This window comes from Bacillus sp. FSL R5-0416 (genome assembly GCF_037975425.1).
GTDB classification, from domain to species: domain Bacteria; phylum Bacillota; class Bacilli; order Bacillales; family Bacillaceae; genus Bacillus; species Bacillus subtilis.
In genome coordinates, this window is sequence record NZ_CP150252.1 from 869560 (window position 1) to 925000 (window position 55441).

55 protein-coding genes, 2 rRNA genes and 1 pseudogene (2 of these 58 running past the window's edge) are annotated in these 55441 nt (G+C 45.0%); 40 read left to right on the forward strand and 18 right to left on the reverse strand.

From position 1 onward, the window contains the following. The 5 genes in view from NYE20_RS04460 to NYE20_RS04480 are tightly spaced (at most 31 nt apart) and all read right to left on the reverse strand, a layout consistent with a single transcriptional unit that may run on beyond the window. Window positions 1-167: the 5' end (the start) of a YfjD family protein gene (locus NYE20_RS04460; RefSeq protein WP_161621431.1), read on the reverse strand. The gene continues 376 nt to the left of window position 1, outside the view; only the first 167 of its 543 coding nucleotides appear in the window; it begins with the start codon at window positions 165-167; the stop codon falls past the left edge of the window. Window positions 168-176: 9 nt separating this feature from the next. Further along, window positions 177-734 (reverse strand): YfjD family protein, encoded by a 558-nt coding sequence (locus NYE20_RS04465; RefSeq protein WP_161476359.1) that lies wholly within the window; start codon window positions 732-734, stop codon window positions 177-179. Between the two features lie 31 nt (window positions 735-765). Next, window positions 766-1533 carry a hypothetical protein gene (locus NYE20_RS04470; RefSeq protein ID WP_003243767.1) on the reverse strand — a complete coding sequence of 256 codons (768 nt, stop codon included), beginning with the start codon at window positions 1531-1533 and terminating at the stop codon, window positions 766-768. Between the two features lie 11 nt (window positions 1534-1544). Then, entirely contained in the window at window positions 1545-2768 is a 1224-nt protein-coding gene (locus NYE20_RS04475; RefSeq protein WP_161621432.1) for a hypothetical protein, read from the reverse strand. Window positions 2769-2773: 5 nt separating this feature from the next. After that, window positions 2774-3088 carry a WXG100 family type VII secretion target gene (locus tag NYE20_RS04480; protein WP_003243177.1) on the reverse strand — a complete coding sequence of 105 codons (315 nt, stop codon included), beginning with the start codon at window positions 3086-3088 and terminating at the stop codon, window positions 2774-2776. A gap of 335 nt (window positions 3089-3423) precedes the next feature. Between NYE20_RS04480 and glvA the strand changes: the two genes are divergently transcribed. The 12 genes from glvA to lnrN all read left to right on the forward strand — a co-directional run bounded on the left by glvA (window position 3424) and on the right by lnrN (window position 17696). Then, window positions 3424-4773 (forward strand): maltose-6'-phosphate glucosidase, encoded by a 1350-nt coding sequence (gene glvA / locus NYE20_RS04485; protein WP_161621433.1) that lies wholly within the window; start codon window positions 3424-3426, stop codon window positions 4771-4773. 64 nt (window positions 4774-4837) lie between these two features. Beyond that, window positions 4838-5602, forward strand: coding sequence for a MurR/RpiR family transcriptional regulator GlvR (gene glvR / locus NYE20_RS04490; protein WP_161621434.1), 765 nt, complete (start codon window positions 4838-4840; stop codon window positions 5600-5602). A gap of 14 nt (window positions 5603-5616) precedes the next feature. Beyond that, window positions 5617-7200, forward strand: a complete 1584-nt coding sequence (gene malP, locus NYE20_RS04495) for a PTS maltose transporter subunit IIBC (RefSeq protein ID WP_003233606.1) — start codon at window positions 5617-5619, stop codon at window positions 7198-7200. 105 nt (window positions 7201-7305) lie between these two features. Further along, window positions 7306-9027, forward strand: a complete 1722-nt coding sequence (locus NYE20_RS04500; RefSeq protein WP_161621435.1) for an ABC transporter ATP-binding protein — start codon at window positions 7306-7308, stop codon at window positions 9025-9027. Next, the gene (locus NYE20_RS04505; protein WP_161621436.1) at window positions 9021-10835 is read left to right on the forward strand and encodes an ABC transporter ATP-binding protein; all 1815 of its coding nucleotides are present in this window, start codon (window positions 9021-9023) and stop codon (window positions 10833-10835) included. Before NYE20_RS04500 ends, NYE20_RS04505 begins: the two co-directional genes overlap by 7 nt. 153 nt (window positions 10836-10988) lie before the next feature. Further along, window positions 10989-11393, forward strand: coding sequence for a DoxX family oxidoreductase CatD (gene catD, locus NYE20_RS04510; protein WP_072173365.1), 405 nt, complete (start codon window positions 10989-10991; stop codon window positions 11391-11393). Between the two features lie 17 nt (window positions 11394-11410). Beyond that, window positions 11411-12268: a catechol 2,3-dioxygenase gene (catE, locus tag NYE20_RS04515; protein ID WP_064671921.1), complete on the forward strand. Its 858-nt coding sequence runs from the start codon at window positions 11411-11413 to the stop codon at window positions 12266-12268. Between the two features lie 117 nt (window positions 12269-12385). Beyond that, entirely contained in the window at window positions 12386-13588 is a 1203-nt protein-coding gene (locus NYE20_RS04520) for a sensor histidine kinase (protein WP_021481181.1), read from the forward strand. Further along, window positions 13585-14247 (forward strand): two-component system response regulator LnrK, encoded by a 663-nt coding sequence (lnrK, locus tag NYE20_RS04525; protein WP_032726622.1) that lies wholly within the window; start codon window positions 13585-13587, stop codon window positions 14245-14247. The genes NYE20_RS04520 and lnrK overlap by 4 nt, the downstream gene beginning before the upstream one ends. Window positions 14248-14389: 142 nt before the next feature. Beyond that, window positions 14390-15325, forward strand: a complete 936-nt coding sequence (lnrL, locus tag NYE20_RS04530) for a linearmycin resistance ATP-binding protein LnrL (protein ID WP_021481179.1) — start codon at window positions 14390-14392, stop codon at window positions 15323-15325. A gap of 12 nt (window positions 15326-15337) precedes the next feature. Next, a complete protein-coding gene (gene lnrM, locus NYE20_RS04535; protein ID WP_161621437.1) occupies window positions 15338-16525 on the forward strand; it encodes a linearmycin resistance permease LnrM in 1188 nt (395 codons plus the stop codon). A gap of 13 nt (window positions 16526-16538) precedes the next feature. Beyond that, window positions 16539-17696, forward strand: coding sequence for a linearmycin resistance permease LnrN (gene lnrN, locus NYE20_RS04540; protein ID WP_038829492.1), 1158 nt, complete (start codon window positions 16539-16541; stop codon window positions 17694-17696). A gap of 72 nt (window positions 17697-17768) precedes the next feature. Here the strand turns inward: lnrN and padR are convergent, their stop codons facing one another. Then, window positions 17769-18317 carry a transcriptional regulator PadR gene (gene padR / locus NYE20_RS04545; protein ID WP_003233588.1) on the reverse strand — a complete coding sequence of 183 codons (549 nt, stop codon included), beginning with the start codon at window positions 18315-18317 and terminating at the stop codon, window positions 17769-17771. Window positions 18318-18589: 272 nt separating this feature from the next. Here padR and estB point away from each other — a divergent pair, with 272 nt between their 5' ends. The 3 genes from estB (at window position 18590) to bstA (ending at window position 21177) form a co-directional block, all read left to right on the forward strand. Beyond that, window positions 18590-19222: an esterase EstB gene (estB, locus tag NYE20_RS04550; RefSeq protein WP_003243184.1), complete on the forward strand. Its 633-nt coding sequence runs from the start codon at window positions 18590-18592 to the stop codon at window positions 19220-19222. A gap of 218 nt (window positions 19223-19440) precedes the next feature. Continuing rightward, on the forward strand, window positions 19441-20529 hold the full coding sequence (locus tag NYE20_RS04555; RefSeq protein WP_003242504.1) for an acyltransferase family protein: 1089 nt from the start codon (window positions 19441-19443) through the stop codon (window positions 20527-20529). A 111-nt stretch (window positions 20530-20640) separates the two neighbouring features. Then, window positions 20641-21177, forward strand: a complete 537-nt coding sequence (gene bstA / locus NYE20_RS04560; RefSeq protein WP_015252524.1) for a bacillithiol transferase BstA — start codon at window positions 20641-20643, stop codon at window positions 21175-21177. Here the strand turns inward: bstA and NYE20_RS04565 are convergent. Next, a complete protein-coding gene (locus tag NYE20_RS04565; RefSeq protein ID WP_161621438.1) occupies window positions 21174-22730 on the reverse strand; it encodes an MFS transporter in 1557 nt (518 codons plus the stop codon). The two genes, bstA and NYE20_RS04565, sit on opposite strands and share 4 nt — an antisense overlap. Before the next feature lie 111 nt (window positions 22731-22841). Further along, complete coding sequence (locus NYE20_RS04570; RefSeq protein ID WP_003233577.1) at window positions 22842-23324, reverse strand: MarR family transcriptional regulator; 483 nt, start codon at window positions 23322-23324, stop codon at window positions 22842-22844. A 171-nt stretch (window positions 23325-23495) separates the two neighbouring features. Here NYE20_RS04570 and mprF point away from each other — a divergent pair, with 171 nt between their 5' ends. Continuing rightward, the gene (gene mprF, locus NYE20_RS04575) at window positions 23496-26066 is read left to right on the forward strand and encodes a bifunctional lysylphosphatidylglycerol flippase/synthetase MprF (protein WP_064671925.1); all 2571 of its coding nucleotides are present in this window, start codon (window positions 23496-23498) and stop codon (window positions 26064-26066) included. Between the two features lie 18 nt (window positions 26067-26084). Here the strand turns inward: mprF and NYE20_RS04580 are convergent, their stop codons facing one another. Beyond that, the gene (locus NYE20_RS04580) at window positions 26085-27062 is read right to left on the reverse strand and encodes an iron-siderophore ABC transporter substrate-binding protein (RefSeq protein ID WP_161621439.1); all 978 of its coding nucleotides are present in this window, start codon (window positions 27060-27062) and stop codon (window positions 26085-26087) included. Window positions 27063-27192: 130 nt separating this feature from the next. Here NYE20_RS04580 and NYE20_RS04585 point away from each other — a divergent pair, with 130 nt between their 5' ends. The 4 genes from NYE20_RS04585 to NYE20_RS04600 all read left to right on the forward strand — a co-directional run bounded on the left by NYE20_RS04585 (window position 27193) and on the right by NYE20_RS04600 (window position 30890). Next, window positions 27193-28194, forward strand: coding sequence for an iron ABC transporter permease (locus tag NYE20_RS04585; RefSeq protein ID WP_161621440.1), 1002 nt, complete (start codon window positions 27193-27195; stop codon window positions 28192-28194). Continuing rightward, on the forward strand, window positions 28191-29222 hold the full coding sequence (locus tag NYE20_RS04590) for an iron ABC transporter permease (RefSeq protein ID WP_003243057.1): 1032 nt from the start codon (window positions 28191-28193) through the stop codon (window positions 29220-29222). Before NYE20_RS04585 ends, NYE20_RS04590 begins: the two co-directional genes overlap by 4 nt. Window positions 29223-29336: 114 nt before the next feature. After that, window positions 29337-30218 (forward strand): PhzF family phenazine biosynthesis isomerase, encoded by an 882-nt coding sequence (locus tag NYE20_RS04595; protein ID WP_161621441.1) that lies wholly within the window; start codon window positions 29337-29339, stop codon window positions 30216-30218. 87 nt (window positions 30219-30305) lie between these two features. After that, a complete protein-coding gene (locus NYE20_RS04600) occupies window positions 30306-30890 on the forward strand; it encodes a nitroreductase (RefSeq protein WP_161621442.1) in 585 nt (194 codons plus the stop codon). Between the two features lie 38 nt (window positions 30891-30928). On the opposite strand, the gene NYE20_RS04605 is transcribed toward NYE20_RS04600, so the two are convergent. From NYE20_RS04605 to NYE20_RS04615, 3 genes are all read right to left on the reverse strand, one after another. Next, window positions 30929-31120, reverse strand: a complete 192-nt coding sequence (locus NYE20_RS04605) for a YfhD family protein (RefSeq protein ID WP_003233561.1) — start codon at window positions 31118-31120, stop codon at window positions 30929-30931. Between the two features lie 66 nt (window positions 31121-31186). Then, window positions 31187-31297 carry a YfhE family protein gene (locus tag NYE20_RS04610; protein WP_003223230.1) on the reverse strand — a complete coding sequence of 37 codons (111 nt, stop codon included), beginning with the start codon at window positions 31295-31297 and terminating at the stop codon, window positions 31187-31189. A 54-nt stretch (window positions 31298-31351) separates the two neighbouring features. Continuing rightward, complete coding sequence (locus NYE20_RS04615) at window positions 31352-32263, reverse strand: TIGR01777 family oxidoreductase (RefSeq protein ID WP_161621443.1); 912 nt, start codon at window positions 32261-32263, stop codon at window positions 31352-31354. Window positions 32264-32352: 89 nt separating this feature from the next. On the opposite strand from NYE20_RS04615, the gene recX reads away from it, so the two are divergent. From recX to NYE20_RS04630, 3 genes and pseudogenes are all read left to right on the forward strand, one after another. Next, window positions 32353-33147 (forward strand): recombination regulator RecX, encoded by a 795-nt coding sequence (gene recX / locus NYE20_RS04620; protein ID WP_064671928.1) that lies wholly within the window; start codon window positions 32353-32355, stop codon window positions 33145-33147. Window position 33148: 1 nt separating this feature from the next. Then, window positions 33149-33463, forward strand: coding sequence for a YfhH family protein (locus tag NYE20_RS04625; protein WP_003244592.1), 315 nt, complete (start codon window positions 33149-33151; stop codon window positions 33461-33463). 142 nt (window positions 33464-33605) lie between these two features. Beyond that, window positions 33606-34801 (forward strand): annotated as a pseudogene (locus tag NYE20_RS04630) (MFS transporter). Window positions 34802-34832: 31 nt separating this feature from the next. Here NYE20_RS04630 and NYE20_RS04635 read toward each other — a convergent pair. Continuing rightward, on the reverse strand, window positions 34833-34985 hold the full coding sequence (locus NYE20_RS04635) for a small, acid-soluble spore protein K (RefSeq protein WP_003223241.1): 153 nt from the start codon (window positions 34983-34985) through the stop codon (window positions 34833-34835). Window positions 34986-35109: 124 nt separating this feature from the next. Here NYE20_RS04635 and NYE20_RS04640 point away from each other — a divergent pair, with 124 nt between their 5' ends. From NYE20_RS04640 to NYE20_RS04665, 6 genes are all read left to right on the forward strand, one after another. Then, window positions 35110-35379, forward strand: coding sequence for a YfhJ family protein (locus NYE20_RS04640; RefSeq protein WP_003243789.1), 270 nt, complete (start codon window positions 35110-35112; stop codon window positions 35377-35379). A 144-nt stretch (window positions 35380-35523) separates the two neighbouring features. Further along, window positions 35524-36042 carry an SH3 domain-containing protein gene (locus tag NYE20_RS04645; RefSeq protein WP_161621444.1) on the forward strand — a complete coding sequence of 173 codons (519 nt, stop codon included), beginning with the start codon at window positions 35524-35526 and terminating at the stop codon, window positions 36040-36042. Window positions 36043-36126: 84 nt separating this feature from the next. Next, on the forward strand, window positions 36127-36444 hold the full coding sequence (spdL, locus tag NYE20_RS04650) for an SdpC immunity protein SpdL (protein ID WP_021481164.1): 318 nt from the start codon (window positions 36127-36129) through the stop codon (window positions 36442-36444). A 1-nt stretch (window position 36445) separates the two neighbouring features. Continuing rightward, window positions 36446-37306 (forward strand): epoxide hydrolase EphM, encoded by an 861-nt coding sequence (gene ephM / locus NYE20_RS04655; protein ID WP_014479220.1) that lies wholly within the window; start codon window positions 36446-36448, stop codon window positions 37304-37306. Between the two features lie 231 nt (window positions 37307-37537). Beyond that, window positions 37538-38527, forward strand: a complete 990-nt coding sequence (locus NYE20_RS04660) for a glycosyltransferase family 2 protein (RefSeq protein ID WP_003244113.1) — start codon at window positions 37538-37540, stop codon at window positions 38525-38527. A 71-nt stretch (window positions 38528-38598) separates the two neighbouring features. Beyond that, complete coding sequence (locus NYE20_RS04665) at window positions 38599-41184, forward strand: YfhO family protein (RefSeq protein WP_282627465.1); 2586 nt, start codon at window positions 38599-38601, stop codon at window positions 41182-41184. On the opposite strand, the gene NYE20_RS04670 is transcribed toward NYE20_RS04665, so the two are convergent. After that, complete coding sequence (locus NYE20_RS04670) at window positions 41177-42160, reverse strand: metal-dependent hydrolase (RefSeq protein WP_014476212.1); 984 nt, start codon at window positions 42158-42160, stop codon at window positions 41177-41179. The two genes, NYE20_RS04665 and NYE20_RS04670, sit on opposite strands and share 8 nt — an antisense overlap. A gap of 215 nt (window positions 42161-42375) precedes the next feature. On the opposite strand from NYE20_RS04670, the gene mutY reads away from it, so the two are divergent. Then, window positions 42376-43485: an A/G-specific adenine glycosylase gene (mutY, locus tag NYE20_RS04675; protein WP_014479222.1), complete on the forward strand. Its 1110-nt coding sequence runs from the start codon at window positions 42376-42378 to the stop codon at window positions 43483-43485. Between the two features lie 7 nt (window positions 43486-43492). On the opposite strand, the gene NYE20_RS04680 is transcribed toward mutY, so the two are convergent. Beyond that, window positions 43493-43717 (reverse strand): hypothetical protein, encoded by a 225-nt coding sequence (locus NYE20_RS04680; protein WP_003233542.1) that lies wholly within the window; start codon window positions 43715-43717, stop codon window positions 43493-43495. Window positions 43718-43798: 81 nt separating this feature from the next. Between NYE20_RS04680 and fabL the strand changes: the two genes are divergently transcribed. The 5 genes from fabL (at window position 43799) to NYE20_RS04705 (ending at window position 47810) form a co-directional block, all read left to right on the forward strand. Then, the gene (gene fabL, locus NYE20_RS04685) at window positions 43799-44551 is read left to right on the forward strand and encodes an enoyl-[acyl-carrier-protein] reductase FabL (protein ID WP_003223262.1); all 753 of its coding nucleotides are present in this window, start codon (window positions 43799-43801) and stop codon (window positions 44549-44551) included. Between the two features lie 68 nt (window positions 44552-44619). Continuing rightward, the gene (gene sspE, locus NYE20_RS04690; protein ID WP_014476214.1) at window positions 44620-44874 is read left to right on the forward strand and encodes a gamma type acid-soluble spore protein SspE; all 255 of its coding nucleotides are present in this window, start codon (window positions 44620-44622) and stop codon (window positions 44872-44874) included. Between the two features lie 172 nt (window positions 44875-45046). Then, window positions 45047-45307: a YgaB family protein gene (locus tag NYE20_RS04695; protein ID WP_031315502.1), complete on the forward strand. Its 261-nt coding sequence runs from the start codon at window positions 45047-45049 to the stop codon at window positions 45305-45307. A 143-nt stretch (window positions 45308-45450) separates the two neighbouring features. Further along, entirely contained in the window at window positions 45451-45981 is a 531-nt protein-coding gene (locus tag NYE20_RS04700) for a DUF402 domain-containing protein (protein WP_003223272.1), read from the forward strand. A gap of 86 nt (window positions 45982-46067) precedes the next feature. Next, window positions 46068-47810: an ABC transporter ATP-binding protein gene (locus NYE20_RS04705; protein WP_009966836.1), complete on the forward strand. Its 1743-nt coding sequence runs from the start codon at window positions 46068-46070 to the stop codon at window positions 47808-47810. Window positions 47811-47884: 74 nt separating this feature from the next. Here NYE20_RS04705 and NYE20_RS04710 read toward each other — a convergent pair whose 3' ends face one another. Both NYE20_RS04710 and NYE20_RS04715 read right to left on the reverse strand, forming a co-directional pair. After that, window positions 47885-48946, reverse strand: coding sequence for an aromatic acid exporter family protein (locus NYE20_RS04710; RefSeq protein WP_003233537.1), 1062 nt, complete (start codon window positions 48944-48946; stop codon window positions 47885-47887). Window positions 48947-49165: 219 nt separating this feature from the next. After that, complete coding sequence (locus NYE20_RS04715; protein ID WP_015715541.1) at window positions 49166-50455, reverse strand: glutamate-1-semialdehyde 2,1-aminomutase; 1290 nt, start codon at window positions 50453-50455, stop codon at window positions 49166-49168. Between the two features lie 152 nt (window positions 50456-50607). On the opposite strand from NYE20_RS04715, the gene bcp reads away from it, so the two are divergent. Then, window positions 50608-51081 carry a thioredoxin-dependent thiol peroxidase gene (bcp, locus tag NYE20_RS04720; RefSeq protein WP_024572676.1) on the forward strand — a complete coding sequence of 158 codons (474 nt, stop codon included), beginning with the start codon at window positions 50608-50610 and terminating at the stop codon, window positions 51079-51081. 122 nt (window positions 51082-51203) lie between these two features. Next, a complete protein-coding gene (perR, locus tag NYE20_RS04725) occupies window positions 51204-51641 on the forward strand; it encodes a peroxide-responsive transcriptional repressor PerR (RefSeq protein WP_003223285.1) in 438 nt (145 codons plus the stop codon). Window positions 51642-51675: 34 nt separating this feature from the next. Here perR and NYE20_RS04730 read toward each other — a convergent pair whose 3' ends face one another. Continuing rightward, window positions 51676-52029, reverse strand: a complete 354-nt coding sequence (locus tag NYE20_RS04730; RefSeq protein ID WP_014113119.1) for a YgzB family protein — start codon at window positions 52027-52029, stop codon at window positions 51676-51678. A gap of 207 nt (window positions 52030-52236) precedes the next feature. Here NYE20_RS04730 and NYE20_RS04735 point away from each other — a divergent pair, with 207 nt between their 5' ends. From NYE20_RS04735 to NYE20_RS04745, 3 genes are all read left to right on the forward strand, one after another. Continuing rightward, the gene (locus NYE20_RS04735; RefSeq protein WP_003243727.1) at window positions 52237-53121 is read left to right on the forward strand and encodes a nucleotidyltransferase-like protein; all 885 of its coding nucleotides are present in this window, start codon (window positions 52237-52239) and stop codon (window positions 53119-53121) included. Between the two features lie 294 nt (window positions 53122-53415). Further along, window positions 53416-54965: ribosomal RNA gene (locus NYE20_RS04740) — 16S ribosomal RNA — on the forward strand. A gap of 170 nt (window positions 54966-55135) precedes the next feature. Next, window positions 55136-55441, forward strand: a 23S ribosomal RNA gene (locus NYE20_RS04745) (it continues 2622 nt past the right edge of the window). Together the 16S and 23S rRNA genes form the textbook arrangement of a ribosomal RNA operon.

Below are 55441 nucleotides of genomic sequence, written 5' to 3' on the forward strand. Positions count from 1 at the left end.
ATCAATCCATAAATCATCGCCAGTAATCCGCCGCCCAAATAAAGCAGGGCATATTTAGATTCAAACGTGAGGGCTTCAGACACCAGCCAGACGCCCACAATAAAGGCGCACCCTGTAGCGAGGAACAGCCAAGCTCTTAGAAACATCATGCTTTTTACTTCAATCATGTGCTGCCCCTAAAGCTTCGGATGATTCTCAAATTCCTTCAAATACGCACTGCGTTGGATGTCTGTAAACTGTCCGATCCAATTGCTTTTCGCCTCTTTATTCAGATGGGGAAGGATATAGCGTTCAACCGCTTCGAAAAACAACGGATTCGGAATGATGTTCCAAGTGGGAATGCGAATGGTCTTCTGATCAACGGTTTGGATCAATATATCTTCTTGGAAAATTCCTTTTAGACTAAATTTATGGCGGCTCATCTCAATTTTCTTGATATCAGTAAACGTAACAGACACTTTGTCAGTGAACACTTCTCCATTTTTTCCTGTCTTGATGCGGAAAATGGTATTTCCCCGCGGGGTGAAAGCCGGAAAGAAGATGATAAATAAATATAAACAAAACAAGGTGAACAGAAAGCCAGCAGGAATGGCTAATAGGTAATATTTCGTTTGAAACGTAATACCCATATAAAAGAGCCACAAACATGCTAATCCCATACCGGCAGATCCGACAAAAGCCCATATTCTCAGGAACATTTTGCTTTTGACTTCAATGATTTCTTGGTTTTTCAATGCTTTTCTCCTTTTGTTAATTCAATTCTTATCATTTTGAAATGATTTGATTTACAACATCCTTATGAGCAGGGAGGATAGAAAATTCATTCTGGGTGATGCCTGTGACAAGCCAAGTATGGTGGGCCCCCGGCAGGACAAATGCCATGTCAGCCACTTCAGGAGTGTTATCTTTGCCATATGCCAGACGCATAAGTGTATCCATTTTCCCTTTCCGCAAAGCCAGATCATTTGCAAATCGGGTAACGTCCTCTTGGTGGTCATGTTTTTCAAGGAACTCTTTTAGATATGAAGGGTTGTCTGAAGCGCCCTCCAAGAGTTTTTCAAATTCATTTGATGTCAATGTCACAATCGATTCTCTTTTATCCTCTGTATCTATTATATGTAAAAACTCATCTGTCTTAGCAAGTAACCCTTCACTTGATTCCATTTTTGTAATGCGATGGACTTGTTCATCAAAAAGGAGTTCGTGAGAGTAGGTGCCGAATTTTGATACATGGCAGGACACATTCTGTTCGGCGCCTTGCCCGTTAAATTTAGAAAGCTTCACTGTATAGTCAGCGTCGTTTAATACATGGATAAACGGACAGTACTCGTCCTTTAACCGATATTGATGGTTCCGATATTCCGCTGCATCCTTAGCTAAGAGTGAGCGGCAAGCTGCTTCGAACAAAGCGCCGAGCTGTTCATCTTCTATTTCCGGAAAATAGGCCTGCTTCAAGGCCATCCCCTGTTCAAAAAACCCTTCGCTGTAAAAGCAAAATAAGAGTTCTTCTATGCTAATTGTAAACTGCTTCATTGTTTATTCTCCTATCCAAATGAAAATTTCCCTTTAAGGAAATGGGTTGCGCCGTGTATGAGCGAATCCGCTGTTTTCTTTGCTTTTTCCATTCCTTTTTTCGCGCTGTCTATCCCTTTATGTATCGATTTATTCGCCGCATCTATGCCGTCATTCACTGATTTGACGACTTTGCCGGCCGATTCCAGCCCTTTTTTGGCTGTATCAACGAAAGCATGGATCGGTTCTTTCAGCTTTAAGGCTGCTTTTTCGGCAAAACCGGCTGTATATTTGGCGATTTGTTCTCCGACGACTCCGCCAATGTATGAACCTGCTGCCCCAAGAAGGACAGTACCCACAGGTCCTGCAAAGCTTCCGATTGCACCGCCGATGACAGCACCAGCTGTGGCACCGCCGGCAACAAAAATCGTATTATTCACAGCATTCCCGACGGCCTTGGCGTTTTCACGCTTGAGAACTTCGGGTTTGTCCTGGTATTTTGCATAATTTTCAGCAATTTTCACGCCTGCTCCGAATGTTTCGGTCGCACCGGTAATCAGTGTGGCGGTAATGGCATTTCCTTTCGCGAATCTCAAGCCCGTTTTTCCCACATCCTTCAAAGTGGAGCGTACGCCGGCTTCATTAAGAAATCCTTTTGTGTAGCTTCTGACGCTGTTTGAAAAATCCACCGTGTCCTGAGGGAAGTATTTTGTAAACTTTTTATGTACCAAATCTGAAAAAGGACGGTTTGTCTTTTTCAACAAATATTTAGGATTCAAAAGCACTCTTGCCGCTTTTTGATAACGTGAGCTGTCAACGGCCCTGGAAATATCCAAGAGCAGTTTTGAGTGCTGTGCTGTATGCAAGCCGCTTGGCTGTTTCACAAATTTCGTAAGCCCTAATCCGTAATATTTTCCCTGCGTCAGCATAAGGGCGGTTAAGCTTGTCAACGTACCGTATTTGTCGTAGGCATTGTAGAGCTTTCGCAAAATATCATCTTGTTCCACAAATTTATCGCCCGTTTTTCTGATGAAAATCTCATTGTCACTCAGCTTGGTGACGAGCGCCTTTCCTGAGCTCCACGCATCGCCCACTCCGGAAAAACAGCTGCTGTAGCGGGGATCGCATTGCAAAATCATCTGCCCCAGCTCCACATGCAGGTCCTTATATTTGTTTTCCATATCAGTTAATTCAGTGACTACATCATTTGCAAGCTGTTCGAGCTTATCCGGATCAACTGCAATGTTTCCTGACACACCGTTCACCTCCCGAGTTTATGTCTTTCCTCTCTTGCTTTACGCTCCAGTTCTTCCATTCTGGCAATTTCAGCTTTTCGTTCTTCTATTTTGACAGCGGCAGCCTTCAGCTCTTGGCTTGTTTCAAGCAGCTCCTGTTCGAATTGATCGTAGGCGGCTTTCGTTTCCTCGAAATCCTGGTCAAACGAATCTCTTGCTTTGCCCTGCCAAGCATCTCCCAATGCAGATAACCGGGATTCAAGCAGCATTTTGGAGCTTCTGACCTCTTCTGCGGCCGCACTATACTTGTTTGCCAGCTCAATGACTTTATATGAGTCCAACTTTTGTCCCCTGCCTTTTCTAAATTCACGCACAATTGGATGTTTTATATAAATGATTATAAATAATTCGGCATGTATCCGAATCGTACAAAAGAACCTTTTCATAAGAATTGGAAGGGCGTATATTCACTTAAAATTCACAATTGGTGAGACTTTAAGATTACAAAAAAGGTAAAAAAACCAAATCTCTCAGACATAAGGCAAATGAGAAATTTCCCGCTCTATGGGAAAAAACACTAAAGTTGATCAAATGACCTAAGTGCGCCAAACGTGTTACGGGACGGGCTATCTCATGGTATAAATGGAATTGTAAACGTTATCAAGGAGGTCGTCATATGAAGAAAAAATCATTCTCAATCGTAATAGCGGGCGGAGGGAGCACTTTCACTCCAGGGATCGTACTCATGCTCTTGGACCATTTGGGGGAGTTTCCGATCAGAAAGCTGAAGCTGTATGATAATGATAAGGAGAGACAGGATCGAATTGCAGGCGCCTGTGATGTTTTTATCAGAGAAAAAGCGCCGGATATTGAATTTGAAGCGACGACTGACCCGGAAGAAGCTTTTACAGATGTCGATTTTGTTATGGCGCACATCAGAGTAGGGAAATACGCGATGCGTGCGCTTGATGAGCAAATTCCGTTAAAGTACGGAGTTGTCGGCCAGGAGACGTGCGGGCCGGGCGGGATCGCATACGGTATGCGTTCGATCGGCGGTGTGCTTGAGATATTAGATTACATGGAAAAATACTCGCCTGATGCGTGGATGCTCAATTATTCCAATCCGGCGGCGATTGTGGCTGAAGCTACGAGACGCCTTAGACCGAATTCTAAAATTCTCAATATCTGTGATATGCCGGTTGGGATCGAAGACCGGATGGCGCAAATTCTTGGCTTAGCTTCAAGAAAAGAAATGAAGGTCCGCTATTACGGATTAAATCATTTCGGCTGGTGGACATCAATTCAGGATCAAGAGGGCAACGATTTAATGCCGAAGCTGAAGGAGCATGTATCTCAATACGGCTATATTCCGAAAACAGAGGCTGAAGCGGTGGAGGCGAGCTGGAATGACACATTCGCCAAAGCGCGTGACGTGCAGGCCGCAGATCCTGACACACTGCCGAATACGTATTTGCAATATTATTTGTTCCCGGATGATATGGTGAAAAAATCAAATCCGAATCATACGCGGGCAAATGAAGTGATGGAAGGTCGCGAAGCTTTTATTTTCAGCCAATGTGACATGATTACACGTGAGCAGTCCACGGGAAACAGCGAAATCAAAATCGATGACCACGCATCATATATCGTTGATCTTGCCCGGGCGATTGCCTACAACACAGGTGAAAGAATGCTGTTGATCGTTGAAAATAACGGCGCAATTGCGAACTTTGACCCGACTGCGATGGTCGAGGTGCCATGCATTGTCGGCTCAAATGGGCCTGAACCGATTACCGTCGGCACCATTCCGCAATTCCAAAAAGGGCTTATGGAGCAGCAGGTATCCGTTGAGAAGCTGACTGTTGAAGCATGGGCGGAGAAATCGTTCCAAAAGCTGTGGCAGGCGCTAATTTTGTCAAAAACAGTGCCGAACGCGCGTGTGGCAAGACTCATTCTCGAGGATTTAATGGAGGCCAACAAAGACTTCTGGCCTGAGCTTGATCAAAGCCCGACCCGTATATCATAACTGAAATTCCCCCATTTTCGAATCTGTAATTGTATATAATAGAAAGAAAATGGGGGGATCTGATATGCAGCTCGAAGAACTGATCAATCAGCACTACAGCAAATTGAATGACAACGATTTTCATATTTTAAAATATATATTGAATCATAAGCACACATGCTATCACCTTGGAATCGATGCGCTGGCCAAAGCTTGCAGTGTATCGCGTTCCTCAATTTTACGGCTTGCCCAAAAGCTCGGTTTCAGTGGCTACAGTGAATTTCGCGTCTTTTTAAAGTGGGAAGATCAGCCGGAAGAAGGCGAGAGTATGAGTTTTGAAAAGCTGCTTGATGATATTGAAGCAAATTTGAAGTTCTTAAGGACAAAGGACATGACGGACATGTGCCAGCTGATTGATGAAGCTGACCGCATTTTCGTCTACGGTTCTGGAAATGCGCAAAAGATATGCGCCCGCGACCTGCAAAGAATGTTTATTCCGCGTCATCGCTATCTTATTTTGATTGAAGACACGAATGAATTTAATCTGATGCGCGGGGATTTTAAAGTGAACGATCTGTTTATCATCATTTCTCTTTCCGGAGAAACACCGGAGCTGATTCCTCAGGCAAGAATGCTTTCTGCAAAGGGTATTCCCTTTATTTCCATTACGAATTTAAAAAACAATGTCCTCGCCCAGCTGACTCCGCATAATCTTTATGCGACAAGCAAACCTGTGACATTAAGCGATAAAACGGAAATTGTCGCTTTTGCACCGTTTTTTCTCGTTGGCGAAGCATTGTTCCGCGCATATGTTGATTACAAAGAGGCAGAAAAAAAAGACAATGAGTAGCAGGGGGTTCTGGTATGATGCAAAAAATTCAGCGCTTTGGAAGCGCGATGTTTGTGCCTGTTTTATTATTCGCGTTCGCCGGCATTATCGTCGGTATCAGCACGCTCTTTAAAAATAAAACCCTCATGGGACCGCTCGCCGATCCTGACGGTTTTTGGTATCAGTGCTGGTATATCATTGAGCAGGGCGGCTGGACTGTCTTTAACCAAATGCCGCTCTTATTCGCCATTGGCATCCCGGTTGCTTTGGCGAAGAAAGCTCAGGCACGCGCTTGTTTGGAAGCGCTTACTGTCTACCTGACATTCAACTATTTTGTCAGCGCGATATTGACGGTATGGGGAGGAGCATTTGGCGTCGACATGAATCAAGAGGTCGGCGGAACGAGCGGGTTAACGATGATTGCGGGCATAAAAACGCTCGATACCAACATTATCGGAGCGATCTTTATTTCTTCGATTGTCGTCTTTTTGCATAATCGCTATTTTGATAAAAAACTGCCCGATTTTCTCGGCATCTTTCAAGGCTCAACATATATCGTGATGATTTCCTTCTTTATTATGATCCCAATTGCCTTGGCTGTGTCTTATATTTGGCCGATGGTTCAATCGGGAATCGGCTCGCTTCAAAGCTTCCTGGTTGCTTCTGGGGCGGTGGGCGTTTGGATATACACGTTTTTGGAACGGATTTTAATTCCGACCGGCCTTCATCACTTTATTTACACGCCGTTTATTTATGGCCCGGCTGTAGCGGAAGGCGGGATCGTCACGTATTGGGCACAGCATCTCGGCGAATATTCGCAAAGCGCCAAACCGCTGAAGGAGCTCTTTCCGCAAGGCGGATTCGCGCTTCACGGCAACTCGAAAATCTTCGGTATTCCGGGTATCGCCCTGGCTTTTTATGTGACAGCCAAAAAGGAAAAGAAAAAACTCGTCGCAGGGCTGCTGATTCCTGTCACACTGACAGCGATTGTCGCCGGTATTACAGAGCCAATTGAGTTTACGTTCTTATTCATTTCACCTTTCTTATTTGCGGTTCACGCCGTGCTTGCCGCCACAATGTCGACAGTTATGTATATGGCCGGCGTCGTCGGAAATATGGGAGGCGGACTGATTGAGGCGGTGACCTTGAACTGGATTCCGCTCTTTGGCAGCCACGGTATGACATATGTGTATCAAATTTTGATCGGGCTCTCGTTTACAGCAATTTATTTTTTCGTCTTCAGATTTTTAATCCTCAAATTCAATATCGCTACACCAGGACGGGAAAAGGATGAACAGCAGGAAACAAAGCTGTATTCGAAAAAGGAATACAGAGAACGAAAAAACAAGGATGAAACGGCCTCCGCTGCTGAAACGGCTGATGACACCGCTTTTCTGTATATTGAAGCGCTGGGCGGAAAAGACAACATCACTGAAGTCACAAACTGCGCCACCCGCCTCAGAGTCAGTGTCAAGGATGAAACAAAGGTTGAACCCGACAGCGTATTCCGCGCGCTTGGCGCACACGGCGTTGTCAGGAACGGGAAGGCGTTTCAGGTAATTATCGGATTAAGCGTACCGCAGATGCGGGAGCGTGTGGAAAAAATATTGAATCAATAAAGACTGCCCTCCTTTTCGGGAGGGTTTTCGTTTGCCGTCAAAAAGACCGCCATAGTAAAGTAAAGAAAGAGACAATCGAGTAAAAAGGGGTTTGGAGGCTTTTACATGCAAAAGGCTTTGTCGTTTTTAAAACCATATTCATTGCTGGCGGGAATTGCTCTGATTCTTATGTTGACGGAGCTTGCAGTTGAACTGATGCAGCCTTTATTGATTGCAAAAATCATCGACGATGGGATATTGAAGCAAGATCTGCGGCATGTATGGATATGGGGCACGGTCATGATCGGGCTGACCGTGTTATCCTTTGCGGCGGGGATGCTGAATTCCTTTTATGCCGCCCATGTCAGCCAAAGCTTTTCCTATGATACGAGAAAAGGGCTTTTTCAAAAAATCCAGTCCTTCTCCTATTCCACATTTGGACAGTTTTCGTCCTCTTCTTATATTACAAGGCTGACGAACGACGTCACACAGGTTCAAAATATGATTTTTATGAGTTTGCGGTTTATGCTGCGGGCTCCCTTAATGATTGCAGGCGGCATTGTGCTATCGCTTGCCGTTAATGTGAAACTCGGCTTTTTTCTGCTTGTGACCATTCCGATCCTGATCTTGTTTTTGCTATGGGTATTAAGGAAAGGCGGGGCACTGTTCCGCTCAGTGCAGAAAAGGCTGGATCAAGTGAACACTATCATGCAGGAAAATTTAATTGCAATCAAGCTGATCAAAGCGCTGCTTCGCGGCAGCCACGAAGTCAAACGATTTATCAAAGCCAACACAAGGCTGATGGAAAAAACGGTTTCGGCCTTTCAGCTTGTGGAATTCACGATGCCTGTACTGATGCTTTTGATGAATCTCTGCATCCTTTTGATTTTGTGGGCGGGGTCCTACAGTATCACGAGCGGAAGCACTCAGGTTGGCGATGTTGTTGCGATAATTAACTACGCAACACGAATTACAGGCGCGCTTTCGATGTTTCCATTTTTGATTATGATTTTCACCAGGGCGAAAGCTTCAGGGGATAGAATCGGCGAGGTGCTTGAAACAGAAGGCGATGAGCGGGAGGAAGGCATCATATCTGATCGTTTGTCAGGACGGATTGAGTTTCAGCATGTATCCTTTCGCTATCCTGAAATGGACAGAGAAGCGCTCAGGGATGTCTCATTTTCTGTAAAACCAAGAGAAACGATCGCGATTCTCGGTGCGACGGGCTCGGGCAAGTCCACGCTTTTTCAGCTCATTCCGCGGCTTTATCAGCCGGATTCAGGCCGCATTTACATAGATAAAAAGCCGGTTCAAGATTTTCCGGCTGAAGGGCTGCGCAGGCAAATTGGATATGTACCTCAGGAAGTCCTCTTGTTTTCCGGCACAATCAAAGAAAACATCGCTTGGGGCAAAGAAAATGCTTCACTAGATGAAATAATGGATGCGGCCAAACATGCGCAAATTCATGAAACGATTTTGAAGCTCCCAAATGGATATGACACAGTTTTGGGGCAAAGAGGCGTCAACCTGTCCGGCGGCCAAAAACAGCGAATTTCCATTGGGCGGGCACTGATTCGAAAACCGGCTATCCTTCTATTAGATGACAGCACAAGCGCGCTTGATCTGCAAACGGAGGCGAAGCTGCTTGAAGCAATCAGCACATACCATTGCACAACTTTGATCATTACACAAAAAATAACCACGGCGATGAAAGCTGATCAGATTTTGCTGCTTGAGGACGGCGAACTGATTGAAAAAGGCACTCATAGTGAGCTGCTTTCTGCATCTCAGTTATACAAGCGCATTTACGAGTCACAATTCGGAAGGGAGGGGAGCGAGTCATGCTAAAAGACATCCGCAAGCCTTTCCAATATCCCAAACTGCCAATTGACAAAAAAGAAGGCGCGAAAAAGCGGGCGAAAGCAAAGGATACAAAGGGCACACTGAGACGAATCTGGTCTTACTTGGCTGAAAGAAAAGGACTGCTCATACTTGTCATGCTGATGGTTGTCATCAGCGCGATATTCGGGCTCCTTGGCCCCTTTGTGATCGGAAAGGCCATTGACCATTTTATCGTCGGGAAAACGGTCAGCGGCTTGATTCCCGTTTTGCTTCTTCTGCTCGCTATCTATATCATTCAGTCCCTGTCGCTTTGGTTTCAAAACTATTGGATGATTACGATCTCGCAGGGCACGGTTTTCAGAATGAGAAGCGAATTGTTCACCCATCTGCATGAGCTGCCGATTCCATTTTTTGATAAACAGCGGCACGGCGAGCTGATGAGCCGGGTGACGAATGACATCGAAAATGTCAGTTCTACCTTAAACACGTCAGTCATTCAAATTTTGTCAAGCGTGATCACCTTTGTCGGGACGATTGCGGTGATGCTGTACATGAGCCCGCTCCTTACATTGATTACGCTGACCATTATTCCGGTGATGGCAGCGAGCCTGAAATGGATCACCAACCGAACGGGAAAGCTGTTTAAAGAACAGCAGAAAAACCTTGGTGATCTGAATGGGTATATTGAGGAATCTGTTTCAGGCGCAAAGGTCATCAAAGCATATTCACGTGAGAAGCAGATTACTGCTGAATTTCTCGAAAAAAACGCTGCACTCAAGACGTCGGGCTTTTGGGCGCAGACGATTTCCGGGTTTATCCCGAAGGTCATGAACTCTTTGAATAACTTAAGCTTTACAATGATAGCGGCAATCGGCGGTTTGTTTGCGCTGAAAGGCTGGATCTCGATCGGCTCCATCGTCGTCTTTGCCGAGTATTCAAGACAATTTACACGCCCTTTAAACGATCTGGCCAACCAGTTTAATACGATGCTGTCCGCAATCGCCGGCGCTGAACGGGTGTTTGACGTGCTTGATGAAAAAGAAGAGCGCGAGGATGAAAAGAACGCCGTGCATCAGCCCATCCAAACAGGCAGCATTGAATTCCGGGATGTGTCCTTCGGTTACGATAAAGGGCAGCAGACGCTGAAGCATTTACAGTTTACCGTGCCTGCCGGGCAGTCCATCGCGTTTGTCGGGCCGACGGGGGCGGGGAAGACAACCGTCACTAACCTTCTCGCCCGTTTTTACGAGCCTAACGAAGGAAAAATTTTAATCGACGGTACAGATATTAAAACCCTTACTAGAGCAAGCCTCAGAAAAAACATGGGGTTTGTTTTTCAGGATTCTTTCTTATTTCAGGGAACGATCAGAGAAAACATTCGCTATGGCAGGCTCGATGCTTCTGATCAGGAAGTCGAAGCCGCTGCAAAAACAGCGAATGCCCATAGTTTTATTGAAAGGCTGCCAAAAGGGTATGACACCGTGCTGACGCAAAACGGTTCGGGCATCAGTCAAGGACAGAAGCAGTTGATTTCTATAGCGCGGGCGGTGCTTGCCGATCCGGTTCTTCTCATTTTGGATGAAGCGACAAGCAACATTGATACCGTAACAGAAGTCAACATTCAAGAAGCGCTCGCCCGTTTAATGGAAGGAAGAACAAGCGTCATCATTGCCCACAGGCTGAACACCATTCAAAGAGCGGACCAGATTGTGGTGCTAAAAGACGGTGAAATGATTGAAAAAGGCAGCCATGACGAGCTGATTCGGCAAAAAGGATTTTACGGTGACTTATATGAAAGCCAATTTGAGAAATAGACCTTTGTCCTGCACAGAGGTCTTTTTTGTTACAGATTTATAGTACTTTTATTTCATTTTCGTAAAATGTAACAAAATTACTTGACGTAAACAAGTTATGTATATATACTAGCTTACATTAAGTAAGTGATAACATTTATCAAGGAGGATAAAATGAATAAATCATTTGAAATTGGCACATTACTTTTAAGGATTATTACAGGTATTATCTTTTTTGTTCACGGTTTATCAAAGTTTCAGGGAATGGAGGGCACCATCCAATTTTTCGGCAGCATAGGCCTTCCAAGCTTTATGGCGTATGTCATCGCAGCGATTGAACTCATTGGCGGAGTGCTGGTCTTCTTCGGATTGGCTACACGTATTGTCGGTGTACTGTTCGCTCTTACACTGATCGGCGCCATCATCACTGTTAAGCTGAAAGCGCCATTCATGGGCAATGCAGAATTTGATTACCTTCTGCTTTTGACATCCATTCACCTGGCGCTTACTGGAAGTCGATTCCTGGCGCTGGACCCATTTGTGTTTAAAGGAAAAAAGAACGGAAACGTTTCAGCATAAGAAAAGAGGCATGCAGCATGACCAGCATTCATGAGGATACACACATTGGCTATGCCAAACTCACAATTCGCAGTCTGGAGCGTTCGCTTCAGTTCTACTGTAACGTCATCGGTTTTCAAGTCTTAAAAAAGACGGATCGCCAAGCTGAATTAACGGCTGACGGGAAACGCGTACTGCTTATTCTTGAAGAAAATCCGAGCGCTGTCGTCTTGCCTGAACGGTCTGTGACAGGCCTTTATCACTTTGCGATTCTTCTTCCGGACAGGAAGGAACTTGGGATCGCGCTCGCCCGCTTGATTGAACACGGCATTGCTATCGGACATGGGGACCATGCTGTCAGCGAAGCGCTCTACCTGTCTGATCCTGACGGAAACGGCATTGAAATGTATGCTGACCGCCCCCGCAGCACGTGGCAGCGTGATCTGGAAGGAAACTATGTCATGACGACAACCGCTGTTGACATTGAGGGCCTTCTGGAAGAGGCAGGAGATGAGCGGAAAACATCGCTTCCGAACGATACAATCATCGGACACATTCATCTGCATGTCAGTGATTTGAAAGAAGCAAAGGCGTTTTATACAGATGTACTGGGCTTTGACATTGTCGGAAACTATGCGGGCATGTCCGCCCTCTTCGTTTCAGCCGGGGGGTACCACCATCATATCGGCTTAAACATTTGGGCGGGAAGAAATGCGCCGCCTAAACCGACAAATGCCAGCGGACTAGACTATTACACTGTTGTCCTGCCTCACCAAGAGGAGCTGGTTTTAGTGGCGAACCGAGTCAAACATGCCGGGTATTCGATTGAAGAGACGGAAAACAGTTTTCGTGTGAAAGACCCTGTTTCCGGCGCCTATATTACATTTGTGATTTAACTGCAATCCCCTTGCCGAAAAAACGGCAGAGGGATTTTTTATTTTCCAGAAACTCCTGTCAAAAATGCCCTCAGGCAGGTATGATAAGAAGGGAATTGGGCATCGGGAGTGATGAGCGTGAAGGCTCTTTTTTTTACTAGGATTTTCACCTTAATGGTAAGCTGTTCGGTTTATTTTTTTCTTGTAGAGGATGACAGCTGGTTTGAGTATTTGTTCATCGCTGGCGGTGCGAGTGTATTCTTAGCAAATCATCTCTTATTAAGGGTACAGAAATATGCAATTATTTTTTGTCTAATTGATATTGCAGTTGGCTTTTCGTTCGGTTTCATGTTTCCGGGTACAGGTTTATATATTACATTGCTCAGCCCGGTTGCTGTTACCTTTTTTCTGAAGGGATTTGACCGAAAAACGGTATGGTCTGTCCTGTGTTTTTGTTTTATGATGTGGCTGATTGTTCTATTACGCACATATCATATGCTTGGTGATGAATATGTGATGGATCATTGCATCAGCATGACATTCGTTGTCTTCTGCGGTGTCGTGGGCAAATTAATCCGCAAGCTGTTGGAGGCTCAGGATACGGCAAAACAGCAGTTTCAGGAACTGACGGAGTCCCATCTGGCGCTTTCTGCCGCACATCAGGAGCTCCATTTATATGCGAAGCAAGTTGAAGAGCTGACTGCCATTTACGAGCGGAACAGAATGGCGCGGGAAATCCATGATACAGTGGGGCATAAAATGACGGCCCTTCTTGTCCAGCTGCAGCTTTTGCGTGAATGGCAAAAAAGAGACAGCCAAAAAGCGGATGAGACAGTAGGTGTCTGTGAAACACTTGCTCGTGAAGCGCTTGATGATGTCCGCTTATCAGTACGCACTCTGCAAACTGAAAACGATCCTTCGCTAATCGAATCGCTGAAACAGCTGACAGAGGACTTTTGCAAAAATGCAGGAGTCACAACAGAATTTGCGGTCAGCGGTGATCCAGCAATCATCCCGCTGTCTCTCCATCCGACCCTGATCAGAACGGTGCAGGAAGCACTGACCAATGCCAAACGGCACGGCGGCGCCACAGCCTGTTCGATACAGCTTGCCTGCACAACGGACAGCATCAGCCTTGTCATTAAGGATGACGGCAAAGGCAATCCCGAGGCAGCACTTGGTTTTGGTCTCTTGAATATGAAAAAGCGGGCAGCGGAACATGGCGGAATGATCCGCTTTGAAAGCGAACAGGATCAAGGATTTACTGTGAATGCAGAATTTTCACTTGCCAATAAAAAATGGAGCTTCAGGCCCGTGCAGCAAAAGGAGAGTTTATCATGATTAAGATCATCATTACCGACGATCAGGATATCGTCAGAGAAGGGCTGGCATCCCTGCTCCAGCTCCGAGAAGAGCTCGATGTGATCGCAACGGCGCGAAACGGACAGGAAGCCTTCGAAAAGGCGAAAGAGCTGGAGCCGGATATCGTGTTAATGGACATCCGCATGCCGGTTTCCAACGGGGTGGAGGGAACAAAATTAATCACAAGCTCGCTGCCAGGCGTAAAGGTTTTGATGCTGACAACCTTTAAGGATTCAGCGCTGATTGCTGAAGCGCTTGAAGAAGGAGCAAGCGGGTACCTGCTGAAGGATATGTCGGCAGATACGATTGTAAAAGCGGTGATGACTGTTCATTCTGGCGGAATGGTGCTTCCGCCGGAATTGACTGCTCAAATGCTGAATGAATGGAAGCGTGAAAAACAGCTGAAAGGAATAAATGAGATAGAAAAACCTAAGGAGCTGCTCGGCCTGACCGAGCGCGAAATCGAAGTTCTGGCTGAGCTGGGGTACGGGCTGAATAACAAAGAAATTGCCGAAAAGCTTTACATTACAGAAGGCACAGTCAAAAACCACGTTTCAAATATTATCAGCAAGCTGGCTGTCAGGGACAGAACCCAAGCCGCCATTTACTCGGTCAGATATGGTGTATCTGTCTTTTGACATATGACGTTTTGCATATACGCTTCTCTGAAAAGGCCTTTTACAGGCCTTTTTTTCATGCCCTATGTTCTATCTGCCGCTACATGCCGCACGCCTTTCTTTCTTCTACAATGGCAATGGATCAAAAAAGGAGTGAGACGACGTGCTGCAAGCAGAAAATATCAAAAAGGCATATGGGAAAAAAACAATCGTGAAAGGCATTTCTTTTTCCCTCCAAAAGGGGGAGTCGTTCGGTCTGCTCGGGCCAAACGGTGCGGGGAAGTCCACAACCATCTCGATGATTTCCGGCCTTGTGCCGCATGACAGCGGGAACATCACGGTGGGCGGCTATGTCATCGGAAAAGAAACGGCCAAAGCGAAACAAAAAATCGGCATTGTTCCGCAGGAAATTGCATTATATCCGACGCTGACGGCTCATGAGAATCTTATGTTTTGGGGGAAAATGTACGGACTTACGCACGGTGAGGCCAAAAAAAGATCGGCAGAGGTCCTTGAATATGTCGGTCTGACTGAGCGGGCTAAAGATAAGATTGAAACATTCTCCGGGGGGATGAAACGAAGAATCAACATTGGTGCGGCTTTAATGCATAAGCCCGAGCTGCTGATTATGGATGAACCTACTGTCGGTATTGACCCTCAATCGAGAAATCACATTTTAGAAACGGTTAAACAGCTCAACGAAACGGGCATGACGGTGATCTATACGAGTCATTACATGGAAGAAGTTGAGTTTTTATGCGACAGGATCGGGATAATTGATCAGGGGGAAATGATTGCGATTGGCACAAAAACTGATTTGTGCAGCCGCCTTGGGGGCGATACCATCATTCAGCTCACGGTCAGCGGGATCGATGAAGCGTTTCTTTTGGCGATCCGTTCCCTGGCTCATGTGAATGATGTAACAGTCCAAGAGTCAGAGCTCAAAATTGACATTTCTGCGGCCCATCATGAGAAAGTCGTCACAAGTCTGCTTGCTGAAGCCGCTGCTCATCATATAAGCCTGCTGTCCCTTCAGGTGCAGGAACCGAATCTGGAGCGCCTGTTTCTGAATCTGACCGGCCGCACGTTGCGGGATTGAGGAGGGACGGCCATGAAAAAAAGCATATGGATCGCATGGAAAGATGTCAAAATCAGAATCACGGACAGAAAAGGGTTTATGATGCTTATCCTAATGCCGCTGATCCTAACGTGTATTTTAGGGGCGGCGCTCGGATCAGTTGTTGACGGAGGCAGCCGGATTGATGACATCAAAGTCGGCTACATTCAATCAGACCAGTCAGATGCAGCAAACATGTTTACAAAAGATGTTCTCAAAAAAATGAAGTCGATAAAGGCCACAAAAGCCGGCAGCGAAGACAAGATGAAAAAACTGCTTGATGAAAAGAAAATCGATGTAGGTATCGTCATCCCAAAAAATTGGGAAGCCGGCAAAACCTCAGCTGTTGTTTATGCCGCTCCTGATCAAACATTGAAAACTTCCATCATCGAAACAGCTGCAAGCTCTTTTATAGAGCAATATAAAGCGGTAAAGGAAGCCGCGTCAGCCTCAATGGACTACATCAGCAAAACGGAAGCTGTACAGCAAGGAAAACTTGACCCTGCACAGTTTGCAGAAAAGCTGGCAAAGACGCTAGAAAAAGAAACAGGTGACAAGCTGACTATTGCGGAAAAATCTGTGGGCAGCAAAGCCGTTAACAGTTTTCAATACTATTCGGCGGCAATGCTTTGCATGTTTATGCTGTTTCATATCACAGTCGGGGCGAAATCATTTTTACAGGAAAAGGATACGGAGACGCTTGCCAGAATGCTGATGACGCCTGCGCAAAAATCCGTCATTCTCTTCGGAAAATGGCTTGGGACGTATCTGTTTGCCATCATACAATTTTTCATATTTCTGATCGTCACAATCAATGTATTTGGTGTGGACTGGGGCGGTAATCTGCTGTTCGTGAGTGTCGGGCTTTCTTACGCCGCAGCTGTATCTGGTATTTCAATGCTGCTTGCGTCGTGCATCAGCGATATGAAAACTGCAGATGCGATAGGCGGCTTCGGCATTCAATTGCTTGCGGTTCTCGGCGGGTCCATGCTGCCGCTGTACCAATTTCCGGACGTCTTGCAGTCTGTATCCAAAGCGGTGCCAAATCGCTGGGCGCTTGACGGCTTTCTTTCTTTAATGGAAGGGGGAGGCTGGGCTGACCTTCAAAAGCCTGTGCTTCTTTTTGCGGCGATCGGCTTTTGTTCACTTGTAATTGGTATCAGACGGCTTCATACAAGATAAGGAGGTACAAAAGGTGAAAAAAATTCTAGCCATTTGCGGCATTGAGCTTTCTCTCATTTTTAAGAAGCCACAGAACTATTTGATCATGTTTGCTGCCCCGCTTTTGCTTACCTTTGTATTTGGGAGTATGCTCAGCGGCAATGATGATAAGGTGCGGCTTGCAATCGTTGATCAGGACGATACGATTCTCTCACAGCATTATATTCGGCAGCTGAAGGCACACGATGATATGTATGTATTCGAAAACATGTCTGAAAGCAAAGCGTCAGAAAAGCTGAAACAAAAGAAAATTGCCGGGATCATCGTCATTTCCCGCTCGTTCCAGACACAGCTGGAAAAAGACAAACATCCTGAACTGATTTTCCGTCACGGCCCTGAGCTGTCGGAAGCGCCGATGGTCAAACAATATGCAGAAAGCACATTGGCAACGCTCAATATTCAGGTGACCGCGGCAAAAACGGCATCGCAGACAGCTGGAGAGAACTGGAAGGCTGCGTATAAAACCGTTTTCGCCAAAAAACATGAAGATACAGTTCCGGCTGTAACACGACAGACGCTCAGTGATAAAAAAGAGGGTGCGGAAGCAAGTGACACAGCCTCCAGAGCAGCAGGGTTTTCCATCCTGTTTGTCATGCTGACCATGATGGGAGCGGCTGGAACCATTTTAGAAGCAAGAAAAAACGGCGTATGGTCCAGATTGCTTACAGCCTCTGTCAGCCGAGCCGAAATCGGTGCTGGGTATGTGCTGTCCTTCTTTGTCATTGGCTGGATTCAATTTGGCATATTGCTTCTCGCAACCCATTGGCTGTTTGGCATCAACTGGGGGAATCCGGCTGCGGTTATGGTGTTGGTGTCGCTTTTTCTGCTGACCGTTGTCGGCATTGGATTGATGATTGCGGCCAATGTCAGAACGCCAGAACAGCAGCTTGCGTTCGGCAACTTGTTTGTCATCGCAACATGTATGGTGAGCGGGATGTATTGGCCGATCGACATTGAACCGAAATTTATGCAATCCATCGCTGAATTTCTTCCGCAAAAGTGGGCGATGAGCGGGCTGACGGAGATTATCGCTAACGGTGCCCGCGTCACAGATATTCTCGGAATCTGCGGCATCTTGCTTGCTTTTGCAGCAATCACTTTCGCAGCGGGGCTTAAGGCGCTCCGAGCCTAAAAAACATCTGCCGTTTAGGCAGATGTTTTTTTGCATGTGGGTACATTCGTATGGGTGCAGCCTGAACTGCGGTTAATCCTTATCTATCATAGCTAAAATTGATTCCAGCCAAGAAACGTAATTTTTCTCCCGCTCCAGCGCTTTCGTCAGCACAAGATAGTGGCCGAAGTCCGGTGAAGAAAATGACATCGGCTCTGCTGAAGCCATAAGCTTTTCATAGCTTCCCTGTAAGTCAGAAAGCTTGGCCTGGCGTTTTTGCAGCTGGTCTTTGAACAAATCAGAAGCCTCCTGGCGCGATAGACAAGAAATGAAATAAGCCTTCAGCATAAATTCATCCTTCACCGTCTCGGGTATCGGCTGGTGGCGGATCAGCCAGTCATGCAGCTCCTGCTTTCCGCTGTCTGTCAGGGTGTACATCTTTTTCTCCAGCTTTGTGCCCTGAATCGTTGTCCGGAACGTGATAAATCCTTCATCCGTCAGCTTTTTGAGCTCAGGGTAAATCTGGCTGTGCTTGGCGCTCCAAAACTGGCCGAGCTCCTCTTTAAAATAACTCGTAATATCGTATCCACTCAATTCGCCTTTTCGCAAAAGCCCTAATATGGCGTATTTTAATACTCTCATGCTATCCTCCGTGTCTGGCTGTTTCGCAAAACAGATGAGCCGGTGCTCAACTGTGATTCTAACTGCCTATTCCCCTTATTATAGAAAAGGGAGGAAGGGAACACAACCGGGCTCTTTGGAAATGAAGATAAAAGGTTTGTCAGCAGGTATCCGATTTATCTCCGTCAATATAAAAGAGATTTAAATTTAATTTTCAGAAAAAATATTAACCATATTGATTTTTTATGTATAATAGGAAATTGGTGGTATCAACATTTTAAGGGGGAATAAACGTGAAAAAAGTACTTATGGCATTCATTATTTGTTTATCGCTGATTCTATCTGTTTTAGCCGCTCCGCCGTCTGGCGCAAAAGCTGAATCAGTACATAATCCTGTCGTTCTTGTTCATGGAATAAGTGGTGCATCATACAACTTTTTCGCTATTAAAAACTACTTAATTTCTCAAGGCTGGCAAAGCAACAAACTGTACGCAATTGATTTTTATGATAAAACAGGAAATAACCTAAATAACGGCCCGCAGCTTGCTTCATATGTTGACCGTGTTTTAAAAGAGACGGGGGCAAAAAAAGTAGATATTGTGGCTCATAGTATGGGAGGCGCCAATACGCTGTACTATATTAAATATTTAGGCGGAGGCAATAAGATTCAAAATGTCGTAACGCTTGGAGGGGCTAATGGTTTAGTGTCATCAACCGCGCTGCCGGGTACAGATCCTAATCAAAAGATCCTCTATACATCTATTTACAGTCTCAATGATCAAATTGTCATCAATAGCTTGTCTCGGTTACAAGGAGCGCGAAACATCCAGCTTTATGGCATCGGTCATATTGGCTTGCTCTCTAATAGCCAAGTGAACGGCTATATCAAAGAAGGGCTGAATGGCGGAGGCCTCAATACAAATTAATATCTTCATAAAAAACCTGCAGTCTCCGTTACGGCAGGTTTTTTGCAATTTTCTAGCAATCTCGTCTGAGAAAAATACACCAATAAGCCAGAGGGATTTATGACCTTAGTCTATCATGCATACGTCAATTTATGACATCAGGCACTTTTTCAAATAGAGCGGACATGTTAAGGTACAACCATCGATTTCTATCAATTTGAAATAAAAGGAGCGCTGTTATGCAAATTAAAGAAATTTTTATGATCCGCTGCATTTCGTGCTTAAGTGTCGTCTTGCTCCATATCATTTCAATGGTCCTGATGCTTCAGGCAGAAGCTCTTGCAGATATTTCTCACACCGTTGATTCTTTCCGCACACTCCTGATGTTCAGCACGCCCGCTTTTATTTTCATCTCTGAATTTTTACTGGCCCGTTCTTATCCTGATGGGGTGCCGGACGGTTTTTTAAAGAAGCGGGGAAAAGTGATTTTTGTTCCTTTTTTATTTATCGCGGCCATCGATGCGCTGCTGATGACCAGTGCGATGGGGGGAGAGGTAACCTTTCTCGCGTTTGTGCAAAAATATCTGGCGAACGTATTCTTAGGAAACTTTATCGGATACTTCATTCTCGTCATCTTTCAATTTTACATGCTGCATATGATGTTTCATGAGTATTTGAAAAAAGCATCGCCGAAATGGGTGCTGTCTATCTCATTTGTGGTGACAGCCGCTTATTTAGGCTATTTCTCCGCAGCCAGCCCGGCTCCTGCTTCTGAAGAGGGAGGGGCATTTCCGTTCTTCTGGGTTCCGTTCGCAGGCTGGCTTTTCTACTTTTGTCTAGCCTACTATTGCGGAAAAGAATACAAGCGTTTTTTAGCGCTGCTGAACCAATACCGCTGGGTGGTGTACGGCGCCGCAATTGCTTCTGGGGCGCTGGTTGTCACTGTTTCTTATGTCGGTGAAATCGGCATGATCAGCTCGAAGCGGCCTGATATCATGCTGTATTCAACAAGCATGATTTTCCTGTGTTTTCACTTGTTTTCCAAAATGAAGCATGTGCCGAAAATCATGATGTTTATCAGCAACTATTCCTTTTCGATTTATCTGCTTCATGCTTATTTTATGATTATAGGCTACGTGTTGCTTTTGAATATGCCCGAAATTCCTGCCGTACCAGCTGTTCTCCTGTTGTTTGCCGTGTGCACAGCCGGCCCGATTATGACCTCATGGGCGCTGAATAAGTTCAAATATGGGTATTTATTTGTGGGGAAAATTTATCAGCCGAAACAGAAGAAGGTAACAGTCGAAGTGCGTGATCACGCAGGGTGAAAAACAAGCGGCAGGAGGGCTCCTGCCACTTGTTGTGTATTAAATCATACAGTATACACAATCTTTTTCTTGTAAAATAAAGGAGAAGCTTGAATAGAAGGGAGAACATGCATGACATCAGTCAATCTAAGCTACCCAATAGGAGAATACAAGCCGAGGGAATCCATATCGAAGGAGCAAAAAGATAAATGGATTCAAGTGCTTGAAGAAGTGCCGGCAAAATTGAAACAAGCTGTAGAGGGCATGACGGACAGCCAGCTTGACACACCGTACCGGGACGGTGGATGGACCGTTCGGCAAGTTATTCATCATCTGGCTGACAGTCATATGAACAGCTATATTCGTTTTAAATTGAGCTTGACGGAAGAGACACCGGCTATCCGTCCGTATGATGAAAAAGCATGGTCGGAGCTAAAAGACTCGAAAACGGCAGATCCGAGCGGCTCACTTTCGCTTTTGCAGGAGCTTCACGGAAGATGGACGGCTCTGCTCCGCACCCTGACGGATCAGCAATTTAAGCGCGGATTTTATCACCCTGATACAAAGGAGATCATTACCCTGGAGAACGCGCTCGGCCTGTATGTCTGGCACTCACATCACCATATCGCTCATATTACGGAGCTTTCCAGACGGATGGGGTGGTCTTAACGCTTTTGCCGGCGGAAAGCCGGAATACTGATAGCAGCAATCACCAGAAGTGAGATCACAGCAGCCGCTGCATATAAATGATCATAGCCGCTGGCGACACTCGCATGAATGGCGTCGCTTATCGCGGTTTTGACTTCAGGAACGGGAATGCGTTCGATTTGTTCTTGTAAAGAAGAAACATCAGAACTGTCGATCTCCGGCATCATCTGCATCGCCTTTTCTGAATATCCGCTGTCCGATAAGCGGCTGTTGATCTCATCACCTATTTGGTCAAACCCGGCTGTGATAAAACCTGCATAAAGAGTAGGCGCCAAGGTCAGTCCAATTTGTCTTACTAATGAAAGCGTGCCAAGAGCTGTACCCTTATTTGTTTTTGCCGCTTCTGATACAAGGACGTTCAGCGGAGCGCCTAACAGAAAGCCAAAACCGATCCCAGCTGCCACACTTGCGATCACAAACTCCCATTTTTCCGTCACCCAGAGCGGAAATAAAGCAAACCCCGCACATGAGATGATTCCCGAAAGAATAACGGTTTTTACAGGACCTTTTTTGTCGGTAAGCGCTCCGCCAAGCCAAGCGCCGATTCCGGAAGCCAACGCAAGCGGTGTCATCCAATAGCCTGCTTTTGCGGCAGGGACACCCAAATACTGCTCGACATATGATGGGATAAAAATAACTGCCGCCAAGAGCCCCCCGGATAACAAACCGATGATAAGCGTGCGCTGAAACATATGGTTTCGCAGCAGAGAATACGCCAAAATGGGATCGCCTCCTCGCATTTCAACTCTCTTTTCATACGAGATAAGCGCTGCAAAACAAAGTGTGCCAAAAATAATACATCCATAAACCTCCGGATTCCCCAAGCTGTGTAAGAGATTTGCCCCGTCAAGGTTCGTCATGCCGTACATCACGGCTAAAATCGACAGGGATAGAAGGAAGATTCCGGCCGTGTCGAGGCGCTTAGCTTCAGGTGCTTTTGTTTCCGCGATAAAGTATGCGCCGAAAACAACCAATAGCACGGCAATCGGCAAATTAATCAAAAACAGCCAATGCCAAGACCCGGTCCAATCAAGCAGAAAGCTTCCGATATTTGGCCCGAGCACAGCCGCCATCCCGTTCATTGCGCCAAGCAGCCCAAGGGCCTTCCCCTGTTTTTCCTTTGGGAGAGTCGCGAGAATGTGAGAGCTGCCGATGATGAAAATCCCGCCGCCTCCAAGCGCCTGAATCAGCCGCGATATCAGAAAGAGCGGGAAGCTTTGGCTCAAAGCAACAAGCAAAGAACCAAGTCCGAACAGGCAAACCTCAATGAGAAAGAGTTTTTTTCTGCCGTAGCGGTCGGAAAGCTTTCCGACGATTGGCACACTGACGCTAAGACCAAGCGTATAAAGGGTAATGCCCCATGATCCCCAGGAAGGAGAGACGGAAAACGACTCGTTTATCGTTGTTAAGGCAGCTGAAATAATTCCGTTATCTAGCGCAGCCATAAATACACCAATCGTAAACAGGCTGATCGCCCACTTTTGGCCTTTCTGCTCTGTTAATGCTTCAGACATATTCATCAACCCCTTTTTTATTCATTCAAAGTATATTATTCATTTTAAATGAACTAAATGTCAAATAAAAAAAGCCTGCTCCCGCAGTTTGCGGATGACAGACTTACAGATTTATTCTTTTTTCGCTTTCTCTAATGCTCTTGAAAGGATAGACAGCCCTTCGGAAACAGCCTGCTTTTCTTCAGGGGACAGCAGCTCTAATGAACGCTTCAATTTCAGGTGGCCTTTTTCATACAAACCCCGGAAAATCTTTTTCGCATTCTCTGTCAACTGAACAACTACAGAGCGGCGGTCCTCTTCAGAATGTGAGCGTTTGACAAATCCTGATTTTTCAAGCCGGTCAAGCAGCCCAGTTGTATTGGACAGGGAAGCCCCCATTTTTTCAGCAATGTCGCTCACTTTCAATGTTCCATGGTTGTTTAATAGCATCAGCACCTTCATTTGCGGCATGCTCATATCCAGCTTCATCCACTCGGACACATCACCGAGCCCGGCGGACGTTAAGACTTTCATATAGAGCACCCATATTTCCCGTTCCTCCGATGAAAGAATGTTTTCGTTTAAGACTGTTGTATCGTGTAAATTATATTCCATTTCATCACTTCCTCATCATTCACTCCTCTTACCATATTACTCGATTTTCACTCCAGAAAGAAAGTGAGCAGAAACCGCATGCGGGACTTTGTCCGAAAAATAACGGTAGTGTATAATGAGTTGGAGATTATTGGGGGAGAGGATCGAACTAGAATATGATTGGAGAGACCATTGCTGATTAAAAAGAATGCTTTATCAATATTAAAAATCGTTTTTCCTATTGCTGTTTTGCTATTTGTTATTTATCAATCGAAAAAAGAACTGACAAATCTGTCTTTCAAACGTACGCTCATGGTCATCAACGGACTGGAACGAACGGACTTATTCATGCTTGTGTTGATCGGCTTGCTGGCTGTTGCGGCCATGTCGCTGTATGATTACGTCCTAAAATACTCACTGCGCCTATCGATCACAAACGGAAAAGTATTCAGGGTTTCCTGGATCGCCAATTCATTTAATAATGTGCTGGGCTTCGGCGGTTTAGCCGGCGTCGGGTTAAGAATGATGTTCTATAAGGAGCATACGAAAGACCATAAGGCACTCGTGAAAGGAATCGCCTGGCTCACATCATCTATGCTGCTCGGATTATCTGTTTTCAGCATTTTCGTCGCTGCGAGAGTGCTGCCAGTGGATGAAGTGATTCATGAAAAGCCTTGGCTATGGGCGGTCGTTATCGGTTTTGCGCTGATATTGCCGCTGTCTTTGGCGGTGTCCAAAATAAAAGACCGCAAAGCTGGGGACGAAGAGAATGCGGATAAAGTGAAAAATCCGATTTTCGCATATATTGGAGCTTCAGTTGTTGAATGGCTCATGGCCGGGATCGTCATCTATTTTGCTTTGTTCGCTATGGGCATTCATGCAGATATCAGGTATGTGTTCGGGGTGTTCGTCATTGCGGCGATCGGAGGAATGATCAGCCTCGTGCCGGGCGGCTTCGGCTCGTTTGACCTTTTATTTTTGCTGGGGATGGAGCAGCTTGGCTATCATCAAGAGGCCATCGTTACTTCTATTGTGTTGTACAGGCTCGCCTACTCATTTATCCCATTTATCTTGGGACTGTTCTTTGCCGCCGGCGACCTGACGGAAAATACAATGAAGCGGCTCGAAACGAACCCGCGCATCGCACCGGCAATTGAGACGACAAACGTTCTGCTTGTTGTTCAGCGTGCGGTATTAGTGAGAATTTTGCAAGGCTCGCTTTCCCTTATTGTGTTCGTAGCAGGTCTGATTGTCTTGGCCTCAGTTTCCTTGCCGATTGACAGGCTGACGGTTATACCGCACATTCCGCGCCCGGCGCTTTTGCTGTTCAACGGCCTGTCCTTAAGCTCAGCGCTCATTCTGCTGATTTTGCCGATCGAGCTTTATAAACGGACAAAACGTTCCTATACGATGGCCATTACAGCGCTTGTCGGCGGCTTTGTGTTCAGCTTTTTAAAAGGGCTTAACATCAGCGCGATATTCGTACTGCCGATGATTATCGTATTGCTTGTGCTATTGAAAAAACAATTTGTCCGCGAACAGGCATCCTATACACTGGGACAATTGATATTCGCTGTGGCGCTGTTTACTGTGGCGCTCTTTAACTACAATCTGATCGCGGGCTTTATTTGGGACCGGATGAAGAAGGTGCTGCGTCACGAATATTTCGTCCACAGCACCTCGCATATTACACATGCAACCATCATGGCGATCATCATTGTGCCGCTGTTCTTCTTGATATTTACAGTGGTCTATCATAAGAGAACGAAACCGATCGGAGAGCAAGCTGACCCTGAGCGTCTTGCTGCGTTTCTTAATGAAAAAGGCGGCAACGCGCTGAGCCATCTTGGTTTTCTTGGAGATAAGCGGTTTTATTTTTCCAGCGATGGGAATGCACTGCTTCTATTTGGGAAAATCGCCAGAAGGCTGGTCGTGCTCGGCGATCCATCTGGCCAAAGAGAATCATTCCCGCTCGTGCTGGAAGAATTTCTAAACGAAGCGCATCAGAAGGGATTCAGTGTTTTGTTCTATCAAATTGAACGAGAGGACATGGCGCTGTATCACGATTTTGGCTACAACTTCTTTAAACTTGGCGAGGAAGCATATGTAGATTTAAATACATTTACCTTGACTGGGAAGAAAAAAGCCGGCCTTCGGGCAATCAATAACCGCTTTGAGCGGGAGGAGTATACTTTCCATGTGGATCATCCCCCATTTTCTGATGCGTTTTTGGAGGAGCTGAAGCAAATCTCAGACGAATGGCTCGGCTCGAAAAAGGAGAAGGGATTCTCGCTCGGATTTTTTGATCCTTCCTATTTACAGAAAGCGCCGATCGCCTATATGAAAAATGCAGAAGGAGAGATCGTTGCATTCGCAAATGTCATGCCGATGTACCAGGAGGGAGAGATATCGGTTGACCTAATGCGCTATCGCGGCGACGCTCCAAATGGCATTATGGACGCATTGTTCATCCGCATGTTTTTATGGGCAAAGGAAGAGGGCTGCACGTCTTTTAATATGGGAATGGCACCCTTGGCCAATGTTGGCACTGCCTTTACATCTTTCTGGTCCGAAAGGTTTGCCGCTGTCATTTTTAATAATGTCAGATACATGTACAGCTTCAGCGGCCTAAGAGCTTTTAAAGAAAAATACAAACCGGAGTGGCGAGGGAAATACTTAGCGTATCGGAAAAACAGATCTCTTTCTGTCACCATGTTCCTCGTTACACGTCTGATTGGCAAAAGCAAAAAAGACTCCGTCTAATAAGACGGAGTCTTTTTTTTATTTCGTTTTTAAGAAGTAGGTTTCAATATCATCAAGCAGGTAGTTTGCGGCTTTAATTCCGCCTGCGGTTGTCCATACGACGTCATCGACTTCATGCGCATTACCTGATTTCACGGCCTTTAGGTTTTTCCATAGTGAACTGCTTGTCCACTGATTGGCCCATTTTTCATTTTCCTTTGCATTATCGGCTTTATAAGTGAAATAAAACAGCACATCAGCATCCATATCAGGAATAGATTCTTTACTGTCAGTTGAGAACGTAAATTGGTCCTTTTGTTTCTTGAACAGTTCTACTTGTTTTTCAGGGCGTTTGAAGCCAAGCTGGTCTAAAATAATCCCTGAGAATGAATCGGTATAATAGATTCTTGATTCACCGGATAAAAAGCGTACGACTGAAACGGTTTTGTTTGTCTGGTCGCCCAGCTTGTTTTTAAAATCAGAAACGCGTTTATCAAAATCGGCAATGACTTCCTTGCCTTTGTCCGCCTTATTCACAGCGTTGGCGTATAGAGTCAGGTTATCCTTCCAGTTCCCGGCCAAAGATTCAGCAAAAACAGTCGGCGCAATCGCATTTAACTGATCATAAATTTTTTCCTGGCGCACTTTGTTTCCAATAATCAAATCAGGCTTTAATTCTGCGATGGCTTCCACATTCGGTTCCGTTTCAAGACCGACGTTTTTAACACCTTTCATGTCATCTTTCAGATAGTCATACCACGGGTCGCCCTTCCATGACTTTACGGCTCCGACCGGCTTAATGCCAAGCGCTAAGAGCGCCTCTGTTCCTTCATTAGTTAAAACAACAATCCGTTTTGGATTGGCGGGAATGTTGTCTGATGTCCCCATTGCATGTTTGACCGTTCTTGTTTTGCTGCTTGACCCCTCGCTGTTGCTTGAACTTTCTGAACTATTACAGGCAGAAAGTACCATAACGGCCATTAAAAATACGAATAGCATGCTGATATGCTTTTTCATCTTTTTCCTCCCAATATTGAAATTCATTATCATTTAGATCATAATAAGCAGTGTTAAGAGTGTCAATCCCTAATTGAGGATTATTCTCAAAAACAAACATTACATAGTAAATAACTAGGAGAATTAGATCATGATCTGCAAAAAGGCATCTTCAAAATGGATTGTGTTAGTATGTCTGATTTTCATTTTACTGGCGGCTGTCTGCGCAAGCGTCGTGTACGGCTATACAGGTACGTCATGGAGACAGGTCTATCAGGCGTTTACTTCCTTCAACGGAACAAATGAGCATGTCATCATCAAGGATGTCAGGCTTCCGCGCGCTTTGGTTGCGACAGTCGTCGGCGCCTCGCTTGCAGCCGCAGGCGTTCTCATGCAGGCGCTCACAAAAAATCCGCTTGCGTCACCGGGGATTTTCGGGATTAACGCCGGTGCAGGTTTTTTTATTGTTGCCGGATCGTTTTTTCTGCATATTCAGTCACCTCAGGCATTAGTATGGAGCTCGTTTCTGGGGGCAGCATTTACCGCCGCGATCGTCTATGCAGCAGGCTCGCTTGGGAGGGAAGGGCTGACGCCAATCAAACTGACGCTGGCGGGAGCTGCCATGGCAGCCATGTTTTCTTCTCTGACACAGGGCTTGCTGTCTGTCAACGAACTCGAGCTTGCCCAGGTGCTTTTTTGGCTGACTGGCTCTGTGCAGGGCCGGAGTCTGGATCTGTTGATGACGATGTTTCCATATGCAGCGGCAGCGCTGGTAATCTGCTTCTTTCTCGGCCAAAAAATTAATCTCCTCGTTATGGGAGAAGATGTGGCAAAAGGACTCGGCCAAAAAACAGGCCTGCTGAAATTTGTGATGGCGCTTTGTGTTGTCATGCTTGCAGGGTCCGCTGTTGCCATTGCCGGGCCGATTTCTTTTATCGGCATCATTATTCCGCATTTTGCCCGCTTTGTCGTTGGTAATGATTATCGCTGGGTTCTGCCATTTTCCGCTGTTTTGGGTGCCATTTTGCTTGTTTGCGCGGATATCGGTGCGCGATATATCATTATGCCTCAGGAGGTTCCTGTCGGGGTCATGACCGCCATCATCGGAATGCCTGTGTTTGTGTACATCGCAAGAAGGGGGGCGAAGCTATGAAACTTCGTTTTGGCGTTACTGCGGCTGAAAAGAAAGCATGGATCGTCTTTTTGGTTTTACTGGGGTTAACAGCTGCTGTACTCATCATAAGCGCTGGTCTCGGACAAAGGTTTATTCCTCCCTGGGATGTAGCAAAAACATTCTTTGGTGCAGGTTCCAAGCTGGATGAACTGATGATCATGTCGTTCCGCATGCCAAGAATTTTGACGGCTTTATGCGCCGGTGTCTGCTTGGCAGCGGCAGGCGCGATATTGCAGGGGCTCGTCAGAAACCCTCTCGCATCTCCGGATATTATCGGAATAACAGGAGGAGCGGCGGTAGCGGTCGTGCTTTTAATGATGTTCTTCTCAGACCGCAGCAGTTCACTTACGATCAGTCTGTCATGGCTTCCAGCAGCCGCATTTATCGGCGCATCGGCTGTCGGGCTCATCGTCTATTTACTGGCATACAAAAATGGCGCCTCCACATTTCGGCTGGTGCTTATCGGAATCGGATTTTCAATGTCGGCGCAGGCGATGACTACCCTGTTGATGATCAAAGGCCCGATTTACCGGGCATCACAAGCCAATGTATATATCACTGGGTCAGTTTATGGGTCAAACTGGCAGCATGTAAAAATAGCTATTATCTTATCTGTCATTCTCTTATTCATTTGTTTTGTCGCGCTAAAAAATATGAATATACAGGTGCTGGGTGAAGATATTGCGGCGGGTGCAGGAAGCGCTGTGCAGCGAAATCGTTTTTTCTTGCTACTTTTGAGTACGGCTCTTACTGGTTGTGCAGTTTCAGTTGCCGGCACAATCGGTTTTGTCGGACTGATGGCGCCCCATATTGCAAGACGGCTTGTCGGCTCATCTTATGGCGCGCTGCTCCCAGCGTCGGCACTTATTGGAGCTCTGCTCGTTTTAACAGCTGATATCGTCGGCAGAACCTTATTTGCTCCGGTGGAAGTGCCGGCCGGCGTCTTTACAGCGGCTATCGGCGCACCTTATTTTATTTATTTGCTCTATAAAACAAGAAATTCTTGATCGTTACACCCATTTTCTTAAAAAAGAAAATGGGTTTTTTTTATAATGACTGAAGATTCGTAATTATTTTTGCTATACTGACAGAGACATTGATAAAGAAAGGGCGGCAGATGAATGAAAGAAGCAGAGGTATTAAAATATGAAGCATTTACAAGCAGTCCCGGTAAAGGAAACCCCGCAGGCGTCGTTTTGCGGGGAGACGTTTATACGGAAGACGAGATGCAGATCATAGCTGAGCGTGCCGGGTATTCAGAAACCTCCTTTATCCGAAAAAGCGAGTCGGCCGATCTTGAACTCCGTTACTTTACACCTGGACACGAAATGAATTTGTGCGGTCATGCGACAGTTGCGTCTCTTTACGCATTATGTGAGAAAGGAATGCTGGAGAGCGGTAAAACGTACAGCATCCAAACGAAGGCCGGTATCCTGCCTGTGAAGATTTCTGAAAAAGATGGCCGTATTCATATCACGCTTGAACAGGCCTCTCCGCAATTCAAACCATTTACAGGAGATCGGAGAAAACTTGCGGACGCACTGGGTATCACCGAAGAGGATTTTCATGAAGACCTTCCGATTGTGTTTGGCAGCACTGGCATATGGACAGCCATCGTTCCGCTTAAATCATTGGAGGCTTCCAAAAAAATGGTGCCAGATAACAAACAATTTTCGGAAGTGCTAATTGATCTGCCAAAAGCTTCAGTACATCCGTTTACCTTTGAAACCGTTCATCCCGACAGCGACCTGCACGGACGCCACTTTTCATCCCCGTATTCGGGAACGATTGAAGACCCCGTGACCGGCACAGCATCCGGCGTGATGGGGGCTTATATGAAACATTATGGCAATGCCGAGCAGCATAAATTTATCATTGAACAAGGGCAGGAAATTGGAAAAGACGGAAAAGTGGAGATCGAAATGAACGAAGCCGGCGGCCATGTGAAAGTGAACATGACAGGAACAGCCGTTTACTCAGAAACCCGTATTCTTAAAATCTAATACGGATGATGGTTTACAAAAAGATGCACTAACCGTTATCATTATGAAATGATAATCATTTTCAATTGCATAGGAAGGTGAGACGGTATGCCTCAAACCGAACAAATACATCAGCATTCAGTACTGCGGGACATCATACGCAGCAGAAGATCGATTCGAAAGTTTAAACAAGAGCCAGTACCTTCAGCAGTCATTCTTGACATGCTTGAAACGGCAAAATATGCGCCAAATCACAGAGTGACAGAGCCATGGAGATTTATTTACGTTTCCAGTGAGACAGGTAAAGCGAACCTCATCAATACATTTGCAGCGTTCTCTAAGAAATCCAAGCCGGATATGACAGAGGAAAAGCTTCAAAATTTCAAAAACACACTTGGGCGCGTTCCGGGATTTCTCCTCGTCGTGTTTCAGGAAGATGAAAACGAAAGAGTGCGGGACGACGATTTTGCGGCAACAAGCTCGTTGATTCAAAATCTTCAGCTTCTTGCTTGGGAAAAAGGAATCGGCATGGTTTGGAAAAGCGGAAAAATCCTTTATGACAAAGAAGTCCATCAGGCCTTTGGTTTGCAGGATAATGAGCGTTTCGCCGCCATCATACAAACAGGTTATCCTGACGAGGCGCCGGAAGTGAAAAAACGCACACCGATCCGCGACCGGTTCACTGAAATGTAAAAAACCCCTTGTCTCAAACGGAGACAAGGGGTTTTTCATTAACGAGATTTCTTTTTCGCTCTGTTGTCGGCTGCTTTCGCACGCTCTTGCGCTTCGCGGTCATCTGCATCAGCAAGCTCGGTTGAATATTCTTCGTAAACGCCGTCAGTTTCCCTTTTTAATGCATCGGGAACTTGTGGAAGCTTTTGTTTGTTTTTATCACGGTTTTTGTGGATATGATTTCTGCCCATATCAAATTCCCCCTAAAAAGTGATATCAAACAAAGATAGTATTTGGTTTTAAGGGGCTATGTATTCCTACTTCCGCTTAGCAGCTTTTTCCGCTTTTTTAAATTCGCCTGAATAAAGAACTTCCTGCATTTTTTTCAGGTTGGCGCCTTGCTGGTGCTTCTCCCTCTTTTTTTCCATAAAAAGGACCTCCTTCAACCATGTTATTCTTAAGGTTGACGCTTCCTGCTGTTTTTATACAGTCTTTCGGTCCGCTATCAGCTGTGAGAGTGCAAATTCAAGATCCGAATATGTAAAACGAAATCCAGAGGTTATCGCTTTTTTCGGAAGAGCGCGCTGTCCTTTCACAATCAAAAGACTCATTTCACCCAATGCTTTTGATAAAAAGAATTCCGGGACGGGGAGCCAGTGCGGGCGGTGCTTCACCCGTGCAATCGCTTTTCCGAATTGCTTCATGTCCACAGGATTGGGCGCGGTGACATTCATTGGGCCTGAGATGCCGGCGTTTTCCACCGCATATCGGATCAACTGGGCCGCATCCTCGACATGAATCCATGACAGCCACTGCCTTCCCGTTCCAATCGTTCCGCCGGCCAGAAACTTATAGGGGAGAACCATAAGCGGTAAAGCGCCTTTTTCTCCAAGCATCACGCCAAATCTCGCATAAACTGTCCGGATATCCATCGCTTCAATATGCTGTCCTTCCTTTTCCCACAGGTGTGCAGTATGGCTGAGAAAATCCTCATCTGACGTTGCAGAATCCTCTGTGAAAGTTTTCTCAAGGCTTGTGCCGTAAATGCCCACGGCACTGGCTTGGATCAATGTCTTCGGCTTCTCCTTCTGTTTCTGAATAAGCCGCTGCACTTCACGCGTCGCATTGATACGGCTGGAGAGAATGTGCTGCTTCGTTTTTTCTGTCCAGCGGCCAAAAATCGATTTTCCCGCAAGGTTTATCCAGACATCAATATGAGGAAGTTCCTGCTCCGGGGCGGCTCCTTCCGTCAGCCATTGGACATATGTCATATTTTTTTGTTCAGTTTCCCTTGCGTTTCTTGATAAAATATAAACATGGTGTCCCTGGCGGGTAAGAACGCCTGTCAGATGCTGGCCGAGAAAACCGGTTCCGCCCGTCATTGCGATATTCATGAACATCTCTCCTCATCGTTCTAATAAATATACTTTTACCTCATTGTAATAAAAGAAAACGCGTTTCAGGCCTGAGAAGGGAGATTAAGATGCCGTTTATTACAAAAATATCAACGCAAAAAAAGAATACGGAACGCTTCAATATTTTTCTGGATGATAAATACGCCTTCAGTGTGGACGCGGATGTGCTCGTGAAATTTGAGCTCAAGAAGGGAAAAGAACTCGATGATCTTGACATCATTGAGATTCAATACGGCGATGAAGTGAAGAAAGGCTTCAACCGTGCGCTTGACTTTTTATCCTATCGAATGCGGTCGACGAAAGAGGTCGAGGACTATTTAAAGAAAAAAGAAACCTCGCCCCCCGTCATTGCGGAAGTCATCCATAGGCTTAACGATTACAAGTACTTAAACGACCAGGAATTTGCCGCAGCCTATGTCAGCACTCACAAAAAAACAAACGGAAAAGGCCCTGATGTTTTGTTCAGAGAGCTAAGAGCGAAGGGAATTGATGACGATACAATTAAGGAGGCGCTAAGTTCCTTTTCCTTTGAAGATCAGATAAGAGAAGCGGTCAAGCATGTTGAAAAGCTTCTCAAAAAAGATAAAAAGCTTTCGACGAAAGAACTCAAACAGCGCGCCCAGCTGCAGCTTCAGCGCAAGGGCTTCTCATTTGATGTTATCAGCGCGGCGATGGATCAGATTGAATATGAAAATGATGAAGACACAGAGAAAGAAGCGCTGCGCCTTCACGCGGAAAAAGCGTTTAGAAAATACCGCTATGACGGCTCATATGAAAGCGCCATGAAGGTCAAACAATTTTTATTCCGCAAAGGATTCTCACTCGATTTAATCGAGCAATTACTGCAGGAAGAGGAGTACTGAAATGGAGAAACGATACAGTCAAATGACACCTCACGAACTCAATACCGAAATCGCATTACTTTCTGAAAAAGCAAGAAAAGCCGAACAGCATGGAATCATAAACGAACTGGCAGTGCTCGAACGGAAAATTACGATGGCAAAAGCATATTTGCTGAACCCGGAAGATTACTCACCGGGAGAAACATATCGTGTGGAAAACACTGAGGACGAGTTTACCATCAGTTATTTAAATGGCGTTTTCGCATGGGGATACAGGACCTCTTCCCCCCAGCAAGAGGAAGCTCTGCCAATCTCAGTATTGCAAGAAAAAGAATAAAGCGTAACAGGAGGCTGATGATCAGCCTCTTTTTGTTTGCAGCACATTTACACGAATTCTTAAAGAAAAAATCATTGAATTCACTTGAAAAATCTTTTAAGATGAAACTCGTTGTTTTTTAAAATCAAAGGAGGCGATGACGTTGAGTATCAAAAACCCATCTGTAAAATTTATTATATTTGTTCTTATGATTTGTACATTTTCAATCGGCTATACAGAATACGCGGTGATGGGTATTTTGACGTCGATTGCCAATGACTTTCATATACAGGTTTCATCCGCAGGGCTTCTTGTCACGGCTTATGCGGCAAGCGTTTGTTTGACAGGACCGCTCGTCACCATCATTTCCGTCAAGCTTCCGAGAAAGCCTGTGCTTCTTGGGCTTATGGCGATATTTATCCTTTCAAACCTGATGAGCGCACTGGCGCCGAATTTTGCGGTATTGGCCATTTCAAGAATTTTATCTGCGTCCATTCACGGCGCTTTCTTCGCGATTGCCATGGTATTCGCAAGTGAAATGGTTCCGCCGGAAAAGCGTGCTGCAGCTGCTGCTTCAATGAACGGCGGACTGACAGTGGCTCTAATGCTTGGTGTTCCATTCGGCTCTTATCTCGGAGATGTCCTGAATTGGAGAGCGGTGTTTTCCATCATTACGGGGCACTTGGTGTCATCGGATTTTTAGGCCTTATGGCTGCCGTGCCGAACAGAAAACCAAAAGTGATCCCAATGCTTATGAATGAGTGGGGGGTTTTTAAACACAAACAAGTGCTGTTTTCCTTCGCGATTACCATTTTAGGCTATTCCGGTGTCTTTATCGCCTACACCTTTATCGAACCCATTTTAAGGCATTCAGCCGGATTCAGCACGGTTGGCATTACAGGTGCTCTCTTTGCGTATGGATTGGGAGGCGTTGCCGGGAATTTCTTTGCTGGAAAAGTACCGCTGCCTTTGCTGACTCGGACGATGATCGGCGTAATGATCGGTTTAATTGGTGTTCTGGCTGTATTTCCTTACATCGCCATTTACCCGGCTGCAGCCATTGTGGCAACGTTCCTATTCGGGGCATGCGCATTCGGCACGCCGCCTCTTCTGCAAACAAAGGTCATTTCCTCATCTGAGGGCGGCACAACCATTGCCGCAGCTGTCAGCGTATCAGCATTTAACCTTGCCAATGCCCTTGGTGCATGGATCGGCGGAATGATTTTAAACGGAACAGGCTCTTATTCCTGGCTGTTTGCAGGAGGTGCGCTTATGACCGCATGCGGACTTGTGCTTTCTACCTTCGCACACTTATCAGAAAAGAAAAGCGTCTACGAATATCAAGTCAATAAAGGGTAAAAACAGCTGCAGTGTATGCAGCTGTTCTTCTTTACCGTTTGCCTGAGGCTCTCATTCTTTCTTGAGGATGCTGATTGATAGATCCGTCAGCACGCTTTGAAGCATAGTCGTCCTTTGCTCTCGGTTCACCCTGAAATTTGTTTTCGTTTTCGTAAGGAAATCCTTTTTCTTTATTTCGGACCATGTCATATCCCCCTAGGTTCGAGATCAAAAAGTTGCGTCTTTCCAGATGAAGACGTAAGGTTAGTATATGGAGAACACCACGTAATAAAGCGTTATTTTTTTCCTGAAGAAAGGAGACTGCACACATGAATATGTACATTGAGAAACTGACTAATCTGCTTCTGGAAAAGAACGAGATGATCAGCTATATACAGGCAAAAACGTGGGTGGAATTGTTATGGAGCGATTTCGAAGCAACCTATGCAAAAGCCGGACACGCCTATCAAGGTGAAAAAATGACTGAAAAAATCGTCACACAATGGATTGAAAACTATGGCGGCCAGCTCCACCTTTTTCAAAGCTCCCGTAACGACGTGAATGATTACTTAAATCAAAGCAGAGGCCTTTTGCACTAAAAACCTGCCGTTAACGACCGGCAGGTTTTTTCATTTTCTTAAAATTACCTTAAAAGGAAGAAATCATAAACAAAACATGTTTCACCAGCCTGTCAATCAGGGAATACCACTAATATCTTGTCAAAATGCGAGGAGGAGCTTTATATGAAAAAGAAACAAGTAATGCTCGCTTTAACAGCTGCCGCAGGACTGGGTTTGACAGCACTTCATTCCGCTCCCGCAGCAAAAGCTGCGCCCCTTCACGACATATCTGTCAGCATGCCATCATCCGATACTTACATCATAAAAGCAGGAAAACTGAATGTCCGGACTGAGCCAAATCATGAAGGTGATATTCTCGGCACTGTATCATCAGAACAAAAGGTAAAAGTCGATAGGTTCGTAAATGCCGATTGGGCTCAAATTCATTTCAAAGGAAAAAAAGCGTATATTTCAACCCACTTTTTAATGAAAACCGCAAGCCAAGCGAAAACAATGAAACAGACAGCCTTCTATGCACCGACGCCCGAAAATGGAAAAGCTAAACAGCTCTCATCTGGAACAGAGGTGACAATACTCGGGTGGGGATTTAGTGAAAACGGAGGATTTGACTTCACTTGGGCGTTCGTGGATTATGGCGGTGTAATAGGCTATATTCACACAAAGGATTTACAAATGCGATAAAAAGGCAGGCCGAGGCTTGTCTTTTTGCCTATGCATGAAACATTTCTTCTTTCTGCACGTAACAATGAGAAAGGAGATGATGATATGACGGGTTTAGTCGGCGGAGGGCTTATGATCATTGCGGGCATACTGATCAAACTGTTTCCTCCCAAATCGATCAACAGTGTGTATGGATACAGAACGAGACGCTCAATGTCAGATCAAAGATTATGGAATGAAGCGAACCGTTACAGTGCATCATTAATGATCCTGTCAGGCTTGGTGATTGCGGGAATGGGTTTGCTGCTGGGATCAAACTTGATTATTCTTCAGCTTATCCTGCTGATTGCCGCCTGTGTCATAACATTTATGCTAACGGAGAAAAGGCTGAAAATCATGACGCACAGTCAAGGAGGAGATTGAAGTGGACGGAGTTAAATGCCAGTTTGTCAATACGAACGGAATCACGCTCCACGTTGCAGCCGCAGGACCGGAAGACGGCCCGTTAATTGTCCTGCTCCATGGATTTCCTGAGTTTTGGTACGGCTGGAAAAATCAAATCAAACCGCTTGTTGATGCGGGTTACCGGGTCATTGCTCCTGATCAGCGGGGCTACAATCTCAGTGACAAACCGGAAGGAATTGATTCATATCGGATTGATACATTAAGAGATGATATCATCGGGCTTATTACGCAATTCACTGATGAAAAAGCAATTGTCATCGGTCATGACTGGGGAGGGGCTGTTGCATGGCATTTGGCTTCCACACGCCCGGAATATCTTGAAAAACTGATCGCGATCAATATCCCGCACCCGCACGTCATGAAAACCGTAACGCCGCTTTATCCGCCGCAATGGCTGAAAAGCTCGTATATCGCATACTTCCAGCTCCCCGATATACCGGAGGCATCACTAAGGGAAAATGATTATGAAACATTAGACAAAGCGATTGGATTATCCGACCGTCCTGCGCTTTTTACATCCGAGGATGTCAGCAGGTACAAAGAAGCGTGGAAACAGCCGGGCGCGCTGACAGCTATGCTGAACTGGTACAGAGCCCTCAGAAAAGGAAGCTTGGCAGAGAAACCCTCTTACGAAACAGTACCTTACCGAATGATCTGGGGAATGGAAGACCGCTTTTTGAGCAGGAAGCTTGCGAAAGAGACGGAAAGGCATTGCCCGAATGGACATCTCATCTTTGTTGATGAAGCTTCCCATTGGATTAACCACGAAAAGCCAGCCATCGTCAATCAGCTGATTTTGGAATATCTTAAGAACCAATAAGCTAAAATTTCTCTCCATCCGTCTGTCATAATGGCAGACTTTTTCTGTGCGTTTTTTTCATAGTCTGTTTTAAACATGACAAAATAACATTAAAAATCATGAATGTCACCATAAAATTGTAACAAAAAACAGGTTTAAACGACTTTAAAAAAAGGAATAGCCTTACTGAAGATTTGTGTAAAACTCCCCTAAGGCAATACTTAAAAAGAATAATAAAAAGAAGGTGCCTTAATGAAGCAAGGATTAATCTCGATTATTATCCCGTCTTACAATGAAGGGTATAATGTCAAACTCATTCATGAATCTTTAAAAAAGGAATTTAAAAACATTCATTATGACTATGAAATATTCTTCATAAACGACGGAAGTGTTGATGACACGCTTCAGCAGATCAAAGACTTGGCAGCGACGTGCAGCCGGGTAAAATATATATCTTTTTCTCGAAACTTTGGAAAAGAAGCCGCAATTTTGGCGGGCTTTGAGCATGTTCAGGGCGAGGCGGTTATTGTAATGGATGCCGATCTGCAGCATCCGACATATTTGCTGAAGGAATTTATCAAAGGCTACGAAGAAGGGTATGACCAAGTCATTGCCCAAAGGAACAGAAAAGGGGACAGCTTTGTCCGCTCACTCTTATCATCTATGTATTACAAGTTCATTAATAAAGCGGTGGAAGTCGATTTGCGTGACGGTGTCGGTGACTTCAGATTGTTAAGCCGCCAAGCTGTGAATGCACTTTTGAAGCTGAGCGAAGGAAACCGCTTTTCAAAAGGCCTTTTTTGCTGGATTGGCTTTGATCAGAAAATTGTATTTTATGAAAATGTCGAACGAAAAAACGGCACTTCCAAATGGTCGTTCAGCAGTCTGTTTAACTACGGAATGGACGGCGTCGTTTCATTTAATCATAAGCCGCTGAGATTATGTTTTTATACAGGCATTTTCATCCTGCTGCTTTCCATCATTTATATCATTGCCACATTCGTTAAAATTCTGACTAACGGTATTTCTGTGCCTGGGTATTTCACCATTATCTCAGCAGTGTTATTTCTCGGCGGAGTACAGCTGTTAAGCCTCGGAATTATAGGCGAATATATCGGCCGAATCTATTATGAAACAAAAAAACGCCCGCATTATTTGATCAAAGAAGCGAATATCCCGAACAAAGACCTGCCTGAAACGAACGAATTAAAAAGCATGCGGCGTCTGACAAAAATGCACTGAAAATACCAAGCGCCATTGGCAGTGCTTTTTTTGCGTGTCTATTATCTTAAAAGCAAGACTGGAGAATTCATATGAAAAGAAAACATATCATGATCTATGCGGCCAGTTTGCTGGTGTCCGTTCTGGCACACGCTTTTTTTGTGAAAGAATGGACGGAAGGCAGGTATATGACAGGTCCGGGTGACGGGCTTGCGCAAATGATCGTATTTAAAAAATTATTATTTGACCAATATACACACGGGAATTTTTTCTACAATTATTCATTCGGACTTGGCGGCGGCACATTCAGTCAGCTCGGCTATTATTTTTCTGCGTCTTTTCTTTTTCTTGCTGTATCCGCCGCTGTTTGGATGCTTCAAGCCGTCCAGCTGATCGGAGAAGCGGATACGCTTTTTTGGGCTGAGTCAGCTGTTTTTATCAGTATTTTCAAATTGAGCTTGATCATCTTTACGTCCGCTTCTGTTTTTCATTATCTTATTAAGCACAGGGCGGCATCGTTCACGGGAGCCGTGTTATACGGCGTCTCAATTATTTATTTCCGTCACGAAGCGTATTGGGAATTTTTCACCGATACAATGGTTTGGCTTCCGCTGCTTGTGCTTGGCGCAGAAAAAATTATTAGAGAGCGGCGTCCGGCGTGGTTTATCGTTGCGTGTTCGCTGACGTTAATCAACAATTTTTACTTTGCATACATAAACCTTATATTCATCGGAATCTATGTGCTGTTCAGATGGCTGATTAGTTTGGAACCACATGAAGAGAAAAGATGGATTCAAATCAGATTATTTCTCGTTTCAGGCTTCATTTCTTTTGGCATCAGTGCGGCGGCGTTTGTGCCGGTAGTATACGGTTTTTTAAACAACCTGCGCCCTCCATACAGCCAGAAAATAGAGTGGCTCAATTTCGATGATAATATCTTATTTTCGAGCCGGATCATCATTGTGCCGGCCGCTTTTCTGCTGTTTTTGTTTATGATTTCTTTTTACAAAAACCGTGTGTTTCGTCTCTTTGCCGGGTTGAGCCTGCTGTTTATTCTGTTTCATTTCAGTCCGTATGCGGCAAGCGTCTTTAACGGTTTTTCCGCCCCGCAAAACCGGTTTGAATATATTCTGGCCTTTACCATTGCGGGAGCAGCTGCGGCTGGTTTGTCACAGCTGTCTGAATTGAAACGGAAAGAACTGCTCCCGGCCGCAGCTGTCGTCCTGCTTCTTTACTTGTATCATATTCAAAGGTATAAGCTCGATATATGGAAGCCTGCGAATGAAAGTATTCTATTGCTCTTACTCATGACAATCGCAGCCTTGTTTGCTGCAGCTTTTGCGAAAAAACGGGCAAAAATGGCTGTGTACGGTATAATCATTCTTTCTTCGCTGTTTGTCGCCAACTCCTATCAAAAATACGCGCTCTCAGAAGGCGGCGATTTGGATAGTGTGACAAAAGAATATCTTACAAGTGAGGAATACAGAGGGCGGGAATCATCTGAGCTCATCAGACGTTTACAGAAGGAAAACGATGATCCGCTCATGAGAATCGACTGGATGAACGGGGTCCGCAATAATACGCCAATCATTTACGGGTTTAATGGCTTCAGCGCCTATTCCAGCATTTTAAACAAAGATCTGCTGGCCTTCTATTGGAATGATTTAAGCATCGATATGGGCAGGGAAAGCGTCAGCCGTTACGCGTCATTGGGAGACAGGGCGAATTTATACAGCCTGCTTTACGGCAAATATTATATGACCGAAAAAACAAACGAAGCCAGCGTTCCGTACGGCTTCAAAAAGCATTTAGAAACAGAGCATTATGCAGTTTATGAGAATCAGTACATGCTTCCATTCGTCAAAACAGCGGATGCCATATACAGCGAAAGTGAGCTGGACCGATTGCCCGCTCTTGCGAAAGAACAGGCGATGTTGAAAGGAATCATATTAAAAGATCCATCAGGAAAAACGGAGCAGACACCAAAACCGTCCAATATGATCACCAAGTCGGACATTACCGCAAAACAAGCCCAGTATCAAAACGGGCTGCTAACCGTAACTGGAGAAAACGGAGGAGAGCTGATCATCACCCCGAAACAGCCATCATCCGCTCCGGGAGACTACTATGTCAGCTTTTATTTGAAAAGCAAAGCAAAAGACAGAGGATTTACGTTAAAGGTAAATGATTATGTCACAACAAGGAAATCGAACAAATCGATATATAAAACCGGAGTAAATAATATAACGGTAAGAGTGCCTAAATCAGGCCATATCTCAATCAATCTTCCGAAAGGAACCTATGAGCTGAGAAACTTAGCGCTCTATGAAGAAAATTACCAAACGCTGAAAAACGCTGTAATGCAAAATAAAACAGAGAAAGCAGACAAACTGAATTGGAACAAAAATCGACTGACCTTTGCCTATCATCTGTCAAAAGACCAGTACATCATGCTTCCGATCCCATATGAAAAAGGCTGGGAGCTGAAGATCAACGGAAAAACACAGAAGATCGAAAAAGCGGATTATGCTTTTATAGGCTTCAAGGCGCAAAAGGGAGACAATCACATTGAGCTGACTTACTATCCGCCATACTTCAAAATATCGGCGATCATATCTCTCGTCAGTCTGCTGCTTGCTGTTTTCTATATAAGACGTAAAAAGCCCGGCTCTATATAGAGCCGAGCTTTAATTTTTTCTGAAGTTTTTCTTCGCTGAATATCCATCCCGTATAGGACGAACGGATCGTGAGATCATGGCCGATATGAACAATCGCGACAAACGGATAATGGCCTTTGCTCCGATAACGCAGGTCGATAAATCTCACCTCATAATGATCTTTAAACGTATCCACTTCCCACCGGTAAACCGGAGAAAAGGACAGAAACGCCGCGATGTTATCATCCTGCTTTGCCGCATGCATTACATCGGTTTCAGGAACAGGCACCCGATTAAATGTATCCAGAATCACGACATGTCCTTCCATGCTTCTTCCTACATAGAAAGCATGTGCTGTCGTCACTGCGATTCGCCATTGCCTGAATTTCATCGTTGGAGAAATAATAATGCTTTCGATCTCATCATGAATCATCTCATGAAGCTTCCGTTTAATTCTCAGCTGCATGATCAGGCGCACCAAATAATAGCCTGCCAATATGATATATAAGCTGAGAAACGTGATGCCGGGACTCCCGCCTGCATACCAAATCGCGATAGCTGCCAGATGGCTGATAAAAATAAACGGATCAAACGTATTAATCAGCCCGAGCGCAACCCATTTTTTCGAAAACGGACGAATGGCTTGTGTTCCATAGGCGTTGAATATATCAACAAAGACATGCAGAACGACTGCCAGCAGTGTCCACAGCCACAGGTGCAGAAAATCGGCCTGAGGATAAAATAAATACAGAATCGCCGGGATGATGACAGACCAAAACAAAACGGCGGGAATTGAATGGGTAAATCCTCTGTGATTCCTTATATAAACAGCATTGTTTTTAAGCTTTAACACAGTATCAATATCCGGAGCCTGAGAGCCCGCAAGCGTTGCGATCATAACAGCGTGAGCCATTGCCGGATCTGATCCGACAACAGGATCAAGCGTCGCAATACCGCCCAGTGCGATGCCCATAACGACATGTGTGCCCGTATCCATAGGTGACCTCCTTGCAGGATGATCCTGCACATTCACTTTGTAAGAAATTCCCCATTTTCATATACCCAATTTTTAAACTGATTCAATCGTTCTCATATGTTTCCGCTTTTTCTTTATTACTATTTAATGTAACATATTATCGTACTGTGCCCTTAGTGTACAACAAAAAACAGTCTAAAGAAAAGCGGGGCGCGAAAGACTGGGGAGAAACACATATGAACGTACTTGAAGACAAATTAAAACAAAAAGACATACAGCAATTTCGCGATGATTTAATCTCATGGTTTGAACGAGAGCAGCGCGTTCTGCCGTGGAGAGAGGACCAAGATCCATATAAGGTGTGGGTATCTGAAGTGATGCTACAGCAAACAAGAGTAGAGACAGTGATTCCTTACTTTCTCCGGTTTGTGGAACAATTCCCGACAGTGGAAGCGCTCGCTGATGCTGATGAAGAAAAGGTGCTGAAAGCATGGGAAGGGCTCGGCTATTATTCGCGAGTTAGAAACCTGCAAAGCGCGGTAAAAGAAGTGAAACAGGAATACGGCGGCATTGTCCCTCCAGACGAGAAAGATTTTGGCGGGTTAAAAGGCGTCGGCCCTTATACAAAGGGAGCGGTGCTCAGCATTGCCTACAATAAACCCATTCCCGCAGTTGACGGAAATGTGATGCGTGTCATGTCCAGAATTCTTTCTATTTGGGATGATATTGCCAAACCAAAAACAAGAACGATCTTTGAAGACGCCATACGAGCTTTTATTTCCAAAGAAAAACCATCTGAATTTAATCAGGGCTTGATGGAGCTTGGAGCCTTGATCTGTACGCCAAAATCACCCTCATGCCTGCTATGCCCGGTTCAGCAGCATTGCTCAGCATTTGAAGAAGGCACTGAACGGGAGCTTCCGGTAAAAAGCAAAAAGAAAAAGCCCGGGATCAAAACCATGGCCGCGATCGTACTGACTGATGAAGACGGACAAGTGTATATCCACAAACGGCCGTCTAAAGGTTTGCTCGCCAACCTGTGGGAATTCCCTAATCTTGAAACACAAAAAGGGATCAAAACTGAGCGTGAACAGCTCATTGCTTTCTTAGAAAACGAATATGGCATACAAGCTGATATCAGTGATCTGCAAGGTGTAGTCGAGCATGTTTTCACCCACCTGGTATGGAATATTTCAGTGTTTTTCGGTAAAGTAAAACAAGTGTCGGATACCAGCAAGCTGAAAAAAGTAACGAAAGAAGAGCTCGAACAATTTGCGTTCCCGGTGTCACATCAAAAAATCTGGAAGATGGCAGTAGAAGCAGCCGCCATCTCGGCTGCTCCGTAAACCATTCTTAATCGTAAGAGACGCGCGTGCCGTGGCTGTAGTCCGCTTCATTGCGCTTCATTCCGCCGCGCGCTTCAATTTCTTGCGTTAACTCCCGGTATTTTGATTGGCCTTCTTCGTTCAAATAAGGCATAATTTGCTGAAAGGCATGATGAAAATAAGCGAGTTCACTGTTCTTCCAATCTTTTTTGGAAACCATGTTCAATTCGCTCATATCACGTCCGACATACATAACAGAAGACCCCCTTTAAAGTTCTTGCCATTATTGTTTGTGGAAATAAAAGAACTATACGCTACAAGGAGATGAGGAAAAATGGAACAAAATAAATGTGCACTCGTAACAGGAAGCAGCCGCGGTGTCGGAAAAGCGGCCGCGATCAGACTTGCTGAGAACGGCTATAACATCGTCATTAACTATGCACGCAGCAAAAAAGCAGCATTAGAAACAGCGGAAGAAATTGAAAAGCTTGGCGTTAAAGTGCTTGTCGTAAAAGCAAACGTAGGACAGCCTGCAAAAATCAAAGAAATGTTTCAGCAAATTGATGAAACGTTCGGCAGACTTGATGTTTTTGTCAATAATGCCGCTTCAGGAGTCCTAAGACCTGTCATGGAATTAGAAGAAACACACTGGGACTGGACGATGAACATTAATGCGAAAGCATTGCTTTTCTGCGCTCAGGAAGCTGCCAAGCTAATGGAGAAGAACGGAGGCGGGCATATTGTCAGCATCAGTTCATTAGGCTCTATCCGCTATCTTGAAAACTACACCACGGTCGGTGTATCAAAAGCAGCGTTAGAGGCTTTAACCCGTTATCTTGCCGTTGAGCTTTCACCAAAACAAATTATCGTCAATGCTGTTTCAGGCGGAGCGATCGACACAGATGCGCTGAAACACTTCCCGAATAGAGAAGATCTGCTTGAGGATGCGCGCCAAAACACGCCGGCGGGACGCATGGTCGAAATTAAAGACATGGTTGATACTGTTGAGTTTCTAGTGTCTTCCAAGGCTGACATGATCCGCGGACAGACAATTATCGTTGACGGCGGACGTTCACTGCTCGTTTAAAAATTTTTAAAAAAGAGGAATAGCTATACGATCACCTGCACATTCTAATGACCGTGGAGGTGATAACAATGGCTAACTCAAATAACTTCAGCAAAACAAACGCTCAACAAGTTAGAAAACAAAACCAACAATCAGCTGCTGGTCAAGGTCAATTTGGCACTGAATTTGCTAGCGAAACAAACGCTCAGCAAGTCAGAAAACAAAACCAGCAATCAGCTGGCCAACAAGGTCAATTCGGCACTGAATTCGCTAGTGAAACTGACGTACAGCAGGTAAGACAGCAAAACCAATCTGCTGAACAAAACAAACAACAAAACAGCTAATCACTGAAACAGAAAAAAGCACTTCATCTTCGGGTGGAAGTGCTTTTTTCTGTTTGAAAAACGACAAAACTTGTGGAAGGTCTACAGAATGAGTCAAAGGGTTTGCTTTATGGAGATCGAAATGATTAAAGGAGGAAATGTTTATACTTTCATCAGGCTGAAGGAGGAACCGATGACGGAATTTGAAAAGCTGGTAAGTGAACAGATGAAAACGATGGATAAGCTTCTCGATCTCCAATCAGAGCTCGACCGCTGCAAACAAATTGAGGCGGAACTACGGCATTTGGAAAGGGATGCAAAGCTGCGTGGGATTCAGGCTGAAATTGCGGTAAAACGGAAACACCTTGCCGATATACAGGATATGTTTCAAAAGCAGACAGAGCAGGTCATTCGTTCATATCGCAGCTCAGAAAAGCCGTCTTCCTTTGTGTAGTGCAGGAATGTGCCATTCCCCGGCCGGAATGGCTCTTTTATTTTCATTTTTCAATTTGTAACGTTATAATAGGTAAAAGACGTTGTCGGTAAGCAAATTTGGACATACTAACTGTAGGGCTTTATAGAAAGTAGGGGAGAAATATGGGCTATCCCAAGGAAGGAGAAACCATTCAAATTCACAGCTATAAGCACAACGGGCTGATTCATAGAATTTGGAATGAGACAACAATCTTAAAAAGTACAGAAATGTGTGTCATCGGAGCCAATGACCGGACGATGGTAACCGAATCAGACGGCCGGACATGGATAACCAGAGAGCCCGCAATCTGTTATTTTCACGCAAGACAATGGTTTAATGTCATCGGGATGCTGAGGGAAGACGGGGTTCATTATTATTGCAACATCAGTTCTCCGTTTGCCTATGATGGCGAAGCAATTAAATATATTGATTATGACTTAGATGTTAAGGTTTTTCCTGACATGACCTACAATATTCTCGATGAAGACGAATATGATGATCATCGGAAAGCCATGAATTATCCAAAAGAAATCGACAGTATTTTAAGAGACTACTTAAATACGCTGCTCCATTGGATTCACCAGCGTCAGGGACCGTTTGCGCCCGAGTTTGTCGATATGTGGTATGAACGGTATTTGCGCTACACAAAATAATGGTTACGTAAAAACCTGTTGCGGGGTACAACAGGTTTTTCACATGGGCTCACACACATCATGATAAAGAGAGAGGGGGAATCAACGTGGGGGTTATGAAACGCTACATGCAATTCGTCAAACCTTATAAGAAGCAAATTTTCGTTACAGTGTTAATCGGGATCGTAAAATTCTCCATTCCGCTTGCTCTCCCATTGCTTCTGAAGTACGTAGTTGACGACATTATTCAAGGAGGCGGCACGGCTAGTGACAAAACAACGTCATTGTTCACGATTATGGCGATCATGTTCGCCTTATTTTTAATTTTGCGCCCGCCTGTTGAATATTACCGGCAATATTTTGCCCAGTGGACTGCCAGCAAGGTGCTTTATGATATAAGAGCTAAGCTGTTTGACCATATACAAAAACTGAGCCTGCGTTTTTACGCGAATACAAGAACAGGGGAAGTCATTTCCCGAGTGATTAATGATGTAGAACAAACAAAGGATTTCGTCATCACAGGGCTGATGAATATATGGCTCGATATGCTGACGATTTTGATTGTAATCTCGATCATGCTCACACTGGACGTTAAATTAACGCTGATCTCTATCGTATTATTCCCATTATACGGAATATCAGTGAAGTATTTTTACGGCCGTTTACGAAAGCTGACAAGGGAGCGCTCACAGGCTCTTGCTCAAGTGCAGGGGCATTTGCACGAACGCATTCAAGGCATGCCTGTCATCAGAAGCTTTGCGATAGAAGATCATGAACAGGCTCAATTTAATGAGAAAAACGGTCATTTCTTAGATAAAGCCATCCGACACACGAATTGGAACGCCAAAACCTTTGCGGTCGTTAATACCATTACAGATTTGGCGCCGCTCATCGTCATAGCGTGCGCCGGGTATTTTGTCATTAATGGACCGCTGACAGTCGGAACAATGGTCGCGTTTGTCGGATATATTGACAGAATGTACAACCCTGTTAGAAGGCTGATCAATTCCTCTACAACTTTGACACAGTCAATCGCATCAATGGACAGGGTATTTGAATTTATTGACGAGCCCTATGAACTCACTGACAAACCAAATGCGATAAAGGCCGATCAGATTCGCGGAGGAGTGGAGTTTCAAAACGTTTCGTTTCAATATGAGAAGGACAAAGAAAATATTCTTCATGATGTATCCTTAAAAGTAAATAGAGGAGAAACTGTAGCTCTCGTCGGCATGAGCGGAGGAGGAAAATCAACGCTCGTCAGCCTGATCCCAAGATTTTATGATGTAACAAGCGGCAGACTGCTGATTGATGGGACGGATATTCGCGATTATGAAGCAAGAAGCCTTCGCAACCAGGTTGGTATGGTGCTTCAGGATACCTTTTTATTTAGTGAAACGATTCGGGAAAATATCGCGATCGGCAAGCCTGATGCCACACTTGAAGAGATAATCGAAGCCGCCAAAGCTGCAAATGCCCATGAATTTATCATGAGTTTTCCAGAAGGATATGAGACCCGGGTGGGAGAACGTGGCGTTAAGCTTTCAGGCGGACAAAAGCAGCGGATCTCAATTGCGCGGGTATTCCTGAAAAATCCGCCGCTCCTCATTTTAGATGAAGCTACATCAGCTCTGGATTTGGAAAGTGAGCATTACATTCAAGAAGCAATGGACAAACTGGCGAAGGATAGAACAACTTTTGTTGTCGCCCACCGTTTATCGACAATCACCCATGCGGATAAGATTGTTGTCATGGAAAACGGCACAATCATTGAAATCGGAACCCATGATGAACTCATGGACTATGAGAGCCAGTACAAGCACTTATTTACCATTCAAAATTTGAACTAAAACCAATCTTATATCCTTTTAACGAAGGATATAAGATTTTTTTGTATATAAAAAAACCCGGCTGTTTAACCGGGTTACTCTTCTGTTTCTATTTCGCAGTCTTTCGGATGATACGTTTGAAAACTTGTGATAAGTGTTTCTAAATGTTCAAGCTGCTCGCGATATTCCACGGCGCTTGCCATAATATTGAGCATGTTGTAATCAATAAGCTCCTCATCCGTATTCTGCTGATTTTTTAAAAATGACTTTGTTAAAAGCTGCTTATACCGGATGCCTTCTTCAACCGCGTCATCATGCGGCTTGATTTTTCCGACAAACCTCATCAAAATCCGTTCGTGCCAGTAAAGCAGGTAATCAAGTTCTTCAGTCAATGTTTCCTGAAACTCTTCCGGCATATGATAGATCTCGTTTTCCAGACGATGCAGCTTCTTCAATGTATCAAGCGCCCGATTTGCAGTAATAATGGCCTGTCTGAACAGGACAAGCTTTCTTGATTTCACATAAGTCGTTTTCTTAAAGTAACTTCTTTCTTCTTTATATAGAAGATATGTCTGATCAAGCTTGATCATTTTTTCTTTCAGTTTTTCAATATCCTCTTTCAAAATCGAATGCTCTGTCGACTGCCGCATGGACAATCTGATCCACTTCATAATTTCTTCGGTGTTTTCGACGGTATTATGAATCAGTTTTGTTTCGTACTTAGGAGGCAAAAACACAAGGTTGACGATAAAGGAAGAAAGCACCCCTAAGATGACTGTGCTTGTTCTGATCAGCGCGAACATTAAAAAGTCGTCACCGGCAGATTCTAATATCGCAATGACTGTTACAAGAGCAATTGAAATTGTATGTTCAATTTTAAGTTTCAGCATGATTGTAATGACAATAACTGCTGTTAACCCGATCATAATCGGGCTGGGTCCGAAAATAAGGCCGAACACTGTGGCAATCACAGCTCCGATGATATTTGCTTGAACCTGGTCAATAATAATGAGAAAAGAGCGGTAAATCGACGGCTGGATCGCAAATATCGCTGCAATTCCAGCGAAAATCGGCGCGGGAAGCCCGATCCACGAAGCCAAATAAAGAGCAAGTGTAATCGCAATCCCGGTTTTGAAAATGCGGGCACCAAGTTTCATTGGTTTGTGCGTGCATTCCTTTCTATAGTAAATTGTGTGACATAGCAAATGGGCTAATCCTTAAAATTCCCGGTTAGTTTATTTGCTAAACAATTAAGTAATATACAGGGATCGATACAAATATTCAAGCTATTTTTCTAGAAAAAGACCAAAATCTTACACGTTGTTTGATTCCATAAAAAAACAGGAGCCCAAAGCTCCTGTTCAAAGTATCTGATTCTAGTTTTTAAGATGTTTAAAAGCATCCTCGACCGCTGCAAGCGTGTCTTTAATATCCTGCTCTGTATGTGCTGTGGTAATAAACCAAGCTTCATACTTAGAAGGTGCTAAATTAATTCCGCGTTCCAGCATCAGCTTGAAAAACGTAGCGAATGTTTCTCCGTCACTCCGTTCAGCCTGCTCGTAATTTTCCACTTTCTCATCAGAGAAGTATACCGTGAGCGCACCTTTTAACCGGTTGACCGTAATGGTGATGCCGTGTGTTTCTGCGTGCTTCAAAATGCCTTCCTCAAGCATAGCGCCAAGGTGATCAAGCTTTTCATACACGCCTTTTTCTTTGAGCACTTCTAGACAAGCGATGCCTGATAGGATGGAAGCGGGGTTCCCTGCCATTGTTCCTGCCTGATAAGCAGGCCCTAGCGGAGCTACCTGCTCCATGATTTCTTGTTTGCCGCCATAGGCGCCAATCGGAAGTCCGCCGCCGATAATTTTCCCGAGTGCTGTTAAATCTGGTTTCACCTGTAAGAGATCCTGCGCGCCGCCATACATAAAGCGGAAAGCCGTAATGACTTCATCGTAAATAACGAGAGCGCCTGCATTATGTGTCAATTCATTTACTTTTTCTAAGAAGCCCTCTTTAGGCTCGACGATACCGAAGTTGCCGACAATCGGTTCAACGAGAACCGCCGCGATTTCACTGCCCCATTTATCAAGAGCCGCTTTATAGCTATCGATATCATTAAATGGTACTGTGATCACTTCGTTTGCAATGCTTTTCGGTACACCGGCTGAGTCTGGTGTGCCGAGAGTAGACGGGCCGGAGCCTGCGGCGACAAGCACAAGGTCCGAATGCCCGTGATAGCAGCCCGCAAATTTAATGATTTTTGTCCGGCCTGTATATGCGCGAGCCACGCGGATGGTCGTCATAACGGCTTCTGTACCCGAATTGACGAATCTTACTTTGTCCATAGCGGGAATGGCTTCTTTGAGCATCTTTGCAAATGTAACCTCGTGTTTCGTTGGTGTTCCATACAATACACCGTTCTCTGCCGCTTTTTTAATCGCTTCTGTAATATGCGGGTGGGCATGTCCTGTAATAATCGGACCGTACGCCGCTAAATAATCGATGTATTTGTTGCCGTCCACATCCCAAAAATAAGCGCCGCTTGCTTTCTCCATTGCAACAGGAGAACCGCCGCCGACTGCTTTATATGATCTAGACGGGCTGTTTACACCGCCGACAATGTGCTGTAATGCCTCATTGTGAAGTTCAATTGATTTTGTATGCAAGAATAAAAACCTCCTATATCTCCATGCGTCCTTTCTATTGTAGCATGCTTCCGAACAAGAACAATGGCTTCGGGCTTCAGATTCAGCTGAGATGGTTGTAATCCGGACAAGAATTGGATACGCTTAATAAAAAAACATCCGGAGGTAACGTAATGACTATAGAAATCGGACAAAAAGCGCCTGATCTTGAGTTAAAAGGCGATCATGGGGAAACAGTAAAATTATCGGATTATAAAGGAAAGTACATCGTGCTTTATTTTTATCCAAAGGACATGACACCGGGATGTACAACTGAAGCATGCGATTTTCGGGACAGTCACGAGAGCTTCGCCGAACTGGATGCCGTCATTATTGGCGTCAGCCCGGACAGCCAGGAAAAACACGGAAAATTTAAAGAGAAGCATAACCTGCCATTTCTGCTTCTTGTAGATGACGAGCATGAGCTGGCGGAAGCGTTTGATGTGTGGAAGCTGAAGAAAAACTTCGGAAAAGAGTATATGGGAATCGAGCGTTCCACTTTTTTAATTGATAAAGAAGGCCGGCTCATTAAAGAATGGAGAAAAGTAAAAGTAAAGGACCATGTAGCCGAAGCGCTTCAAACCCTCAAAGATATGTCGGAAAAGTAAGTCTCTATGAGCCTATGCTTACTTTTACCCTGATATCAATTGACAAATTATCGTAGAAAGAGTTACACTAATTATAAACATTACAATGTAAGAATTTTTTTTAGAAGAGAGGTGCATGACGGATGGCTGCACATGAACTAAAAGAAGCCTTAGAAACGTTGAAGGAAACCGGAGTTCGCATTACTCCTCAACGTCATGCGATTCTGGAATATCTCGTTAACTCTATGGCTCATCCAACAGCGGACGATATATATAAAGCTCTGGAAGGGAAATTTCCTAACATGAGCGTAGCGACGGTATATAACAATTTGCGTGTGTTCCGGGAATCAGGTTTGGTAAAAGAGCTCACATACGGTGATGCTTCCAGCAGATTCGATTTTGTGACATCTGATCACTATCACGCGATTTGCGAAAACTGCGGTAAAATTGTGGACTTCCACTACCCGGGCCTTGATGAAGTGGAACAGCTCGCTGCCCACGTCACGGGCTTCAAGGTAAGCCACCACCGTTTAGAAATTTACGGCGTCTGCCAAGAGTGTTCGAAAAAAGAAAATCATTAAAAATAAGCTGACCGCACGAAACGGTCAGCTTATTTTATTTCGACATTTTCTTTTTATTATAAGACTCATCAAATTCTTTTCCTTCTAATCCCTTATCTAAAGTCAGCGGCTCTCGGCAATGCATGCACATATCGACTCTTCCTAAAACCTTTGTCTCTTTTTCACAGCCCGGACAAATGACGCGAACCGCTTTGGTCGAAAGCATTCCGATCCAAAAGTAAACAACCGTGCTGAGACCGATGGATAAAAGTCCAAGTATCATAAACAAACTAGATAGCAAAACTGACTCTTTGAAAAAGATCCCGATGTACATAATGATAAACCCAACGAAAACCAAACTTAACGCAAATGTTCTGATTTTATTAATTTTGCTGGAGTATTTCGCCATGTCCATCCCCCTCTGATTTAACTATAGCACAAACCCGATGGGATTTTCTTCATGTTTTCGGTTGAACTGGAATTTACATATGGAGAGTTACTGTGAAATTGTTTATAATAGTTCAATGTGTTTAGAAAAAAGGAATTTCGTTTTAACCATAGAATTGAATCAAATAGAGAATAAAAAAATTTGAACAATTGCATTGGAGGAATAGTGATGGAAAATCTTCTCCGTCCAATTTACCAAGAAAGAGCAAGTCATCCCAACACATTGGCTGTCATTATGATTGAGAGAAGAAACAAAACATCTTCCTTAACAGATAACTTTGATGCAGCTTTGCTGGTGATTGTAAAGGATGCTGATGAGCCAGTTTTTATAAAGCATTATGAATTTGATCATCAAACAGCTTCTTTGCATGTGGTAACAGATTCTCAGATTCAAGAATGGATTTTGCTCGGAACAAATAGAAGAATCATAGATTGGATTGTAAATGGCAGAGTTTTGTTTGACCGTAATGAATACGTAGTTGAACTGATTGACAGGCTGAATACATTTCCGTTTGCCGAACGTAAACTGAAGATCGGACTCGAATACGGCAAATTAATCAGAAGGTATGTTGAAGGGAAAGCTTTTTTTGAAGCCAATCAATTTTTAGATGCCTACAACGCCGTTGTTCATGCGCTGCATCATTTAGCACGTATTGAAGTAATCGACAGAGGATTCCATCCCGAAACCACGGTGTGGAGCCAAGTGCGCCAGATGGAGCCGCAAGTGTACAAGTTATATTCCGAGCTGATTGAAAGTCACGAGAGCCTGGAAAAAAGACTTGAATTATTATTCTTAGCAAATGATTTTCTCATCCATTCCAAAGCCGAGATCGGTTCGGCGCATCTTTTCGAAGTAATGAAAGAAAAAGACATTTGGCAATTCGGTGAGCTTCTTCAACATCATGACCTAAAGCACTTTACCCAAGATCTTGGCGTTATGCTTGATTACTTGACAGAAAAGGGACTTATCAACGTCTGCCAGATAGAAACGAAAGGACAGGCTGTCTATCACCGAGGATATTCTTTTAAAAAAGGTGTTGACTCTGATTCTTGACCGTGTTATATTATTAAACGTCGCTGATGCGCTTCTGAGAAAACAAGCTCACAGCGGCGGGAAAATAAATCAAAAAAACATTTGACAAAAGAAAGTCAAAATGTTATATTAATAAAGTCTCTTCAACAAGAAGTGAAAATGATCTTTGAAAACTAAACAAGACAAAACGTACCTGTTAATTCAGTTTTTAAAAAAATCGCACAGCGATGTGCGTAGTCAGTCAAACTAGGGCCTGCACGACGCAGGTCACACAGGTGTCGCCGCAGGAAGCGGTGAATTTAACCTGTGATCCATTTATCGGAGAGTTTGATCCTGGCTCAGGACGAACGCTGGCGGCGTGCCTAATACATGCAAGTCGAGCGGACAGATGGGAGCTTGCTCCCTGATGTTAGCGGCGGACGGGTGAGTAACACGTGGGTAACCTGCCTGTAAGACTGGGATAACTCCGGGAAACCGGGGCTAATACCGGATGGTTGTTTGAACCGCATGGTTCAAACATAAAAGGTGGCTTCGGCTACCACTTACAGATGGACCCGCGGCGCATTAGCTAGTTGGTGAGGTAACGGCTCACCAAGGCAACGATGCGTAGCCGACCTGAGAGGGTGATCGGCCACACTGGGACTGAGACACGGCCCAGACTCCTACGGGAGGCAGCAGTAGGGAATCTTCCGCAATGGACGAAAGTCTGACGGAGCAACGCCGCGTGAGTGATGAAGGTTTTCGGATCGTAAAGCTCTGTTGTTAGGGAAGAACAAGTACCGTTCGAATAGGGCGGTACCTTGACGGTACCTAACCAGAAAGCCACGGCTAACTACGTGCCAGCAGCCGCGGTAATACGTAGGTGGCAAGCGTTGTCCGGAATTATTGGGCGTAAAGGGCTCGCAGGCGGTTTCTTAAGTCTGATGTGAAAGCCCCCGGCTCAACCGGGGAGGGTCATTGGAAACTGGGGAACTTGAGTGCAGAAGAGGAGAGTGGAATTCCACGTGTAGCGGTGAAATGCGTAGAGATGTGGAGGAACACCAGTGGCGAAGGCGACTCTCTGGTCTGTAACTGACGCTGAGGAGCGAAAGCGTGGGGAGCGAACAGGATTAGATACCCTGGTAGTCCACGCCGTAAACGATGAGTGCTAAGTGTTAGGGGGTTTCCGCCCCTTAGTGCTGCAGCTAACGCATTAAGCACTCCGCCTGGGGAGTACGGTCGCAAGACTGAAACTCAAAGGAATTGACGGGGGCCCGCACAAGCGGTGGAGCATGTGGTTTAATTCGAAGCAACGCGAAGAACCTTACCAGGTCTTGACATCCTCTGACAATCCTAGAGATAGGACGTCCCCTTCGGGGGCAGAGTGACAGGTGGTGCATGGTTGTCGTCAGCTCGTGTCGTGAGATGTTGGGTTAAGTCCCGCAACGAGCGCAACCCTTGATCTTAGTTGCCAGCATTCAGTTGGGCACTCTAAGGTGACTGCCGGTGACAAACCGGAGGAAGGTGGGGATGACGTCAAATCATCATGCCCCTTATGACCTGGGCTACACACGTGCTACAATGGACAGAACAAAGGGCAGCGAAACCGCGAGGTTAAGCCAATCCCACAAATCTGTTCTCAGTTCGGATCGCAGTCTGCAACTCGACTGCGTGAAGCTGGAATCGCTAGTAATCGCGGATCAGCATGCCGCGGTGAATACGTTCCCGGGCCTTGTACACACCGCCCGTCACACCACGAGAGTTTGTAACACCCGAAGTCGGTGAGGTAACCTTTTAGGAGCCAGCCGCCGAAGGTGGGACAGATGATTGGGGTGAAGTCGTAACAAGGTAGCCGTATCGGAAGGTGCGGCTGGATCACCTCCTTTCTAAGGATATTATACGGAATATAAGACCTTGGGTCTTATAAACAGAACGTTCCCTGTCTTGTTTAGTTTTGAAGGATCATTCCTTCGAAACGTGTTCTTTGAAAACTAGATAACAGTAGACATCACATTCAATTAGTAACACAAGATATCACATAGTGATTCTTTTTAACGGTTAAGTTAGAAAGGGCGCACGGTGGATGCCTTGGCACTAGGAGCCGATGAAGGACGGGACGAACACCGATATGCTTCGGGGAGCTGTAAGCAAGCTTTGATCCGGAGATTTCCGAATGGGGAAACCCACCACTCGTAATGGAGTGGTATCCATATCTGAATTCATAGGATATGAGAAGGCAGACCCGGGGAACTGAAACATCTAAGTACCCGGAGGAAGAGAAAGCAAATGCGATTCCCTGAGTAGCGGCGAGCGAAACGGGATTAGCCCAAACCAAGAGGCTTGCCTCTTGGGGTTGTAGGAC

Bases quoted from the DNA above. Each gene is read 5' to 3' on its own strand.
- NYE20_RS04470 (WP_003243767.1), bottom strand. From the start codon at position 1,533: ATGAAGCAGTTTACAATTAGCATAGAAGAACTCTTATTTTGCTTTTAC.
- glvA (WP_161621433.1), top strand. From the start codon at position 3,424: ATGAAGAAAAAATCATTCTCAATCGTAATAGCGGGCGGAGGGAGCACT.
- glvR (WP_161621434.1), top strand. From the start codon at position 4,838: ATGCAGCTCGAAGAACTGATCAATCAGCACTACAGCAAATTGAATGAC.
- malP (WP_003233606.1), top strand. From the start codon at position 5,617: ATGATGCAAAAAATTCAGCGCTTTGGAAGCGCGATGTTTGTGCCTGTT.
- NYE20_RS04500 (WP_161621435.1), top strand. From the start codon at position 7,306: ATGCAAAAGGCTTTGTCGTTTTTAAAACCATATTCATTGCTGGCGGGA.
- NYE20_RS04505 (WP_161621436.1), top strand. From the start codon at position 9,021: ATGCTAAAAGACATCCGCAAGCCTTTCCAATATCCCAAACTGCCAATT.
- catD (WP_072173365.1), top strand. From the start codon at position 10,989: ATGAATAAATCATTTGAAATTGGCACATTACTTTTAAGGATTATTACA.
- catE (WP_064671921.1), top strand. From the start codon at position 11,411: ATGACCAGCATTCATGAGGATACACACATTGGCTATGCCAAACTCACA.
- lnrK (WP_032726622.1), top strand. From the start codon at position 13,585: ATGATTAAGATCATCATTACCGACGATCAGGATATCGTCAGAGAAGGG.
- lnrM (WP_161621437.1), top strand. From the start codon at position 15,338: ATGAAAAAAAGCATATGGATCGCATGGAAAGATGTCAAAATCAGAATC.
- padR (WP_003233588.1), bottom strand. From the start codon at position 18,317: ATGAGAGTATTAAAATACGCCATATTAGGGCTTTTGCGAAAAGGCGAA.
- NYE20_RS04555 (WP_003242504.1), top strand. From the start codon at position 19,441: ATGCAAATTAAAGAAATTTTTATGATCCGCTGCATTTCGTGCTTAAGT.
- bstA (WP_015252524.1), top strand. From the start codon at position 20,641: ATGACATCAGTCAATCTAAGCTACCCAATAGGAGAATACAAGCCGAGG.
- NYE20_RS04565 (WP_161621438.1), bottom strand. From the start codon at position 22,730: ATGTCTGAAGCATTAACAGAGCAGAAAGGCCAAAAGTGGGCGATCAGC.
- NYE20_RS04570 (WP_003233577.1), bottom strand. From the start codon at position 23,324: ATGGAATATAATTTACACGATACAACAGTCTTAAACGAAAACATTCTT.
- NYE20_RS04580 (WP_161621439.1), bottom strand. From the start codon at position 27,062: ATGAAAAAGCATATCAGCATGCTATTCGTATTTTTAATGGCCGTTATG.
- NYE20_RS04585 (WP_161621440.1), top strand. From the start codon at position 27,193: ATGATCTGCAAAAAGGCATCTTCAAAATGGATTGTGTTAGTATGTCTG.
- NYE20_RS04590 (WP_003243057.1), top strand. From the start codon at position 28,191: ATGAAACTTCGTTTTGGCGTTACTGCGGCTGAAAAGAAAGCATGGATC.
- NYE20_RS04595 (WP_161621441.1), top strand. From the start codon at position 29,337: ATGAAAGAAGCAGAGGTATTAAAATATGAAGCATTTACAAGCAGTCCC.
- NYE20_RS04600 (WP_161621442.1), top strand. From the start codon at position 30,306: ATGCCTCAAACCGAACAAATACATCAGCATTCAGTACTGCGGGACATC.
- NYE20_RS04605 (WP_003233561.1), bottom strand. From the start codon at position 31,120: ATGGGCAGAAATCATATCCACAAAAACCGTGATAAAAACAAACAAAAG.
- NYE20_RS04610 (WP_003223230.1), bottom strand. From the start codon at position 31,297: ATGGAAAAAAAGAGGGAGAAGCACCAGCAAGGCGCCAACCTGAAAAAA.
- NYE20_RS04615 (WP_161621443.1), bottom strand. From the start codon at position 32,263: ATGAATATCGCAATGACGGGCGGAACCGGTTTTCTCGGCCAGCATCTG.
- recX (WP_064671928.1), top strand. From the start codon at position 32,353: ATGCCGTTTATTACAAAAATATCAACGCAAAAAAAGAATACGGAACGC.
- NYE20_RS04625 (WP_003244592.1), top strand. From the start codon at position 33,149: ATGGAGAAACGATACAGTCAAATGACACCTCACGAACTCAATACCGAA.
- NYE20_RS04635 (WP_003223241.1), bottom strand. From the start codon at position 34,985: ATGGTCCGAAATAAAGAAAAAGGATTTCCTTACGAAAACGAAAACAAA.
- NYE20_RS04640 (WP_003243789.1), top strand. From the start codon at position 35,110: ATGAATATGTACATTGAGAAACTGACTAATCTGCTTCTGGAAAAGAAC.
- NYE20_RS04645 (WP_161621444.1), top strand. From the start codon at position 35,524: ATGAAAAAGAAACAAGTAATGCTCGCTTTAACAGCTGCCGCAGGACTG.
- spdL (WP_021481164.1), top strand. From the start codon at position 36,127: ATGACGGGTTTAGTCGGCGGAGGGCTTATGATCATTGCGGGCATACTG.
- NYE20_RS04660 (WP_003244113.1), top strand. From the start codon at position 37,538: ATGAAGCAAGGATTAATCTCGATTATTATCCCGTCTTACAATGAAGGG.
- NYE20_RS04665 (WP_282627465.1), top strand. From the start codon at position 38,599: ATGAAAAGAAAACATATCATGATCTATGCGGCCAGTTTGCTGGTGTCC.
- NYE20_RS04670 (WP_014476212.1), bottom strand. From the start codon at position 42,160: ATGGATACGGGCACACATGTCGTTATGGGCATCGCACTGGGCGGTATT.
- mutY (WP_014479222.1), top strand. From the start codon at position 42,376: ATGAACGTACTTGAAGACAAATTAAAACAAAAAGACATACAGCAATTT.
- NYE20_RS04680 (WP_003233542.1), bottom strand. From the start codon at position 43,717: ATGTATGTCGGACGTGATATGAGCGAATTGAACATGGTTTCCAAAAAA.
- fabL (WP_003223262.1), top strand. From the start codon at position 43,799: ATGGAACAAAATAAATGTGCACTCGTAACAGGAAGCAGCCGCGGTGTC.
- sspE (WP_014476214.1), top strand. From the start codon at position 44,620: ATGGCTAACTCAAATAACTTCAGCAAAACAAACGCTCAACAAGTTAGA.
- NYE20_RS04695 (WP_031315502.1), top strand. From the start codon at position 45,047: ATGACGGAATTTGAAAAGCTGGTAAGTGAACAGATGAAAACGATGGAT.
- NYE20_RS04700 (WP_003223272.1), top strand. From the start codon at position 45,451: ATGGGCTATCCCAAGGAAGGAGAAACCATTCAAATTCACAGCTATAAG.
- NYE20_RS04710 (WP_003233537.1), bottom strand. From the start codon at position 48,946: ATGAAACTTGGTGCCCGCATTTTCAAAACCGGGATTGCGATTACACTT.
- bcp (WP_024572676.1), top strand. From the start codon at position 50,608: ATGACTATAGAAATCGGACAAAAAGCGCCTGATCTTGAGTTAAAAGGC.
- perR (WP_003223285.1), top strand. From the start codon at position 51,204: ATGGCTGCACATGAACTAAAAGAAGCCTTAGAAACGTTGAAGGAAACC.
- NYE20_RS04730 (WP_014113119.1), bottom strand. From the start codon at position 52,029: ATGGCGAAATACTCCAGCAAAATTAATAAAATCAGAACATTTGCGTTA.
- NYE20_RS04735 (WP_003243727.1), top strand. From the start codon at position 52,237: ATGGAAAATCTTCTCCGTCCAATTTACCAAGAAAGAGCAAGTCATCCC.